The organism is Xanthobacter variabilis (assembly GCF_043831965.2).
Lineage (GTDB): Bacteria > Pseudomonadota > Alphaproteobacteria > Rhizobiales > Xanthobacteraceae > Xanthobacter.
In genome coordinates, this window is record NZ_CM195533.1 from 400574 (window position 1) to 456154 (window position 55581).

The following is a 55581-nucleotide window of genomic DNA, read 5'->3' on the forward strand; positions in this document are numbered from 1 at the left end:
GGCGGAGGACGACCTGCGTGGCACGCTGCTGACCTTGGTGGGCGACATCTCCTCCAATTATGTGGCCGTGCGGGGCTATCAGGCCCGCATCGCGCTGGCGCAGCGCACCGCCGCCTCCCAGCGCGAGACGGCCGCGCTCACCCGCACCAAGCTTGAGGCGGGCGCGGTTTCCGCCGTGGACCTGTCCAACGCCACCGGCCTTGCCGCCTCCACCGAGGCCAATATTCCCGAGCTGAAATCGCAGCTGGCCCAGAGCATTCATCGCCTGAGCGTGCTCACCGGGCAGCCGCCGTCCGCCCTGGCGGCGCAGCTCAATCGTGGCGGCCCCATTCCCAGCCCGCGCAACCGGGTGTCGAAGGGCGTGCCCGCAGACGTGCTGCGCAACCGGCCGGACGTGCGCCAGGCCGAACGCACCCTGGCCCAGTCCACCGCCCTCATCGGCCAGGCAGAAGCGGCGCGCTATCCGGCCATCAGCCTGACCGGCAACATCAATACCGACGGCACCAAGGTGGGCGATCTGGTGCGGGGATCGGCCATCAGCTGGTCCTATGGACCCACCTTGAGCATTCCCGTCTTCACCGGCGGCCAGCTCAAGGCCGCCGTGGAGGTGGCCGAGGCGCAGCGCGACCAGAACTTCCTGGCCTACCACGCCGCCATTCTCACCGCGCTTGAGGATGTGGAGAATGCCAGCGTCGCCCTGAACCAGGAGCGGGTGAAGGCCGGCAAGCTCTCCGAGTCCGCCTCCTCCTACCGGGAGGCGGCGCGGCTCGCCCGTTCGCTCTACCAGAACGGCTCCACCAGCTTCCTGGAGGTGCTGGACGCCGAGCGCTCGCTCTATTCGGCGGAGGATTCCCTGCTGGTGAGCCGGGTGGCCATCGCCACCGACTATGTCGCCCTCAACAAAGCCCTGGGTGGCGGCTGGGATGGCGCCATGGACGTGACCACCCCCGCCGTGGTGGACACCAATACCGGCCCGCATTTCTCCCAGATTCAACAATGAGACGCCCGTGCCTTCCTCTCTGATGCCGCGCGCGGCCGCACCCTCCAGGCCCCTCCCCTCGCCCCTCCCCTCCTGCCCCGGGAGGCGCTCATGAGCCCCGCGCAGCTCAATGGGGCCCGTTCCGGGCGGCGGCGGATCATCGTCATCGGCGCGCTGGTCATCGCCGCGATCATCGGCTTCCTGCTCATCAAGGATTCCCTGTTCGCGCCCGAGCCGGTGAAGATGATGACGGCCCGCGTTACCCGCGGTACGGTCGAGGAAACCGTGCTCGCCACCGGCACCCTGAAGCCGGCGAAGCTGGTGGCGGTGGGCGCGCAGGTTTCCGGCCGCATCACAGCCATCAAGGTGAAGCTGGGCGAAACCATCCGCCAGGGTGACCTGGTGGCCGAAATCGACTCGGTCACCCAGCAGAACGCCCTGCGCACGGCGGAAGCCTCCCTGGCCGCCGTGCACGCCCAGAAGGCCGAAAAGGAGGCGAGCCTCGTGCTCGCCCAGCAGACCCTGGCGCGCCAGAAGAAGCTGGTGGCGCAGACCGCCGTCTCCCAGGCCGATTTCGAGAGCGCCGAGGCCGAGGTGGCCACCACCCGGGCCCAGATCGCGGCGCTTGAGGCCCAGATTGCAGAGGCCGAGGTGGGGGTGGACACCGCCCGCGTCAACCTGGGCTACACCCGCATCACCGCCCCCATGGACGGCACCGTGCTCTACATCGTCAGCCAGGAAGGCCAGACGGTGAACGCCGCCCAGACCGCCCCCACCATCATCATCCTGGGCGACCTCCAGACCATGATGGTGCGCGCCGAGATTTCCGAGGCCGACGTGGTGAATGTGAAGGCCGGGCAGAAGCTTTTTTTCAACATTATCGGCGAGCCCGACCGGCGCTATGAGGCGACGCTTGAATTCATCGAGCCGGCGCCGGAATCCATCACCAGCGACAGCGCGGTTTCGACATCCTCCACATCCAGCACCAGCAAGTCCTCCTCATCATCCAGCTCGTCATCCACCGCCATCTACTATAACGGCATCTTCTACGTGCCGAATCCGGAGGGGCGGCTGCGCACCTACATGACGGCGGAGGTGCACATCATCCTCGGACGAGCCGCGGACGTTCTCACCGTCCCGTCCATCGCCCTCGGCCCGCGCCAGCGCGACGGCAGCCACACGGTGCAGGTGCTGGAAGCCGACGGCCAGGTGACCAGCCGCGCCGTCGAGGTGGGGCTGAACAACAAGACCCGGGCGGAGATCAAGAGCGGCCTCAAGGAGGGCGAGACCGTGGTCACCGGCCAGCTCTCCGGCACCGGCGCCCCCAATGCCACGCGGCGGATGCCCCCGCCCCCCATGGGCCTGTGACGGGGGGTGCGCGCATGGGCACACCGCTGATCGAACTCAACAAGCTGCGGCGGGAATATCCCGCCGGCGAGGGCGTGCTCACCGTCCTCAAGGACATCGACCTCACCATCGAGGAAGGGGAGATGGTGGCCATTGTCGGCGCCTCCGGGTCCGGCAAGTCCACCCTCATGAACATCCTGGGCTGCCTCTCGCGCGCCACCTCCGGCAGCTACCGCATCGCCGGGCGCGAAACCGCGGACCTTGATCCCGACGAGCTGGCGGCCCTGCGGCGCGAGCATTTCGGCTTCATCTTCCAGCGCTATCACCTGCTGGGCGAACTGACGGCGCTGGGCAATGTGGAGATCCCCGCCATCTATGCCGGCTGGGCGCCCGGGGCGCGGCGCGCGCGGGCGCTGGAGCTGCTGGGCCGCCTGGGCATGGGCGATCGTACCGGCCACCGGCCCGGCCAGCTTTCCGGCGGCCAGCAGCAGCGCGTGTCCATCGCCCGCGCGCTCATGAACGGCGCCAAGCTGATCCTGGCGGACGAGCCCACCGGCGCCCTCGACAAGGCCTCGGGCGAGGAGGTGCTGCGCATCCTCGACGAGCTGCACGCCGAGGGGAAGACCATCGTCATCGTCACCCACGACATGAACGTGGCGGAGCGGGCGGAGCGCATCATCGAGTTTTCCGACGGCGCCATCATCTCCGACCGGCGCACCGGCAAGCGGACCCAGCCCCACGCGGCCCCGCCCGACCCCACCGAGGGCGCGGCCTTGGACGCCGCCGCCACCCGCTCGTGGCAAGCGCTGGCGATGCGCTTCCAGGAGGCGTTCCGCATGGCGCTGCTGGCCATGAACGCGCACCGCCTGCGCACCTTTCTCACCATGCTGGGCATCATCATCGGCATCGCCTCGGTGGTATGCGTGGTGGCGCTGGGCGAAGGATCGCGGCGCAAGGTTCTGGCCAATATTTCCTCGCTGGGCACGAATACGCTGGAGATTTTCCCCGGCAAAACCTTCGGCGACGTCAGATCCGGCAAGATCACGACATTGGTGGTGGGCGACGCCCGCGCGCTTGCCGAGCAGCCCTATGTGGCGGCGGTGACACCCACCGTCTCCACGTCAAAGACGGTGCGGTTCGGCCCCACGGAAGCAACCGCCCTGGTGAACGGCGTCGGCGCCCAGTATTTCGAGGCGCGCGGAACCAAGCTGGCCCAGGGCCGCTTCTTCGACGCCGCCGCCGTGCGCAGCTACGCGCAGGATGCGGTGATCGACGAGAACACGCGCAAGACCCTGTTCGCCGATTATCCCGGCGATCCCATCGGCGAGGTGATTTTGGTAGGGGACGTGCCCTGCCGCGTCATTGGCATCACCGAGCAGCAGCAGGGCGGCTTCGGCTCCAGCCAGAACCTGTCCATCTATCTGCCCTACACCACGGTGCAGGCCCGCATTCTCGGCACCACGGCGCTGCGCTCCATCACCGTGCGGGTGAATGACGATACCGACACCGCCTTGGCCGAAACCGCGGTGACCGATTTTCTCACCAAGCGCCACGGCAAGCAGGATTTCTTCATCCTCAACACCGACGACATCCGCAAGACCATCACTTCCACCACCGAAACGCTGACCCTGCTCATCGCCGCCATCGCCCTCATCTCCCTGCTGGTGGGCGGCATTGGGGTGATGAACATCATGCTGGTGTCCGTGTCCGAGCGGGTGGCCGAGATCGGCGTGCGCATGGCGGTGGGCGCGCGGCAATCCGACATTCTCCAGCAATTCCTCATCGAAGCGGTGCTGGTCTGTCTCATCGGCGGCGTCGCGGGCATCGGGTTGGCGCTGGGCTTCGGCGTGCTGTTTGCCTATGCGGGCTCGAACTTCACGCTGGTCTATTCGCCGGCATCCATCGTGGTGGCGTTCGTGTCGTCGAGCCTCATCGGCGGCATTTTCGGCTTCCTGCCCGCCCGCAGTGCCTCCATGCTCGACCCGGTGGAAGCCCTGTCGCGGGATTGAGCGGCAGTCGGCGCCCTTCGCCCGCCGCCGGCGTTGCAGCGGGGGCGGGAGGTGGCACTCCGGGAAAATCGGGCCTCGCAGCGACCGTGACATCACGGGCGTACAGCCCGGGCACACTTTTTCCGAGCACAACCCATGGTCACACAGCAGGCACCATGGTAATCTTCCTCTCGGTCAGCACGAGCCGGCCGCCGCCCTGCGTCGACATGAGGTCGCCGCCTCTTCCCGGGCCTGCGCGCACATGAGGTGCCCGCGGCTCCCGCCTCGCAGGAGGGGCACATGGTCACCGGCGTCAGCAACAATTCCGCCAACATTCTCACCCTGTTCCAGACCGGCAAGGAAGCCGGCACCGCGAACAATGAGGAAACCCTCGCCAAGATCCAGGAGCTGGCCAAGGAAGCCGAGCAGATGAAGGCCGGCACCAGCCCCGCCCAGACCCAGGGCGCAAGCGTGGCGACCAATGCGTGGATCGGCGCGGCGGAAACGGCGCAACAGCCCGCGTCGACGACTACGGAGACGCCATCAGCCACTGAAGGGTCCAAGCCGAAAGTGTACGCGATCCTGAACCCCCAAGACCTCGCTTATGCTATAGAGAGATATAATAGCTCTCTCCGCGGGATAGAGGGAGGACGAGCCCAGGCCGAAGAAACAAAAGCGCGGCTTGCAACTGCCACGGATCAAACTGAAATCGACAAACTCTCCACAATACTCCGATTGGAGACCGGAATGGTGACTCGAATGGAGAGTACTATTGCGTATTTCCCAAGCAACATCGAAGCCTCTGCGAACGATATGTATGAAAAATGGAACGTCAGCGGAACTATACTTATAAATAACACTGACGGAACATATGGAATGGGAAAATTCGATATAAAATTGAAAGATAACGGAATTCGTACCTATTATTCCGATAATAGCGGCGCAGTTTGGGAGAACACCCGGCACTCGATATACGACAAAGACTCCTGGATCCAGGTTGCAAAGAAGGATGAACGTGGAGTTAGTGCACTTTTTACATCGCGAGATTACTGATATTTTCGGATTATAATCACTTGTTCGAATTATAATAATGGCCCTGCCCATCCGTGGGATGGGCAGGGCCATCTTCGGATTCAATAGACGGGGACCGCTTCCGTGAGGACGAAGTCAGAAGCTGTAAGTGCCAAGGTTGCACCATTCGCGATTTGAAATTCCACTGATCCAATATTTACAATTAAATTTGATGAATTTTCTGTACTGACTACTGTCGTCATCGTGGAAATGTCGTACAATCCCGTCATGTGGATATAAATAAGGTCCTCACCCTGCGTGAAGTCCTCTATCGTGTCCGTGCCCTCATTCGGGAAAAAGTGGAACTCGTCACTGCCCGCCCCGCCGATGAGGGTATCATCCCCTCCAAACCCATAGAGCTGGTCGTTCCCGACGCCACCATCCAGCCGATCCGCATTGGCACGGCCGCGCAGGGCGTCATTTCCACCGAGCCCTTCTACTGTCATGATAATTGGCGTCCCATTGACGTCATTCTTATGTGAAAGCCCAGACCTCAGCAGGTTATCACCATTATTACCTTTGACACCGATGATATCGACCAACTCAATGTTGTCCAAATTCAAGCCGTTACCCACGAGATAAGCACGCTTAACGGGGTCCGTGTTTTCGATCCTTTCAATTCCAGACAGGGCGGCGATGTTGACATCATACTGACTGTAAGTTGAATTGGCGCGAATGCTGAGCGTGTCGAAATCTGCGCCACCGTCGTAGAACACGGCGTGATAGCTCACGGTCGCAACTAAAATGTCGTTCCCACCATCTCCATAAAGATGGTCTGCGCCCATATAGCCATGGATTTCGTCATCATCAGCTCCGCCATAGATATATTCGGCGTCGTTGGAGCCGATAATGACATCGTCTCCGGCATCGCCATAGATGGATCGAGATCCACTTGATGTCGCGCCGCTGAGCTGGATCCAATCGTCGCCGACACCCCCGTGGATGCTCACGTTCTGCGCCATGGGCACGTAAATGGAGTCATTTCCCGCACCACCATCGATGATGACGCTGGAGATGAACAAATTGGAAATCGTGATCGTGTCGTTCCCGCCGTATCCGTAAACGCTCCAGGTGGCGGCCCACGTGGACACGTTCAGCTCATCGTTTCCCTCGGTTCCAGACTTCGTCGCCATGGCCTGCATCTCCTCGCAGAATGGGTTCCTACGGGAGAATGTTACCATACATTGCGCATTTTGGTTGTGACATGCGGATATCACAATCCATATTATCCGCCATGCTGCGGCGCGCGCTCAGCCGCGCTCGGGCGCTCCGGTGCCAGCGCGCCCGGCCTCCCAGCCCAATATGGCGCGCTTGCGGGTGAGGCCCCAGTGATAGCCGGTGAGGTCGCCGCTTTTGCCCAGCACGCGATGGCAGGGCACCACGAAGGAAATGGGGTTCTTGCCCACCGCCTCGCTAAAGCCCTTATCGCCGGCCCTTGCGCATGCCGCGCACCAGACGACGCAGCGGATTGCGCATCCGCCGCTCTTCCCGCAATTGCTGATCCTTTTCGGCCATCTGCTGCAGCAGGGTGCGCATCTCACGCTTGAGAGCCACGTTCTGCTCACGCAGCACGGCCATATTGGTCTCGACCGCATCCTCGACCCGAACCTTCGACGGGTCCGCCGTCCGGGCGAAGGCTTCGCGGGCTGCCTGCTGATCAATGCCCGGCAAGAGGGGCTTCAGCGTTTCATAAAGGTAGTCGCCATCCTGCGCGAACCGCGGAAAATGCAGAAAGGTGAAAGGAATGCCCGCTCGGCTGAGGCGCTCCACCAGATGGTAGAAACCAACGGCCAGGATACGCTCGACATCCTTTTCGTCCAGCGAATAGATCATGCCGCCCGGCACGGTGCCCCAGACATCCCACGGCTCTTTCAGCTCGGCGAGCCAAGGCGCCCTTTCCAGCATCGCCTGCTGTTCCACCACCGCGCGGCTGCGGGCCGCCTGGCTGAGATCGCGAATGGGGATGATGACCCCGTCGGTCTCAAACCGCCCGCTCTCTATGAGCTCGTCGATGACGAGATAGAGCCAGGGATTCTTGATGACATAAGGGGTGGTCTCATCGTCCAGCAGATGCAGCGGCACCTCAAGCCCGGCATTGGCATTTTCATCCACGGGCGAGTCGGGATTGCGCGTCAGCGTGGTATCGAGCCCCAACGCCGTGAGATAATGCACGAGGAAAGTCGTGCCGGCCCGCCCGGTCCCCGCGATATGCAAGTGACGTCCCAAAGCACTACCCCTCGATAAATTCACGGCCACGGCCAGAGATAGACCCGCGCACCATATCGCGAACGCCCATTCTGGTTGCGGGTGTTATTAGACCCCGGATGCGCCCGTTCTCTAGCCGCAGCGCGAGCTGCGGTCCAGAGCGCGCGCGGATCTCTTGCTCTTTTGGAAACGGACAAGGCTCGTGTGCGCAAAGAGGTGAAAGAAGCGGCGGGATCGCCCTTCGGCGCGCCCCCGCTCTGTTCCCTCGCCCCGCGCGGCTTCCGTCACCGACATCCGCGCGGTCGCGTCAAGGCCGCGCCATGTCGGCGCGCCCGGCCTCCCAGCCCAATATGGCGCGTTTGCGGGTGAGGCCCCAGTGATAGCCGGTGAGGTCGCCGCTCTTGCCCAGCACGCGGTGGCAGGGCACCACGAAAGAAATGGGATTTTTGCCCACCGCTGCGCCCACCGCCCGGGCCGCCTTTGGCCGCCCCACATGCGAGGCGATGTTGGAATAGGTGGTGGCCCGCCCGATGGGAATGTGCAGCAGCGTCTCCCACACCCGGATCTCGAAATCCGTGCCGATGAAGATGATGCGCAGGGGCTGGTCCTCGCGCCAGGCGCCGGGATCGAAAATGTGGGCCACCATGGGCGCGGTGGCGGCGGGGTCTTCCACATAGGTGGCGTTGGGCCAGCGGGCGCACATGTCGGCGAGCGCGGCCGCCTCCTCGCCCGCATCGGCGAAGGCAAGGCCGCACAGCCCCCGCGCGGTGGACATGGCCAGGGCGCGCCCGAACGGCGAGGGATGAAAGCCATAGCGGATGACGAGCCCCGCCCCGCCCGCCTTCCACTCCCCCGGCGACATGGCCTCGTGCACCACGAACAGATCGTGCAGCCGCCCCGGCCCCGACAGGCCCAGTTCCAGGGCGGCGTCGAGCACATTGGCGCTCTCCGCGACGATGCGCCGGGCGCGATCCAGCGTCAGGGCCTGAAGGAAGGCCTTGGGGGTCAAGCCGCACCAGCGGCGAAACAGATCCGTGAGCGCACGGGAAGAGACGCCCGCGGCGGCCGCCATCTCCTCCACCTCCGGCTGGCACCGCACATGTTGGGAGATATAGGCCACGGCGCGGTGCACCACCTCATAGTCGCGGGCGGCGATCTCAAGGGGCGTGGCGGGGCTCGCGGTCATCGATCCCAGAAGGCCGGACGGCAGCGGGCAGGCGGCGGCTTCAAGCACCGAAGTGTCTCCATCTCATCGAGCGTCGCCCATTTCAGCAGGCTCGCCAAGCGGCGGCCACCCGATTTCGCCGCGCCGAACGGGCCCCTCAGCTCGCCACCTTGTCCGCCAGGGCGCCGAAACGCTCGGAGAAAACCAGATCCTCCAGCGCCAGCCGCTTGCGCCAGCCGGCCCGCTCCAGATCCGGCGTGGTCTCGAAATGGTCCACATAGCCCACGCACAACAGCGCGATGGGAATGATGGGCTCGGGAATGCCGAGAATGTCGCGCAGGTCCTGAAGCGACAGGATGGACACCCAGCCCATGCCGAGATTTTCCGCCCGCGCCGCCAGCCAGATATTCTGCACCGCGCAGACGGTGGAATAGATGTCCATGTCGCTCTGGTGCGTGCGCCCGAGCACCACCGGCCCGGCGCGGTCCCGCTCGCAGGTGACGCACAGCAGCACCGGCGCCTCCAGCAGCCCTTCCAGCTTCAGTGTGCGATAGAGCGCCGCCCGCTCCGGCTCAAACATGGCGGCGGCTTCCGCATTGGCGCGGGTGAACGCCGCATGCAGCCCCGATTTCGTCGCCTGGTCGCGGATGACGATGAAGTTCCAGGGCTGCAGAAAGCCCACCGAGGGCGCCGCGTGGCCCGCCGCCAGCACCCGGCCCAGCACCTCGTCCGGCACCGGATCGGACAGGAAATTGCGGCGCACGTCGCGCCGCTGCGTGATGCAGCGATAGATGGCGGCCCGCTCGTCGCGGGTGAAGCTGTCGTCCGGCGTCATGCCGCATCCTCCCGACTGGGATTTTCGTCCATTCGGCGGCAATTCGCCGCACCGGTCAAGCCGGCAATCCGCGCCTCACCCATTGTTGCCCAGGGCCGGCAGCGGGCCCAGCAGGCACCCGAGCGCCTCGCGCCACAGGCCGATGCGCCGCCGCCTCTCCTCCTCCCCCATGCGGGGCTCGAACCGCCGTTCCCGCCGCCAGCTGCCGGCGAACACATCGGGCGGGGGAAAGAAGCCGCATGCGAGGCCGGCCAGATAGGCCGCGCCAAGCACCGTCGCCTCGCGCAGGACCGGGCGATCCACCGGCGCGCCGATGATGTCCGCCAGCCTCTGCATGGTGAAGTCGGACGCCGCCATGCCGCCATCCACGCGCAATACCGTCTCCCGCCCGCCGGGGCCGCTCCAGTCCGCATGCATGGCCTGCAGAAGGTCCAGGGTCTGGAAGCACACGCTCTCCAGCGCCGCGCGGGCAAGCTCGGCGGCACCGGTGGCGCGGGTGAGGCCGAACAGGGCGCCGCGCACCTCCGGCCGCCAATAGGGCGCGCCGAGGCCGACGAAGGCGGGCACCAGGATCACCTCCTGCGCGTCATCCGCCCGAGCGGCCAGGGGCCCGCTCTCGGCCGCCTCGCCGATCAGCTTCAGTCCGTCGCGCAGCCATTGCACCGCCGCGCCGGCGACGAAGATGGCTCCTTCGAGCGCATAGGTGCGCCGCCCGTCGAGCTGATAGGCGATGGTGGTCAGCAGCCGGTGGCGCGAGGTCACCGGCACCTCGCCGGTATTGAGCAGCGCGAAGCAGCCGGTGCCGTAGGTGGATTTCATCATGCCCGGCGCGAAGCAGGCCTGGCCCACCATGGCCGCCTGCTGGTCGCCCGCCACCCCGCGAATGGGAATGGGCGCTCCGAACAATGCGGGGTCCGTGAGCCCGAAATCCGAGGCACTGTCCCTCACCTCCGGCAGCATGGCCGCGGGCACCCGGAACAGGGCCAGCATGTCCGCATCCCAGGCCCCCTCGCGGATGTCGAACAGCAGCGTGCGCGAGGCGTTGGTGGCGTCGGTGGCATGCACCCGCCCGCCGGTGAGGCGGAACAGCAGGAAGCTGTCCACGGTGCCGAAGGCGAGCTCGCCCCGCTCCGCCCGCGCCCGGGCGCCGGGCACCGCATCGAGGATGTGGGCGATCTTGGTGGCGGAGAAATAGGGGTCGATCACCAGCCCCGTGGTGGCGCTCACCCTGGGCTCGTGCCCGGCGGCCACCAGGCGGGCGCATTCGCCGGCCGTGCGACGGTCCTGCCACACGATCGCGCGGTGGATGACCCGACCCGTGTCGCGCTCCCACACCAGCGTGGTTTCCCGCTGGTTGGTGATGCCGATGGCCGCCACGTCGGCCGCGCCCGCCCCCGCCGCCCGCAGCGCCGCGCGGGCGCAGGACAGGGTGGTGGACCAGATGTCCTCCGCCTCCTGCTCCACCAGCCCCGGCGCCGGGAAATGCTGGGGCAGCTCCTGGCGCGTCTCGGCCGCCACCGACGTATCCGGGCGCACCAGGAGCGCGCGCGAGGAGGTGGTGCCCTGATCGAGGGCGAGAACGTAGCGGGTCATCCAGCCTCCCCTGCGGGTTTTCGAGCGGATTGGTCACCGGCTCGCGTCAAGAAAACGCGATAAGGCAATATTTTAGCGCGCGTTTCGTGAGCCGGCGCGAACGCAAAACGCTCCATGGAGTTTTCGCGCGAAGCGGGGACCGGCTCGCGTGAGGAAAACGCGTCGACCCGGCGGGCCGGAGCCCGTCCCGATTCCGCGAAATGGGCACCTCCACGGGCGCGGTCATTTGCGGCGCGCCACCCTCAAGGCCATGTAGGTGGCGAGCATGGCCGCCGCCTCAACATCGAGCCTCAGCCCGATCTTGGTGCGCCGCCACAGCACGTCGTCGGCGCTGTGGGCCCATTCGGTGTCCATCAGAAAGTCCACCTCGCGCTGGTAGAGGCCGCCGCCGAACCCATCGCCCAGATCGTCCATGCTCCGCACGCCATCCAGCAGCTGCCGGGTCCGCGTGCCATGGGTCCGCGCCAGCCGCCGCAGCAAAGCGGGATCCAGGGCGGGAAAGTCCCGCCGCAGCTCGTCCACCAGCGTCTCGAAGCCCTGTCGCGGAAAATCGCCGCCGGGCAAATTGGTGCCGGCGGTCCAAGGGCCGGAGATCCCGGCGCCACCCGCCATGGACAGATGTGGGGCAAGCCTTTCGAGGGCCGCCTCCGCCAGCCGGCGATAGGTGGTGATCTTGCCGCCATAGACGGTGAGCAGCGGGGCGGCGCCCTCCTGCGCATCGAGGGCGAGCACGTAATCACGCGTGGCGTCCTGGGCCTTGCTGGCGCCGTCGTCATAGAGCGGGCGCACGCCCGAATAGGTCCACACCACATCCGCCGGCAGAACCGGCGTCGCGAAATAGCTGCTGGCGGCGGCGCACAGATAGGCGACCTCGTCCGCCGTCGCCGCCACGTCCTCGGGACGGCCGTGATAATCCTGGTCGGTGGTGCCGATGAGGGTGAAGTCCCCCTCGTACGGAATGGCGAACACGATGCGCCTGTCCGCATTCTGGAAGATGTAGCAGTGATCGTGGCGGAACAGCCGCCGCACCACGATGTGGCTGCCCTGCACCAGCCGCACCTTCGCCCCGGCCACCCCCACGCTCTCGCGCACCGCGCCCGCCCAGGGGCCGGCTGCGTCCACCAGCGCCCGCGCCCGGATCTCGCGCGGCTGCCCGCCCTGGAGGATGGAGACCACCCATTCCGCGCCGTCCCGCCGCGCGCCCGTCACCGGCGTGCGCGGAAGGATGCAGGCGCCGCGGGCGGCAGCATCCAGGGCATTGAGCACCACCAGGCGGGCATCATCCACCCAGCAGTCCGAATATTCGAAACCATGCCGGAAGCCGGGCTTCAGCGGCGTGCCCACGGGATCACGCCTCAGGTTCACCGCGCGGGTGGCGGGCAGCCGCTGCCGGCCGCCGAGATGGTCGTACACCCACAGGCCCAGGCGCAGCATCCAGGCCGGGCGCAGCCCGGGCAGATGGGGCAGCACGAAGCGCAGCGGCCAGATGATGTGCGGGGCCATGCCCCACAGCACCTCGCGCTCCTCCAGCGCCTCGCGCACCAGCCGGAACTCGCCGTGCTCCAGATAGCGCAGGCCGCCATGGATGAGCTTGGTGGAGGCGGAAGAGGTGCCGCTGGCAAGGTCGCGCTGCTCCAGCAGCACCACCGAGAGCCCGCGCCCGGCGGCATCGCGGGCGATTCCGCAACCATTGACGCCGCCACCGACGATGGCGAGGTCGAAGATCCGGGCCTCGTCATGGATCTGCGGCGCTGCGACCATCCCAACTGCTCCCACCCGGCTGCGCGGCCCAGAATCGGCGCGGGTCAGACCATGGCGGCTCGCCGGGCCACGTCAACCTCAATCTCCGCCGTGGGCACCCGCGGCGCCGGCCGCAGCCGGCAATGGAATGAGGACGCCTTGCGCAAGCGCGGCCGGCAGGCCAGCATGGCGGCAACGAGAAGCCCGCGCGAAGCGGGCTCCGGGAGAGGAAACGGTCCGTTGCGGACCCATGCCGAGGAGCCGACACACAATGAGTCTGACCCGTCGCACCCTGTTGCAGGCGAGCGCCGCCGCCGTGTTCACCGGAGGCGTGTGCGCCCCCTTCGTGGCGCGCGCCCAAGGGGCCGAATTCTCCTACAAGTACGCCAACAACCTGCCCGTCACCCACCCCATGAACGTGCGCGCCGGCGAGATGGCCCAGGCCATCAAGGCTGAGACCGGCGGGCGGGTGGAAATCAACATCTTCCCCTCCAACCAGCTCGGTGGCGACACCGACATGCTGAGCCAGCTGCGCTCCGGCGGCATCGAGTTCTTCACCCTCTCCCCGCTCATCCTGTCCACCCTGGTGCCCAACGCCTCGGTGAGCGGCATCGGCTTCGCCTTCCCGGACTATGCGAGCGTCTGGAAGGCCATGGACGGCAAGCTCGGCGAATATGTGCGCGGCCAGATCGCCAAGGCCGGCATCGTCGCCATGGACAAGATCTGGGACAACGGCTTCCGCCAGATCACCACCTCCACCAAGCCGATCGAGACGGCGGCGGACCTGAAGGGGCTCAAGATCCGGGTGCCGGTCTCGCCTTTGTGGACGTCGATGTTCAAGGCCTTCGGCTCCTCGCCCGCCAGCCTCAATTTCGCGGAGGTCTACACCGCCCTTCAGACCGGCACGGTGGACGCGCAGGAAAACCCGCTCGCCATCATTTCCACGGCGAAGCTGTACGAAGTGCAGAAATACTGCTCGCTCACCAATCACATGTGGGACGGCTTCTGGTTCCTCGCCAACCGCCGCGCCTTCCAGGCGCTGCCGGACGACCTGCGGGCCATCGTCGTGAAGAACATCAATGCCGCCGGCATGAAGGAGCGCGAGGACGTGGCGGCCATGAACGCTGCCTTGCAGAAGGACCTCGCTGCCAAGGGCCTCGCCTTCAACCCGACCACGCCCGACAGCTTCCGCGCCGAGCTCGCCAAGGCCGGCTTCTATGCGGAGTGGAAGGCCAAGTATGGCGACGAGGCCTGGTCGATCCTGGAAAGCTACACCGGCAAGCTCGGCTGAACCGCCGCCACTTATGGAGGCCTCGAGCGAAGCGGTTTCGCTCGAGGGCCCCGTTGCGGCTCATGCCGGCAAGGCGTACCAAGGCGGCATGGATCAGGTCCTTCGCCTGCTGATGCGTATGGCCTATTGGGTGCGCCGGCCGCCCTCGCGTGCCCGCATCATCGTCATGGCCGCCGTGGTGGCCATCGCGCTGGCCTGCGTGCTGGTCGAGGCGGTGTGGGGCTGGCCGTCCTGGCTGACGGTGGGCCGCACGCCGCGAAACCTCGGGTTCCGCCCGCTTTAGGGGTGCTGTCCACGGCCCGGTGGCGTCCGCCCCTTGCCTTTCGCGTCGCACTCCTGTAACGAACGCGCCTTCGGACCGGCCGGCGAAAAAGGGCTGCCGCGACGGTTCAGACCGCTCAACAGCAACAAGAGGCTGAGCGTCCATCGCCCCGCAAGGGTGTGATCGGTCGCGGCCACGGAGAGCCAAATGCCCAAGATGAAGACCAAGTCGGGAGCCAAGAAGCGCTTCCGCCTCACGGGTACGGGTAAGGTCATCGCCGGTCAGGCTGGCAAGCGCCACGGCATGATCAAGCGCACCAACAACCAGATCCGCAACCTGCGCGGCACCACCATCCTGAGCGAGAGTGACGGGCGGGTTATCCGCAAGCACTTCCTGCCCAACGGCTGACGCCAGTCACGATCTGTAAGGAGCTAAACCCATGGCCCGCGTGAAACGTGGCGTTACCGCCCACGCCAAGCACAAGAAGGTCTATAAGGCCGCCAAAGGCTTTTACGGCCGTCGCAAGAATACCATCCGCGCTGCCAAGTCCGCCGTCGAGCGGTCGATGCAGTATGCGTATCGCGATCGCAAGGTGAAGAAGCGGAACTTCCGCGCTTTGTGGATCCAGCGCATCAATGCCGGCGTGCGCGCCCTTGATCTCGACCTGACCTATTCGCGCTTCATCGACGGCCTCACCAAGGCCGGCATCGAAGTGGACCGCAAGGTGCTCTCGGATATCGCCATCCACGAGCCCGACGCGTTCAAGGTCCTGGTGGAGCAGGCCAAGGCCGCTTTGGCTTGATCGCCACTTTGGCGTGATTGCCGATCTGGCCTGACATTTCCGTCTTTCCAAGACCTGCGAAAGCCCCGACGGACCTCCGTGCGGGGCTTTTGCACATGGCGTTCCCCATTTCGGGGCCTCCCCTTTCGGAGCCTCCCCCACTATAAGCGGCGCGACCCATCCCGCCTTGATGGCCGCGGGCCATCGGGCCCATCCGCGACGACTGGCATTTGAAGGACCGCTCAATGTCCGACCCCGTCAACTCGACCCTCGACACCCTGGAGCAGGAGCTCTCCGCCGCCATCAATGGCGCTGCGGATGAAGCCGCTCTGGAGCAGGTGCGCATCTCCGCCCTCGGCAAGAAGGGGCAGGTGTCCGAGCTGCTGAAGTCCCTCGGCGGCATGAGCCCCGAGGAACGCAAGGTGCAGGGCCCCGCCATCAACGGCCTGCGCGACCGGGTGCAGACCCTCCTCGCCACCCGTAAGGACGCGCTGAAGAGCGCCGCCCTGGAAGCGCGCCTTGCCACCGAGCGGGTCGACGTCACCCTGCCCGTGCGCGAGACGCCGGCCGAGACCGGCCGCGTGCACCCCATCGCCCAGGTGACGGAAGAGCTGGTGGCCATCTTCGCCGACATGGGCTTCTCGGTGGCGGAAGGGCCGGACATCGAGGACGACTTCCACAACTTCACGGCGCTCAACTTCCCGCCCGGCCACCCGGCCCGTGAGATGCACGACACCTTCTTTTTGCCGCCGGACGAGACCGGCGCCCGCAAGGTGCTGCGGACCCACACCTCGCCGGTGCAGGTGCGCACCATGCTCTCGAAGAAGCCGCCCATCCGCGTCATCTGCCCGGGCCGCACCTATCGCTGCGATTCGGACCAGACCCACACCCCCATGTTCCACCAGGTCGAGGGGCTGGTGATCGACAAGGGCGCCCATCTCGGCCACCTGAAGTGGATCCTCGAAGAATTCTGCAAGGCTTTCTTCGAGGTGGAAGGCGTGAAGATGCGCTTCCGCCCCTCCTTCTTCCCCTTCACCGAGCCGTCGATGGAGGTGGACATCCAGTGCGACCGCTCCCGTCCCGGCGAGATCCGCTTTGGCGAGGGAAATGACTGGCTGGAAATCCTGGGCTGCGGCATGGTCCACCCCAATGTTCTGAGGAATTGCGGGCTGGACCCGGACGAATACCAGGGCTTTGCCTGGGGCATGGGCATCGACCGCATTGCCATGCTGAAATACGGCATGAGCGACCTGCGCGCCTTCTTCGAGGCCGATGTGCGCTGGCTCTCCCACTACGGCTTCCGCCCGCTCGATTTCCCCACCCTCGCCGGTGGCCTGAGCGCGTGAGAAGGAGGCAGGACCAATGAAATTCAGCTATTCCTGGCTCAAGGAGCACCTGGAGCCCACCGCCTCCTTCGAGGAGATCGTCGAGCGTCTCTCCCTCATCGGCCTGGAGGTCGAAGGGGTGGAGGACAAGGCCAAGGCTCTTTCCGCCTTCGTGGTGGGCGAGATCCTCACCGCGTCCAAGCACCCCAATGCGGACAAGCTGCAGGTGTGCTCGGTCTCCATCGGCACGGGCGAACCCATCCAGGTGGTGTGCGGCGCGCCCAATGCCCGCGCGGGGCTGAAGACCGTGTTCGCGGCGCCGGGCACCGTCATCCCCACCAATGGCATGCAGCTCAAGATCGGCAAGATCCGCGACGTGGAAAGCCGGGGCATGCTCTGCTCCGCCCGCGAGCTGGGCCTGTCCGAAGAGCATGACGGCATCATGGAGCTGCCGCCCGACGCCCCCGCCGGCGCCCCCTTCGCGGAGGTGATCGGCCTCGACGATCCGGTGGTGGAAATCGCCGTCACCCCCAATCGCGCCGATTGCCTGGGCGTGTCCGGCGTCGCGCGCGATCTCGCCGCCGCGGGCCTCGGCGAGCTGATGAATCCGCGCATCAAGCCGGTGGAAGGGGCGTTCCCCTCCCCGGTTTCCGTGCGGCTCGATTTCGGCGACACGCCGTCGCTGTGCCCGGCCTTCGCGCTGCGCGTCATTCGCGGCGTGAAGAACGGCCCCTCGCCCCAGTGGATGCAGGACAAGCTGCGCGCCATCGGCCTGCGCCCCATCAACGCGCTGGTGGACATCACCAATTTCATGACGTTCGACCGCAACCGCCCGCTCCACGTCTTCGACGCGAAGAAGGTGACGGGCGAGCTGGTGGTGCGCCGGGCCAAGGCGGGTGAGACCCTGCTGGCGCTCGACGACAAGACCTACACCCTCGATGACACCATGTGCGTCATCGCCGACGACAAGGGCGTGGAGAGCCTTGCCGGCGTGATGGGCGGCGAGGATTCGGGCTGCGACGACGCCACCGTGGACGTGGTGGTGGAATCGGCCCTGTGGGAGCCCATCAATATCGCCCAGACAGGGCGCAAGCTGGGCCTCAATTCCGATGCCCGCTTCCGTTTCGAGCGCGGCATCGACCCGGCCTTCACCCTGCCGGGCCTGGACCTTGCCACCCACCTCATCCTCGACATCTGCGGCGGCGAGCCCTCCGAGGTGGTGCTCGCGGGCGCCATTCCCGACACCACCCGCACCATCGCCTTCCCCCTTTCGGAAGTGAAGCGCCTGACGGGCCTCGATGCCACGGAGCAGGAAATCCGCGACGTGCTCACCGCCTTGGGCTTCGGCCTGTCGGGCGCGGCGCCCGTGCTCGAGGTGGTGCCGCCCTCCTGGCGCGGCGACATCGAGGGCAAGGCGGACCTGGTGGAAGAGGTGGTGCGCATCCTGGGCCTGGAGCGCGTGCCGGCCACCGAGCTGCCGCGCGGCGAGGATGCGCGCAAACCCATCCTCACCCCTCTCCAGCGCCGCAGCCGCAAGGCCCGGCGGGGGCTGGCCGCGCGCGGGCTCGTGGAGGCCGTCACGTGGTCGTTCGTCTCCCACAAGGAGGCGGAGCTGTTCGGTGGCGGGGCGCCGGCCATCGCGCTGTCGAACCCCATCGCCGCCGAGCTGTCGGACATGCGTCCGAGCCTGCTGCCGGGCCTCATCCGCGCGGCCCAGGCCAATGCGGACCGGGGCTTTGCCGACACCGCTCTGTTCGAGGTGGGCCAGACCTTCGCCGGGGACAAGCCGACGGACCAGAGCCAGTGTGCCTCCGGCATCCGGCGCGGCACGGCCAAGCCCTTCGGAGCCGGCCGCCACTGGTCGGGCACCGCCGGGGCGGTGGACGTGTTCGACGCCAAAGCCGATGCGCTGGCGGCCCTTGCCGCCTGCAACGCCCCGGTGGCGAACCTCCAGGTCACGGCGGATGCGCCCTCCTGGTATCACCCCGGGCGTTCGGGCACCCTGCGGCTCGGCTCCAATGCCATGGCTCATTTCGGCGAGATCCATCCGGCCGTGCTGGAGGCGCTCGACGTGAAGGGGCCGGTGGTGGGCTTCGAGATCGTGCTCGACAAGATCCCCGAGCCCAAGGCCAAGCCCACCAAGGTGAAGCCGCAGATCGACCTCTCCGCCTTCCAGCCGGTGACGCGCGACTTCGCCTTCCTGGTGGAGCGCACGGTGTCGGCGGCGGACATCCTCAAGGCCGCCCAGGGGGTGGACAAGAAGCTCATCACCTCCGTCGGCGTGTTCGACCTCTATGAGGGCAAGGGCATCGACGAGGCGAAGAAGTCGGTGGCGGTGGAAGTGACCCTTCAGCCGCGCGAGCGCACGCTCACCGACAAGGAGATCGAGGACGTGGCGGCGAAGATCGTCGCCGAGGTCACCAAGAAGACGGGCGCAACCCTGCGCGCCTGACCGGTTGCGGCCTCGCCCCACGAGGGACGAGGCCGCCACTCAAGTCCCCACGGGGCGTCAATTGCTCCCCAGCGTCTTCGCCTTGATCTTCTCGAAGTCCGTGTCGGAAATGGCGCCAGAGCGGTGCAGCTCCGCCGCCGTATGCAAATCCTGAAGGGAGCCCCCCGGCGCACCACCGCTGCGATAGGAGCGGTAGGCAAAAAACCAGCACAGGGGCAAAGAGATCGGCCAGAAGGGGATGAGCAGCCCGGCGATCATCCACAGCACCGTGGAGAACTTGAAACTGTTCGCTGTCGTCGACATGGAGACTCCTTGCATCCGCGCGCAATGGTTGCATAGGCAACAACAGCACGTTTAGGGTGCGTCTCCACCAAAATAAACCTAAAAGTGTATCAGCACGGCAGCGCCATTTACCAATCCGCGATGACGGATGGCTCTCCCCTTCCCCGCCGTGATTTGCGGCTCTTTCCGTCACAATTTTCGTGCTATCTCGCCGCCGCAAACACGGCCGTACAACCCGGCGGCCCATCGGGGCCCCATCAGCCGCGTGGAGAAGCGTCGCATGTTTCCCGTTCCCAAGCCCGTCTTGACGCCCAACACCTACGCCTACGAGTCCGAGCCCATGGTGAAGCCCACCGGCTTCCGGGAATATGACGCGCGCTGGCTGTTCCAGAAGGAAATCAACCTGATGGGCGTGCAGGCGCTGGGCCTCGGCCTCGGCACGCTGATGCACGAAATGGGTGTGCGCCCGGAAATCGTCACCGGCCACGACTTCCGCAGCTATTCCTCCTCCATCAAGCTGGCGCTGGTCAGCGGGCTGATGGCGGCGGGCATCAAGGTGCACGACATCGGCCTTGCCCTCTCGCCCATGGCCTATTTCGGCCAGTTCGCCCTCGACGTGCCGGCGGTGGCGATGGTGACCGCCTCCCACAACGACAATGGCTGGACCGGCGTGAAGATGGGCGTCAACCGGCCCCTCACCTTCGGGCCCGATGAGATGACGCGGCTGAAGGAGATCGTCCTCGCCGCCAAGTTCGATGCGCGCGGCGGCGGCGCCTATCACTTCGTGGAGAATTTCCCCGACACCTACATCAAGGATCTCACCGACCGGCCGAAGCTCTCGCGCAAGCTCAAGGTGGTGGTGGCCTGCGGCAACGGCACGGCCGGCGCCTTCGCGCCCAAGGTGATCGAGGCGCTCGGGGCCGAGGTGATCCCGCTCGACTGCGAGCTCGACCACTCCTTCCCGAAGTACAATCCGAACCCGGAAGACATGGAGATGCTCCATGCCATGCGCGACGCGGTGCTGGAGCACAAAGCGGACCTCGCGCTCGGCTTCGACGGCGACGGTGACCGCTGCGGCGTGGTGGACAATACGGGCGAGGAGATCTTCGCCGACAAGATGGGCGTGCTGCTGGCCCGCGACCTCGCCAAGCTGCATCCCGGCGCCACTTTCGTGGTGGATGTGAAGTCCACCGGACTGTTCGCCACCGATCCCGAGCTGATCAAGCTGGGCGTGAAGGCCGATTACTGGAAGACCGGCCACTCTTACATGAAGCGCCGGGTGAACGAGACCGGCGCCCTCGTCGGCTTCGAGAAGAGCGGCCACTATTTCTTCAACAAGCCGGTGGGCCGCGGCTATGACGATGGCCTCGTCTCCGCCATCGCCGTGCTCGACATGCTGGACCGCGCGCCGGGCAAGAGCCTTGCCGAGCTGCGCGAGGGCCTGCCCAAGACCTGGTCCTCCCCCACCATGTCGCCCCACTGCGCGGACGAAGCCAAGTATGGCATCGTCGACGCCGTGGTGAAGCACTATCAGGACCTCGCCGCCAAGGGCGCCCTGGTGACCGGCCAGAAGATCCGCGACCTGGTGACGGTGAACGGCGTGCGCGTCACCTGCGAGGACGGCTCCTGGGGCCTGGTGCGCGCCTCCTCCAACAAGCCCGAACTGGTGGTGGTGGTGGAAAGCCCCGTCTCCGAAGCCCGCATGCGTGAAATGTTCGCCGAGGTGGACGGGGTGCTGCGCACCCATCCGGAAGTGGGCGAGTACAACCAGAAGATCTGATCCCGCCACGAGCTGGAATACGCCACGGGGACCGGCACGCCGGTCCCCGTTTCATTTTAGGGCCCACTCCGACCGCAGCCCTTTGCATGGTTACACCGCAGCGGTCTTTCCTGTGTCCTGACCCGGCGCCTTGAGGCGAACCGCGTGCCCCCTTCCGAACCGCTCAGGCGATGGTGTCCACCACGCCGCCATCCACGCGCAACGCGGCGCCAGTGGTGGCGGAGGCCTGCTTCGAGCAGGCATAGACCACCATGTTCGCCACCTCCTCCGGCGTCGCCGCGCGCTGGATGATGGAGCTCGGGCGATGCGCCTTCACGAAGGCCACTGCTGCCGCCTCGACGCTGATGCCCGCCTTCTCCGCATCCGCCTTCAGCATCTCCGCCACCCCTTCGCTCAGCGTGGGGCCGGGCAGCACCGCATTCACCGTCACCCCGGTGCCGACCATCCGCTTGGCAAGTCCGCGCGCCACCGCAAGATTGGCGGTCTTGGAGAAGCCGTAATGGATCATGTCGGCGGGAATGTTGAGAGCCGATTCCGAAGAGAGGAACACCACGCGCCCCCAGCCCTGCGCGGCCATCGCCGGCAGATAGGCGCGCGAAAGACGCACGCCGGACATGACATTCACATCGAAATAGGTCTGCCACACCTCGTCATCGGTCTCGAAGAAGTCGCCGGGGCCGTAAATGCCCACATTGTTCACCAGAATGTCCGCGTGCGGCACAGCCTTCACCAGCGCGGCGCAGCCCTCGGCCGTGCCGAGATCGGCCACGATGCCGCTCACGGTTCCCGTGGCCTGCAGCGCTTTTACGGCGGCGTCCACCGCCGCAGGCTTACGGCCATTCACGATCACCTCGGCGCCGGCGGCCGCCAGCCCCTTGGCAATGGCGAAGCCGATGCCGAGCGTGGAGCCGGTGACGATGGCGCGCTTGCCCTGAAGGTCGACGTTCATGGGATCATCTCCTTGAAATACTCTTTGACCTGGGAACCCGGCCATGGCGGCGGAGCTCCGCCCGCCCGGCTTATGACGGCCCGCGAACCGGGAGAGCTCAGGCGCCCTCCTCGGCGCATGCCAGGGCGCCGGCCTCTTCGCCTGCTGCGTCCGTGTTGCCGCGCCGCTCAGAAAGATAGGCCGTAAGGATGGCGCCAATCGGCACGAGACCGGCCACCAGCGGCACCGCCCACAGGCCCGGCCCACCGTCGATCACCCAGCCCCCCAGCGCCGCGCCGATGGCATTGCCCAGGTTGAAGGCGGCGATATTGAAGGAGGAAGCCAGGCTCTGGCCCGCGCCCCTGGCCTTCTGCAGCACCCACATCTGCAGCGGCGCCACCGTGGCGAAGCCCGCCGCGCCTAGAAGCGCCACCGCCACCACCGCTGTCAGCTTGTCGTCGAGGGCGAGCGTCAGCCCCATCAGCACCAAAGCCAGCACGATGAGGCTGCCATAGACGGTGGCCACCAGCCGGCGGTCCGCCAGGCGCCCGCCCAGCAGATTGCCCACCACCAGCCCGCCGCCGAACACCAGCAGGATGGGCGACACCGCCGCGTCAGAGAAGCCGGTGATGCGGGTCAGCATGGGCGCGATATAAGTGAAGGCCGCGAACACGCCCACCCAGCTCAGCACCGTGGTGGCAAGGCCATAGAGCAAAGCCGGCCGGCGCAGCACCTTCAGATCATCCGCAAGGCGGGTGGTGGAGGGCGCGCCATGGTCCTTCGGCACCAGCAGCGCGATGATGGCGAACGCCACCACGCCCACCCCCGTCACCGCCACGAAGGTGGAACGCCACCCCGCCAGCTGGCCGAGCCAGGTGCCGAACGGTACGCCCAGAATGTTCGCCACCGTGAGGCCGGTGAACATGATGGCAATGGCGGAGGCCTTCTTGTTGGCGGGCACGAGATCGGTCGCCACCACCGAACCGACACCGAAGAAGGTGGCGTGGGCGAAGGAGGTGAGCACCCGCGCCGCCATCAGCCATCCATAATCGGGCGCCAGCGCACAGGCGAGATTGCCCACTGTGAACACGGCCATGAGGCCGAGCAGCACCTTCTTGCGCGGCCAGCGGGCGGTGAGCGCGGTCAGCAGCGGGGCGCCCACCACCACTCCCAGCGCATAGCCGGAAATGAGCAGGCCGGCGGCGGAGATGGACACGCCGAGATCGGCGCTCACCTGCAACAGCAGGCCCATGATGACGAATTCGGTGACGCCGATGCCGAAGGCTCCGGCCGCGAGCGCATAAAGTGCGACAGGCATGGTGCACGCCTTTTGGAAACAGGGGGGCTCCCGGCTCACCCGGAGCGGATGCAGCGCAACATGGACCCATGGCCGCTGGTGAACTAGCATGCGCCAGGTCACAACATTCATGACATGGGTTCACAAATGGCCATGGAGGCGCCCCGCGACGCCAATCGGTTCGCCGAGATGGAGGTGTTTACCCGCGTGGTGGAGCAAGGCGGCTTTTCCGCCGCCGCCCGCGCCTCCAATCTCACGCCCTCAGCGGTGAGCAAGCTGGTGGCGCGTCTGGAGCGGCGGTTGGGCGTGCGGCTTCTGGTGCGCACCACCCGCAAGCTCCAGCTCACGCCGGAAGGGGCGGCCTTCTACGAGCGCTGCGCCCGCATCCTGGACGAGATCGCGGCCGCGGAGCAGGAAGCGGCAGCCGGCGCCGCCCCGCGCGGACGGCTCCGGGTGAACGCGTCCGTGCACTTCGCCATGGTTCACCTGCTACCGCTGGTGCCAGCCTTCCTCGCCGTCCATCCGCAAATGAGCATCGAGGTGACCGTTACCGACCGGGTGGTGGACCTGCTGGAGGAGCGCGCGGATGTGGCGATCCGTGTCGGCCCCATGCGTGATTCGCGGCTTGTTGCCCGCAAGATCGCCAAAGGCGGCGCCATGGTGGTGGCGTCCCCCGCTTATCTCGAGCGGGCCGGCACGCCACGCACGCCCGACGACCTCGCCCGCCACAACATGCTGGGCTTCACCTTCACCCGCATCGTCGAAGGCTGGCCGTTCCTGGACGGCAAGGGCGGCATCGTTTCGGTGCCCCCGCGTGGCAATGCGCAGGTGAGCGATGGCGAGGCCATGCACACGCTGGCATTGGCCAGCCTGGGCCTCGCCCGGCTGGCCGAGTTCCAGGTGCGGGCGGACGTGGCGGCCGGCCGGCTGGTGCCGGTGCTGGAGCATCTCAATCCCGGCGACGCCATCGATGTGCATGCCGTCTATGTGGGCGGCTCCGGGCCGCTTTCCGCCCGCATCCGCGCCTTCGTGGACTTCCTCGCCGCGCAGGTGCGCATCTGAAAGCCCCCCTTCCCTGGCGAGAGAGCATTAACCGTCTCCCCAGCCAGACGCGGCGGGAGGTATTTTAGTAGACCGCCTTTACCTCCCCTCAAGGGGGGCCGCCTAGCTTTCCCCCTGCGGCCCACGGGCCGCGACCTGTCCGCCACCGGGATCGCCTGTGACCCGGGACCGTTTCGGAAAGCGCCCATGAAGCTCTTGATGTCCCGCTTCATCCACGAGGAGCATGGCTCCACGGCCCTGGAATACGGCCTCATCGCCGCCGGGCTGTCCATTGCCATCATCACGGTGCTGGCGCAGATCGCCACCACCTTCTCGCGCCTGAAGACCACCGCCGCGATCGCGGGCAACTGACGCGCGACACCGTGCCCAAGATGCCGACGGACCCCGCCGACGGGCCCCGCCGGGAAAGAAAAGCCGGAGGATGGCCATGGACCGGATGCACCTGTTGAACCTGCTGCTGCTGGGCCTCTACCCGGCCCTGCTGTGCCTGGCCATCGGCACCGACCTGTCCCGGCGCATCATTCCCAATGCCGTGGTGGTGACCCTGGTGGCCGCGTTCGCGGGGGTGGCCTTTCTCTCTCCGCTCGCCGATCTCTCGCTGCGGCTGATGGTGGCTGGGGCGGTGACGGCTGCCGGCTTCAGCCTGTTCGCCCAGGACATCATCGGCGCCGGCGATGCCAAGCTCGCGGGCGCCCTGGCCCTGTGGCTTGATCCGGCCCAGGTGCCGCTGTTCCTCATCGTCTGCGGCCTGATCGGCGCGGCGCTCACCCTGGCCGTCACCTGGGGCGCGCGCGCCCATCGGCTGTCGGCGCCCCTGTCCCGCCCGGCGGCTCTCATCGCCCGCACCGGCGAAACCCTGCCCTATGGCGTCGCCCTGGCGGGGGCCGGCCTGCTGCTGCACCCCTATTCGAGCCTGATGGCGCTGACCTGAGCCGCACTGGAGCTGCTTGTCCGACGCCCGCCGCAGTCCAGACCTGCGCCCGGCGGCTGCGGATCGCTCTTCTAGGATTGCGGCCGGGCGTGCTACCTCCTGAAGGGAGGAGTTCAACATGCTCGATTGCTTCGCCCCCTCTTCCGAACAGAGCCTGCCGGTGTGGTGCGTGCGCGCCACCGACCTCGACCCCGCTTCCGAAGCCAGCCCCCTGCCCGCCGCCGTGCGCGCCTTCGCCGCTTCCGCCGGCTTCAAGGCCGAGGCGGGCAAGCTTTTGCCCGTGCCCGGCGCCAGCGGCCTGCTGGCCGGCGCCCTCTTCGGCATGGCCGCGCCGGAGAAGGCCGATGCCTTTGCCTGCGGCGCGCTGGCCACCCTTCTGCCCCCCGGCATCTGGCACCTGGAGGGAGAGCCCGGCGACCGCGCGCTGGCCGCCCTCGCCTTCGCGCTCGGCACCTACCGTTTCACGCGCTACCGCAAGGCGCCCGCGCGCGCCGTGCGCCTCGCTCTGCCCGAGGGCGTGGACGAGGCCGACCTCACGCGCAAGGTAGAGGCCATTACCCTCACCCGTGATCTGGTGAATACCCCCGCCAACGATCTCGGCCCGGCCGAGCTGGAGGACGCCGCCCGCGCGCTGGCCGCCCGCCATGGGGCGCAGTTCCGCTCCATCGTCGGCGAAGCCCTGCTGCAGGAAAATTTCCCCCTGGTCCATGCCGTGGGCCGCGCCGCCGCGCGGGCGCCCCGCCTCATCGAGATCACCGCCGGCGACCCCGATGCGCCCAAGGTCACGCTGGTGGGCAAGGGCGTGTGCTTCGACACGGGCGGGCTGGACCTGAAGCCCTCCGCCGCCATGCTGCTGATGAAGAAGGACATGGGCGGCGCCGCCAATGCGCTGGGCCTTGCCCATCTGCTGCTGGCGCGCGGCGCCAAGGTGCGGCTGAAGGTGCTCATTCCGGCGGTGGAGAATTCCGTTGCCGGCAACGCCTTCCGCCCCGGCGACATCTTCCCCAGCCGCAAGGGCCTTTCGGTAGAGATCGGCAATACCGATGCCGAAGGCCGGCTGGTGCTGGCCGACGCCTTGGCGCTGGCGGACGAAGAAGCCCCGGATGTGCTGATCGATTTCGCCACCCTCACCGGCGCCGCCCGCGTGGCCCTGGGCCCGCAGTTGCCGGCCGCCTTCACCGACGACGACACCTTCGCCACCGAACTGGCCGCGGCCGCCACCGCCGAATCGGATCCGCTGTGGCGCCTGCCCTTGTGGCGGCCCTATGCGGCCATGCTCGACTCAAAGGTGGCGGACACCAACAACGTCTCCTCCGGGCCCTTCGCCGGGGCGATCACGGCCGCCCTGTTCCTGGACAAGTTCGTGAGCGCGGCCAAGACCTGGCTGCATCTCGACCTGTTCGCCTGGAACCCGTCCACCCGCCCCGGCCGCCCGGAAGGTGGCGAGGCGCAGACCATCCGCGCCCTCGACGCGCTGCTCGCCGCCCGCTACGGCTGACGCCATGGCCCTGCCCCAAGGCTTTGACCCGCGCCTGACGCCCGCGCGCGAGGATCTCGCCGCCGCCCATCTGAAGGGCCTCATCGACGCCCCCCGCTATGTGGAGGGCGCCGAGCGCGAGGTGGCGGAGGCGGTGGCCCCCGTGCGCCGCCGCCCCTCGGGCGATGCCCCCCTCGACACCGAGGCGCTCCATGGCGAGCGCCTCACCGTCTATGCCGATGACGGCGAAGGCTGGGCCTTCGTCCAGCTCGCGCGCGACGGCTATGTGGGCTACGTGCCCTCGGATGCCCTGCGCCCGCCGACCGCGGCACCCACCCACAAGGTGGCGGCGCCGCGCACCTTCCTGTTCCCCGGCCCCGACATCAAGCTGCCCCCCCGCGGCGCGCTCTGCTTCGGCAGCGAAGTGGTGGTGCGCGAGGAAAAGGGGGCTTTCGCCGCCACCCGCGACGGCTTCATCTTCATGCGCCATCTCGCGCCCCTCGCTGCGCGGGAGACGGATTTCGTGGAGGTGGCCACCCGCTTTCTCGGCGTGCCCTATCTGTGGGGCGGACGCTCGGCGCTGGGGCTCGACTGCTCCGGGCTGGTGCAGACCGCCCTTTCCGCCTGCGGCATTCAGGCCCCGCGCGACAGTGACATGCAGGAAAAAGCGCTCGGCCGCCCCGTTGCGCTCGACGCTCCGCTTCAGCGTGGCGACCTTCTGTTCTGGCCTGGCCATGTGGCCATGGTGGAGACGAGCGACCTGCTGCTGCATGCGAATGCCTTCCACATGATGGTGGCGCGCGAGCCCCTCGCCCCCGCATTGGCGCGCATCGCCGCCGGCGGCGCGGTGCTGCGCGCCGTGCGCCGCCTCGACCCTCCGGAGATTGCGTGATGACCGAAGCCACCCACCATCTTGCGGAGGTGCGCGCCGCCATCGCCAAGGCCTGCCGCGAATTCGACCGGCGCGCGGAGGACGTGACCCTGGTCGCGGTGTCCAAGACCTTTCCCGCCGAGGCCGTTCGCCCCGTTCTCGAGGCCGGGCAAAGGGTGTTCGGCGAGAACCGCGTGCAGGAAGCACAAGGCAAGTGGCCGGCGCTGCGCGAGGCCTTCCCCGATGCGCGCCTCCACCTCATCGGCCCCCTGCAATCCAACAAGGCGCGGGAGGCTGTGGCCCTGTTCGACGCCATCCACACGGTGGACCGCCCCAAAATCGCTGCCGCGATCGCCGCCGAGCAGGCGCGCACCGGCAAGGCCCTTGAGCTGTTCGTCCAGGTGAACACCGGTGCCGAGCCGCAAAAGGCGGGTGTTCTGCCCGAAGCCGCAGACGCCTTCATCTCCGAGTGCCGGGACGTACACGGGCTCACCCTCGCCGGCCTCATGTGCATTCCCCCGGCCGATGCGGTGCCCGATCCGCATTTCGCCCTTCTGGCGGAGATCGCGGCCCGCAACGGGCTGAAGGGCCTCTCCATGGGCATGAGCGGCGATTTTCCCGCCGCCATCCGCCAGGGCGCGACCCATGTGCGCGTCGGCAGCGCCATCTTCGGCCACCGCCCACCGATCGCCTGACCCGACCCTGTGGAAAATTCTCCACCACCGCGAGGCAAGGCTTGCGGCCCTCCGGGAAGGCCGCTATAGAGACGGCCTTCCCGCGACGCTCCCATCGTCTAGCGGTCTAGGACGTCGCCCTCTCACGGCGAAAACAGGGGTTCGAGTCCCCTTGGGAGCGCCAATCTTTTCAAAGGCTTAGCCCCGCCCCTTGCGGGGCTTTTGTGTTTTTTGGGAAGAATTTGGGGAGTATGCGTCGGCGGACGCGGGCGGATTTCCGCGGGGTTGGGCGGGCGCCGCGAGGGCTGATGAGGCTTCGGACATATCGTTAGCGGAACTCTGGCGGCACAATGCCAAACCCAAAGCCGAGCTCCCCAAGAGGCAATGTGGCGCCAAAGGTGCACCAGCAGCGGTCCGCCATTGCGTTTTCTTTTTGTCTCCAGCTGACCCTTTGCGGGCATTGGAAGGGTCCGCTTCCGTGTGGGTTGATGATGCGTATCAAGCGGCGGAGATGGGGCCGCAAGCGGAAACGCAGCTTTCCGTCGAAACCGAGCAGATAGCTGCCGATCGTTCGATCTACATCCAAAGGCCTTTCACTCAACAGACAGCAAAACGAGACTGGATCAGCAGTGGCTTGACCCTTCTTGTGAAACCACCGGGGCACTGCGATAAGTCCGGTGGGGGGCAGCATGGACAAGCGAGCGCTTACCGAACGGGACATCTGCACGAAGTTCATCCTGCCGGCCATCAAGCGCGCGGGCTGGGACGAGATGGTGCAGGTACGCGAGGAGGTCTATTTCACCAAGGGCCGGATCATCGTGCGCGGCAAACTGGTGACGCGCGGCCAGGCCAAGAAGGCTGACTTCGTTCTCTACTACAAGCCGAACATCCCGATCGCGCTGATCGAGGCGAAGGACAACAATCATTCGGTCGGCCACGGCATCCAGCAGGGGCTCGACTATGCCGCGACCTTGGACATCCCCTTCGTGTTCTCCTCGAACGGCGACGGATTCGTGTTCCACGACCGCACCGGCCAAAGCGTGCCGGTCGAGACGAATATCGGGCTCAACGCCTTCCCATCGCCGGCCGATCTGTGGATGCGCTATCGCGCGTGGAAGGGCCTGGACGCGGCCGCCGAGCAGATCGTCCTTCAGGACTATTTCGACGACGGCAGCGGCAAGGCCCCGCGCTATTATCAGGTGAACGCCGTCAACGCTGCGATCGAGGCCATCGCCAGGGGCCGCAACCGCGTGTTGCTGGTGATGGCGACCGGCACCGGCAAAACCTATACGGCTTTCCAGATCATTTGGCGGCTTTGGAAGGCGGGCCGCAAGAAGCGCATCCTGTTCCTCGCCGACCGCAACGTGCTGATCGACCAGACGATGGTGAACGACTTTCGCCCGTTCGGCGCAGCGATGGCGAAACTCTCGACTAATGCCAAGACCATCGAACGACAGGACGGCACCCAGGTCGATCTGCCGATGGCGCTCGATGGCAAGCGTCGCATCGACACAGCCTTCGAAATCTATCTCGGGCTCTATCAGGCGATCACCGGGCCGGAGGAGAGGCAGAAGCTCTATCGCGAGTTCTCGCCCGGCTTCTTCGACCTGATCGTGATCGACGAATGCCATCGCGGCAGCGCGGCCGAGGATTCGGCCTGGCGAGAAATCCTCTGCCACTTTTCCGGCGCGACGCAGATCGGCCTCACGGCTACGCCGAAGGAGACCGCATACGTCTCCAACACCGACTATTTCGGCGAGCCGGTCTTCACCTATTCGCTGAAGCAGGGGATCAGCGACGGCTTCCTCGCGCCTTACAAGGTGGTGAAGGTTCACATCGACCGTGACGTGGAGGGCTACCGGCCCAAACTCGGCCAGCTCGACCGCGACGGCAACGAGGTCGAGGACCGCATCTACAACTCTAAGGATTTCGATCGGCACATCGTGCTCGACGACCGCACGGTGCTGACCGCGAAGAAGATCACCGAGTTCCTGAAGGACAGCGGCGACCGCTTCCAGAAGACCATCGTGTTCTGCGTCGATGAGGAGCACGCCGCGCGGATGCGGCAAGCGTTGGTCAACGAGAACGCCGATCTGGTCGCCGGAAACCAGCGTTACGTCATGCGCATCACCGGCAGCGACAAGGAAGGCCTGGACCAGCTCGGCAACTTCATCGACCCGGAATCGAAATATCCCGTGCTGGTGACGACCTCGCGCCTGCTCTCGACCGGCGTCGATGCGCAGACTTGCCGGCTGATCGTGCTCGACCGCGCGGTGGGCTCGATGACCGAGTTCAAGCAGATCGTCGGGCGCGGCACCCGCGTCCACGAGGACACGAAAAAATTCTTCTTCACGCTGATCGACTTTCGCGGCGCGACCAGCCATTTCGCCGACCCGGATTTCGACGGCGATCCGATCACACCGCCCGACGACGCGCCGCAGGGCGATGATGCGATCCCGTCCACACCCGGCGACGACGAAACGCTGGTCGATCAACCGGGTCCGCCATTGCCGCCCGGTGGCCCGATCCGGAAGGTTTATGTCGATGGCGTCGGCGCCCGTATCGTCGCTGAGCGCGTGGAATATCTCGACGAGAACGGCAAGCTCGTCACCGAATCCCTGCGCGACTTCACAAGGACGGCGCTGAAGAAGCGCTTCGCCAGCCTCGACGATTTCCTCAAGCGTTGGAAATCGGCCGAGCGCAAGCAGGCGATCATCGAGGAACTGGAGGCTGAGGGCCTGGCGCTCGACGCCGTGGCCGGCGAGCTTGGCAAGAACCTCGATCCGTTCGATCTAATCTGTCACGTCGCGTTCGACATGAAGCCGCTCACCCGTCGCGAACGGGCCGAGAACGTGAAGAAGCGCGACGTTTTCACCAAGTACGGGCCGCAGGCCCGCGCCGTGCTAGATGCGCTGCTGGAGAAGTATCGCGACGAGGGCGTGCTCAATCTCGACGACGCCAACGTGCTGAAGGTGACGCCATTCACCGCGATGGGCAGCGTCATGCAACTCATTAAGGCGTTCGGCGGCAAGGATGGCTTCGAGAAGGCCGTCCACGAGATGCAGGACGCGCTCTATCAGGAAACCGCTTGACCCATGATCGTTCGCACCACCGTCAAATCCATTCAGGACATCATGCGCCAAGACGTGGGCGTCGATGGCGATGCGCAGCGCATCAGCCAGCTCACCTGGCTATTCTTCCTCAAGATCATCGACGATCAGGATCAGGAACTCGAACTGACGCGAAACGGCTACCGCTCGCCGATCCCTGAGCGCTTCCAGTGGCGCAGCTGGGCGGCGGACCCGGAGGGCATCACTGGGCAGGCGCTGCTCGATTTCGTCAACGACGCGCTGTTCCCTGCACTGAAGGGCTTGGCCCTCACCGGCCAGCCGGGCGACCGCCGCCGCGTGGTGCGCGACGTGTTCGGAGACGCCTACAACTACATGAAATCCGGACAGTTGCTGCGGCAGGTGGTCAACAAGATCAACCAGGTCGATTTCAACAATCTCGACGAGCGCCGGCACTTCGGCGAGTTCTACGAGCAACTGCTCAACGACCTGCAATCGGCCGGTAATGCTGGCGAATATTACACGCCGCGCGCCGTCACCGCCTTCATGGTCGATCGCATCGACCCGCGCCCCGGCGAAACACTGTTCGATCCTGCCTGCGGCACAGGCGGTTTCCTGTCCTGCGCGATCAACCACATGGAGGCGAACTACGTCCGAACGCCGAAGCAGCGCGAGAAAATGCAGGGCGCATTGCGCGCAGTGGAAAAAAAGCAGCTGCCGCATATGCTCTGCGTCACAAACATGCTGCTGCACGGCATCGAGGACCCAAGCTTCGTGCGCCATGACAACACGCTGGCCCGGCCGCTCATTTCATGGGGCAAGGACGAGCGCGTCGATATCGTCGTCACCAATCCGCCCTTTGGCGGCAAGGAGGAAGACGGCATCGAGGACAACTTCCCGACCTTCCGCACCAAGGAGACCGCCGACCTGTTCCTGGCGCTGATCGTGCGCCTGCTCAAGACCGACGGCCGCGCCGCTGTGGTGTTGCCAGACGGCACGCTGTTCGGCGAGGGCGTCAAGACGCGGCTCAAGGAACATCTGATGGAGGAGTGCAACCTCCACACCATCGTTCGCCTGCCCAATTCCGTGTTCAAGCCCTATGCCTCGATCGGCACAAACCTGCTGTTCTTCGAGAAAGGCGCGCCGACCAAGGACATCTGGTTCTACGAGCATCGCGTGCCCGAAGGCCAGAAAGCCTATTCGATGACCAGGCCGATCCGGCTGGAGCATTTTGCAAGCTGCATCGACTGGTGGGGCGGCAAGGAGCGCAAGGGCCGCGAGGAGACGCCGCAGGCATGGCGCGTCACGGCCGAGGAGGTGAAGGCGCGCGGCTACAATCTCGACTTTAAGAACCCTCATGTACAGGCCAACGATCACGGCGACCCGGAAACGCTGCTGGCCGATCTTGCCCGCGCCGAGACCGATACGGCGACCTATCGCGACCAGTTGAAGGCGATCTTGGCCGAGGCGCTTGCCCGATGAATGCCGAACGCCTGCTGGCGCACTATGAGACGATCGCCGACGCGCCTGACGCCGTCGCGCGGCTGCGCCACTTTATCCTCGATCTCGCCGTGCGCGGAAAGCTCGTGCCGCAGGATGTGGACGACGAACCGGCGTCGGAATTGCTGAAGCGGATCGCTAAGGAGAAAGCGCGGTTGGCGAAGGCGGGGGAAATCAGGACGCCCAAAGCGCTCCCTGCGCTTGCCGAAATACCGTTCCCGATCCCCTCCAATTGGCGATGGTCACAGCTTGCCGAGATCGGCATTTTGAACCCACGCAACGACGCGCCTGACAAGCTCGAAGCGTCCTTCGTCCCGATGCCGTTGATTGCGGCCGAGTACGGCGTTGCGAACGAGCACGAAGCCCGCGTCTGGGGTGAGATCAAGAAGGGCTACACGCATTTCGCCGAGGGCGACGTTGGCCTCGCCAAAATCACGCCATGCTTCGAGAACGGCAAATCGGCCGTGTTCCGAAACCTAACAGGGGGAATTGGCGCAGGCACGACCGAGCTGCATGTCGTCCGGCCGCTGTTCATCGATCAGGATTATATCCTGCTTTTCCTCAAGAGCCCGCATTTCATCGAAACTGGCATCCCCAAGATGACCGGCACGGCCGGGCAGAAGCGCGTGCCGACCGAATATTTCGCGCATTCACCCTTTCCCCTCCCGCCCCTTGCCGAACAACTCCGCATCGTCGCGAAGGTCGATGCGCTGATGGCGCTTTGCGACCAGCTGGAGGCGGCGCGGGCGGTGCGCGAGGCGGTGCGCGACCGGCTGGCGGCGGCCAGTCTCGCCCGCCTCAACGCGCCCGATCCCAAAACCTTCAACGCCGACGCCCGCTTCGCCCTCGACGCGCTGCCGGCCCTCACCACGCGCCCCGACCAGATCAAGGCTCTGCGCCAGACCATCCTCAATCTCGCCGTGCGCGGCAAACTCGTGCCGCAGGATTCGAACGACGAACCGGCGTCGGAGCTGCTAAAGCGGATCGAAAAAGCCAAGGCCGAGCGGAAAAAGAAAACCGGCGATGCACGGATCAAGATCGCGCCCAATCCGACGCCGGACGACCTCGAGATGCCGCTTCCTTCAGGATGGGGTGTTCAATCATTCGAGAACCTATTTCTCTTCATCGACTATCGCGGCAACACGCCGCCCAAGACGGAAGAGGGCATACCGCTCATCACTGCAAAGAACATTCGCATGGGATATCTCAACCGAGAGCCACGCGAATACATATCCACGGCGACTTTCGACGGCTGGATGACGCGCGGATTTCCCAAAGTTGGCGACTTGTTCTTTACGACGGAGGCCCCCCTCGCCAACATCTGCTTGAACGATATCGAGGAGCCTTTCGCACTCGCGCAGCGTGCGATTTGCTTTCAGCCTTATGCGCAGATCGACACCAAGTTCCTGATGTTCGCGGTGATGAGCGACGTGATGCAATCGTTGATCGACAAGCACGCAACCGGCATGACTGCCAAGGGCATCAAGGCGGCAAACCTGAAGCCACTTCCAATCCCGATCCCACCGCTCGCCGAGCAACAGCGCATTGTCGCTAAGGTGGATGCGCTGATGGCGCTTTGCGACCACCTGGAGGCGAGTCTCACCGCCACCGCCGCCACCCGCCGCCGTCTGCTTGACGCGCTCCTCGCCGAGGCCCTGGTGCCGACGGATGCGAGACTGTCCGGCATCAGCCATCGACAAGCCGTCGCATCGGCTGATGATGACTCAGAGACGGTCATTTTCGCAGAGAGGTCAGCTTATATTCTTTCGCTTGCGTATGAACGTCACCGCGTTGCCCGAAGGGAGCGAACGTTCGGGCGTGTCAAAGCTCAAAAGGTTCTCCATCTCGTGGAAGCAGAGGCGGGGTTCGATCTTGGACGGGCACCAATACGCGATGCTGCTGGCCCGAATGATTTCCAACATATGCTCGCCGTAGAGCAGTGGGCCCGCAAGCATGAACGCTTCGTATTCGAGACCAACGGCGCCGGCTACCTGCTGCGACGGCTGTCCGATTTTGATAAGTCACTGACGACAGTGCATGGTCCCGATCCATCCGTGCGGGCGATTGCCACTAGACTTATTGACCTTTTTGTTCCCATGGACACGAGGCAGGCAGAGGTCTTTGCGACGGTCTATGCTGCTTGGAATAATCTACTGATAGAAGGCAAGGCCCCGACCGACACAGAGATCGTGTGTGCAGCGCGCGACAACTGGCACCCTGACAAGCTAAAGTTGCCAGCCAGCGACTTCCTTGCCGCCCTCGCCAAGCTTAGGCTCGAGGGGATAATTCCTAAAGGTAAGGGCAAATTCGTTCATGGCCCGCGTCAGAAAAGCCTGTTCGACTAGGAGCACCTAACAAAACCTGCTGATAGCTCTGAAGCATATGATGGCGGCAGCAAGAACACAGAAGGCACGATAGAGGTCGGTGTGACGTTCGTAGCGGATGGCAAGACGGCGGAACTGGTTGATCCAGGCGAAGGTGCGCTCGACGACCCATCTGTGCTTGCCGAGATGCTCGGAGCTGTCGATGCCGCGGCGGGCGATGCGGGGCGCGATGCCCCGCTTGCGCAGGTCCCGGCGGCGGCGCAGGAAGTCGTAGCCCTTGTCGGCGTGAAGCTTCCTGGGTCGGTTGCGAGGGCGTCCGCGTCGTTGGCGAACCGGGTGGACCGCATCTACCACCGTCGTCAGCGCCATGCTGTCGTGCCGGTTGGCGCCGGTCAGGACGAGAGCGAGTGGGATGCCGCCACGGTCGACCACGATGTGCCGCTTGGTGCCCGGCTTGCCGCGATCGGTCGGGTTCGGGCCGATCGCGTCGCCCCCTTTTTCGCCGGCACCGACGAGGCGTCCACGCTGGCGCGCGACCAGTCGATCTCCCCGGAAAGGTTGAGGCGCTCCAGCATGTGGCGATGGATCTCGTCCCACAACCCGGCATCCTGCCAGGCGCGCAGCCGGCGCCAGCAGGTCATGCCCGAGCATCCCGCCACCTCAAACGGCAGCCGCTCCCATGGGATGGCGGTGTAGAGCACGAACAGGATGCCGATCAACGCCTCGCGGTCCGCCACCCGGGGCCGGCCGCCCTTCGGGCGCGGTGCGGCGGGCGGAAACACCGGGGCGATCTCGGCCCAAAGGGCATCGGGCAATAGCTTCTTGGCCATGCCCAACGCTCGCTCAAAGATGGTTAACAAATGGTTTTGTTAGGCACTCTAAACCACTTGTGAGATGCGGGATTGCGCTCAACGTCTCCAAGCGGAAGCGATACTCAGGTCGAAGTTTGGCGAACCGGCCAAGCCGCCCACCGACTACTGATCGGGTTCAAGATGCTAGCCGGCAAAATTCTTGCCATTCATTGCGAGGCCGCCGAGACGCGCATCGGGTTCCGGCTGCGTCCGCCGCCGACTTTCGACGGCGGGCCGCTTCTGGATAGGGCCTCGAATGGAAACTCGAACATCAACGGCCCACTTTTACCGCTTCGCGCGCGGACAACGCTGCGCGTCGAACTCGCACGCCCAGCGCGCCGATGGTCCCGGTCGTCACGACAGCTTTGGGGATAGCAATAGACTGGCCGAATGACCGAGATGGGGGCGCTAAGTCGAACGTCTGCTATCAGGCGATCAATCAATGTCTACTGCTGGCGCAAGTAGGTCAATGCGCCTGAACGCCCCGAAGGATGGTGGAGGTATCCTGAAGATGCCATCTTAGCCTCGGTCAGTGACCGGCGTGCAGGTATCCTCGCCTGCACGCCAGCTCCGCAAGCCGGCGAGTTTGGGAGCGGAGCACTATGCTCAGCATTTACCGGGATCACGCAAGGGCGCGTGCCGCTTCCCGTCGCAACGTGTCGACAAGCACCTGCAGGGCGTCGTTCAGCAGCGGCCATGCCCAGTCTTCATAGACCTCGCCCTCCGCGACAGAGAGCGACAGGGCACAGGATGTTCTTGAGGTGGCGGAGGCCGCGTGTGTGCCCGCCGCAAGATGGAGCGTCGGCGATAGGGTGAGACCGAGGCGCATCGCGTAGGGGTCATTGGTCGGACCGGCGACATGCTGCTCGCCGCCGGGGCTGCCCGGCTGATAGCTCATGCAGAGGGGCGAGCGCTCCTGGATATCGTCGTGGGGTCTGCCGAGGGTGATGGAGGCGTGCTGTTTGTCCACCGGGTTGAGGCTGAACGCGACGCCCATGTCGGGCTGGGCCGAGTGGAGTTTGATGAAGAGGGCCGGATTGCACCACGCCCGGATGATGGCGTCGGACGGGGCGTGGATCAGGCGGCGGTGGCGGACGAGAAGCTGGTGCTGGCCGGTGGCGGAAACGTGCAGGAACATGAGACGACCTCTCGCGTGAGAAGAGCGTCTCATCCCGGCCTGGGTGGCTTTACGGAGAAGGCCGAGAGAAGAGCCCAGCGGAAGAAGCTGCTGGGGTAGAAGAGATGGCAAGAAAGAGGTCTGTTGTTGGTCTTGAGGCAGAGGGACCCAGGCCAGGGATGAGACGCTGCCGGGCGGGAGTGCTTCGGCTCACGTCATATAAAAAGGCGGCGGGGGCCGAAATACACGGTACCTCGTCAGGGTATGAAGCCGCCGTGGCCGTGAGTTTTCAATCCGCTGCCTCTTGGATCAATGGCGCGATCCGGTCCGCCAGTTTGTCTTCGCTCAGCTCGCTTGCGGCCAGCGCCAGCCAGGTGGTCACTGCCGTGGCGTCGTCCATGGCGAGTTCATAGCCGTTGAGGGCCAGGAACAGCTCGCACACCACGAAGGACGTGCGCTTGTTGCCGTCGACGAACGGGTGGTTCTTGGCGATGCCATAGGCATAGGCGGCGGCCAGGGCCGCCATGTCGGAGGTGGACACCTGCGCTCCGGCGGCCTCGTCCGGCTGCATGTAGTGGTAACGGTTCTTCGGACGATCGAGAGCCGTCTCCAGCAACCCTTCGTCCCGCACGCCCCGGCCGCCACCATGCTCTGCAAGCTGGGCGTCATGAACGGCGAGCACGACGGCCTTGTTCACCCAGCGCGGCTCGCCCCGATGGGGGCCGCTCATTTCGCGAGTTCCCGGAGCACGTTGCGGCGCTTCTTCATGATCTTGCGGGCTTCCTCCATCTGCGCCTCGAACTCGGGCTCGTAGGGCGACAGGTGGTAGCCGTCCGGGGTCTCGGTCAGATAGAGGGTGTCGCCCTGGCCCACCTTGAGGCGCGCCAGCACCTCCTTGGGCAGCACCGCGCCCACCGAGTTGCCGATCTTTCCAAGCTTCAGCGCAACCATGACCGTGCTCCCTTCTGTATGAACGATTGTATGAACCATATAGCGGCGTCAAGGCCAGTCCGCTCGGCTGCGCCAGGCAGGGAGCGGATCGGCTCGGTTCTGCTCACTCCTCGGTGAACGGCTCCCAATCCTCGATCAGGCGATGAACCGGCGTGAAGTCGGTGTAGCGCTCGTGCAGGCGGGCGGCGAGGTCAGGGTCCCCGGTCTCGCCGATAGCCGCAATCACGGCCTCCAGCGGCAGGGCCATGAAGGGCACGCTGTCAGTCCGGTCGGCCAGCATGGTGCGGTAGAGGTCCACGGCATTCCAGACGTCGCGATTGCCGGCAGGGGCGATGACCACGAAGATGGCGCGGGCGCCCGGCCCCAGCCGTTCGCGGATGAGGGCGGCGAGGAGGTGTTCAGCAGTCAGCTGAACCAGCGGATCAGCCAGGAGGCCTGGCGCTTCAGGATCGAGGTGAAGGGCGCAGGTGCGGGTCAGCTCCCGGTAGCGCGCCGTGCTGCTTCGGCCCGGCTGGCGCATGGCCTCGGAATATTTCATTTCGATGGCAATGAAGGCGGGATGACCGTCCGGGGCAAGGCCGCTCACGAAGAGGTCGAAGGCGGTGTAGTCGCCGAGATAGGTGGGGTCGCCCCGGCCGGGCGAGTGCTCGAAGGCGAGCTTCCTGACTTCGCCGAAGAAGCCGGGGAAGAGGCGGTTGAAGAGCGCGCGGCCGTGGTCGGGCGCAGTCTGGCAGCGGGCAAACAGGTTGAAGGTGAGCGGCTGGCTCGATAGGAGGTTCTCCCACAGCCTCTGCTCTTCGATGAAGGCGCCGATCTCCCGATAGGCCGTCGCGCGGCGGGTCAGGCGGGCGATGTCTGGGGTCAGGAGGTTGCGGCCCCGGCGGGCGTCGTCTGGATCGAGGCGGCTGCCGAGGATGCGCTGGCGTCCGTCCCGGCTCCGATGCCAGCCGGGCGCCAGGCCTCGGCTTTCCCGCCAGATGGATTGAAGCAGGCGGGCGCAGCTCGCAAAGCGCGTGTCACCCAGCTCATTCACATGATAGCGTTGTAGAATCTCACGAGGCACAATAGGGAGAAGTGAGTTCTCATAACCATATGTATTATCAGACATTTCGTCACCTGATTGCTGATCAGTGACGATATTTCCTGTCGCCCTGCGACAACATTACGCAGCTTCGCGACCGTCTGATTCGGCTTCCAAAACTCTATATTTATTGTCCGGCAAATTCCGGGCGCCTTCGCCAACCTCCTGTGAGGCGCTTTCATGTCCTTCGATTCGTTCTCCTCTGCAGTAATTCTCCCGCAACTTTCCACCCAGTCCAGTGGGCAGTTCATGGGGCCATTTGCACCTGCCCTTCGTGTGACCGGGGCGAGGGGCGACATGGCGTGGTGCGGGAGGCTGAGGCGGCCCACGCGCTACATCAGCCGAGATGAACTGTGTCGCCTTTACGAAGGCATCCTGTTTGCGAACTATCAGGGCGCTGTGTTGAACGCCGAGGTTACCTTCTCTTGGCGCCTTGCCGGTTACGAGGGCACCATCCAGATGAATGGAGCCCTCAATCGGGTCTTGGACCGATTCCGAAAATTCGCGGCTCATCGAGAAATGAAAGCATATTATTACGCGGTCAATGAACACGGTAAGCATAATGGATATCATACGCACATGTCATTTCATATCCCGGACAAATACCGGGACGATTTTCGCCGGTGGCTGAGTGACATCAATAGTGATACGGCTAATGCAAGGCGCACGAAGGGGTTCATTTTCCTGCGAACCCATAAACAGGATGCTGTGCATAGCCAGTGGCGCTGGTTTCAGTATTGCATGAAAGGCCTTGACCCAAGGTTGCTGAAAGGCGAGGCAAAGGGAGAGGGTTATGAGAAGCTTGACACCAACAAGCTTGCGGCCGTGTCGCGCAGCGAAACGGGCAGCATTGACATAAAACGATTGCGAATTGCTCGTGCGATGGGGAAAAAGGCCCAAGCTGACGCCGGATATAAGCCGCCATTTACGATGCTCAACGTAAGGCCTGAGTATCGATATCAGGATAGCGAGTACAGGCGCGGACTGATTGACCATAATGAAGTTTTGAGAGAAACACTCAAGGCATTGGACTCGATGGACCTTGTTTAGATCAGGGCAGGATATCCGGTCGGCTCGATCCCAGTTCCGTGAAGTACCCAGGCTGGAGAGCTGTGGATGTGACGGCCAAGTTGACTGAATCGACCCGCAGTGGAGTGCGTCCGCTGCGGGTCATTTGCTGTGTCAGATGAATTCATACATATGCGCCCTCCCCGGCGGGCTCTTAACTGGCACGGCTGCACAGTGCGTCCGCGATTGCCGCGTGCCGGTGACGGCATGAAGACCCAGGAACGGCAGGTGCGGCGGCCTCGATGGAGCGGTTCCTCAGCAAACTGTCGTGTCGTGCATGTCTGGTGGGTGGTGGTGTGAATGGCTCCGTTTTTTGGATCTTCATGAATAGGGAGCCTCCGTTTCGTCTTTACAGAAATCGAGCGCCAAAAGAGACAGAATTACAATGCGTTATGAATGGTCCGCGTGGCTAAGCGCGATTGGAGGCGGGTCGGCCTCGGTCTTGGTGCTCCAAGCGCGCCAGCAAGGCGGCGAGGCCACGGTCTGGTTCAGCGGCGGGGTGGCCGTCGCGGACGATGGTGCCCCGGCCGGGATAGAAATTCCATTCGTCGATTTTGAGCTGATAGGCGGTCTTGCGCTCGAAGCCGATGCCGAGGGCGTTCAGGCGATGGATGGCATGAACCATCCGGGGCGGGTCATCGGGCAGCGGCGCGTCGCTGGGGAAAATGCTTCTGCTCATTTTGGTTTTCTCCTCCTGCTGCCGAGGTGGTGGCAGAGCGCACCAGGGCATGGATGATCTGGGGCAGATGGTCAGGGGAGAGGGAGAGGGAGAGGGAGAGGGAGAGGATGGCAGGGCGATCATCATCGCAGGGGGGTATTGCGAATATGGTGCGCGACGCCGCGCGTGAGTAGTGCTGACCTGCGTCTCGTTTGCCGGGGGTGCCCTCGCGCCGTGCCGCTGGGCAAAATAAAAGCCTCCGCGCCGGGTTGAACGGCAGCGGAGGCTGTGAGAGTGCGATTTGTCGAAGGTCTCAGGTGTTCGTGGGTGGCCCGAAAGGTCCCCATGGTCCGGGATTGAATGTGGGCTCAGGTGGGAGTTCGTCCCGGCTGCGGCCCAGCAGCGCCAGCAAGGCGTCGATGCCTCGTTCGGGCAGCAGGCCGTAGCCGTGCCGGACGATCCGCCCACCGGTGAGGTAGAACGTCAGATCCTTTATTTTGAACACCTCCATGTCGTCATCCATTGTGAAGGGGATGTTGAAGATCTCCAACATCTCGATGAAATCTCCAATGGGGTCGTGTCCGCCGATCCAATCAGCGGGGAGGGCTTGGTTCTGCATGGTGATGTCTTTCGGTGTGTGGGAGGCTGCGGCGTCAATTGTCGGGCCGTGTCGTGCTGGCGGCATGGAAGGCGCACTCACCCGGCGCCGCTGGGCAAAGCATCCAGCCAATTGCGCGCCGCATCCATGGTGATGAGGGTGCGCCGGCCCACCTTCTTGATGCGGAGCTTGCCGCACTCGATTTCCTTGTAGGCCAAGGTGCGGCCGATGCCGGCCCACTTGCAGAACTCAAGAATGGAAAGGGCGCCGTGCCCGTCTGCCTGTGCCATCGTGATCTCCGTTGATGTGGCACTGGCCCATATAGAAGCGGCTTTTCCGCCGACTCATCGCAGGCGGACAAAAATTGGCGCGCCCGGTTCTGACGAAGCAGGCGATTACGCTCCCGCTGGGCTGCACCTGCTTGGGCGTGCAGCAGGAGCGGAGGCCGGCGTGGCGCGAATTCTGCGATCAGCGATAGTTGTTGGTATTTTAGTAGCGCTCTTTGCTGGCGAGGCCTCCGCGCAGCAAGGCGTGACCTACGGCCGCTGGGCCGACAATCCGGCAGGGTGCGGCGACACCCAGCATAGCGGCGTCGTGAACTTCGAGGGGTTCGTCTTCAACAAGCTTGCCTGCCGCACGAAGACGACACGGACCTTCTATGGCGGCGAGGAGCGGGTGATGACCTGCGACATTGGCGAGACCAAAGGCAGCGAGGGGCTTCTCACCTTCGTCCGCACGTCCGACGCCACCCTGGAACTGGAAATGCACATCTTTGCCCCGGCGGCGCCGATCAACGGCCGGATCGCGCTTTTTGCGTGTCCGGTCCGCTGAGGCGGTGGACCGGCGTCATTTTTCGCGGGAGCGACCCTGCCTTCTCGCTCTGGCTGCGAAACCCGGAAGCACCGACCGAAAATGACGTGGCACGGGGATATCATCCCCGCATCCGCTTCCCGTCCGACGAGGAACATTCATGAGCACGATCGCTGTTGTCTTGATGCTTGCTGGTGCTCTTGTCCTCGGCTTGTTCCTGGCAAGTGCAGCCATGGGAGAGGCGCTGATGGCCGGAGATCGTCACCGTTGAAGGGGCCGGGCTCTCTCAACAGGTGAGAGCTAAAAATTACTCGGATTATTTCGCAGCATTCACTGTCGAATTGCATGTACGAGCGCGGTTCTTAAATGCCGCCGCGACTGCGCCAGCAGGGGCGCCGGGCGCCTTGCTCCCGGCCAGCTGCCCAATCACACTTTTTGCGTGCGCAGGCGCCGGAAATCATCCTGCTACGCCCAAGATTGACGTAGGTGTGTGGTAACCGTTCCGACCCATGCGATAACAGGGGGCGGAACATGCGCGCGACAGGACGATGGCGGGGTGGAGAAACAGCCGCGGCGGCAATCGCCGCAGCCCAGCTCTGAGGCCCGCTTATGCGTGTGCGCATTCATCGCGGGACGAAGGAGATTGGCGGGACGGCAGTGGAGCTGGAAACCGAGGGGCAGCGCCTGCTGCTCGATTGCGGCCTGCCGCTCGATGCCGAGCCCGATGTTCCTGTCGTGCTGCCGGAGGTGGCGGGTCTCGCCGCGCCTGATCCCTCCCTGCTCGGGGTCGTCCTCTCCCATGGTCACCGCGACCATTGGGGGCTGCTCGGCCATGCGACCGGGGCGCCTCCGGTCTTCATGGGCGCGGGAACCGAGCGCATCCTCGCCGCTTCGTCCTTCTTCATCAAGGACGTGCCGGCGCTGAAGGCGGCCGCCCATCTTGAGGATGGCCGGTCGCTCGCGCTCGGTCCATTCACCGTCACGCCGCATCTGGTGGACCACTCCGCCTTCGACGCCTATGCCCTCACGGTGGAAGCCGGCGGGCGGCGGCTGTTCTATTCCGGGGACATCCGCAGCCATGGCCGCAAGGGCGCCCTGTTCGACCGGCTGGTGAATCGCCCGCCCAAGGACATCCACGTGATGCTCATGGAGGGCTCCAGCCTCGGCCGGCTCGATGAAGAGGCGCGCTTTCCCACCGAGGCCGAGATCGAGACGGAGCTGACCCAGGTCATCGGCCGCACGCCCGGCATGGTGCTGGTGGCTGCCTCGGCGCAGAACATCGACCGGGTGGTGACGATCTTCCGCGCCGCCAAGCGCAACGGGCGCACCCTGGTGGTGGACCTCTACGCGGCCGAGATGCTGCACGCCACCGGGAAGGACACCATCCCGCAAACCTCCTGGCCGGAGGTGGCGGTGTTCACGTCCTGGCACCAGCGGGTGAAGGTGAAGAAGGCCGAGCGCTTCGACCTGATCGAGCGCCACAAGGCTGGCCGGGTGTTCCCGGAGGATCTCGCCGCGCACCCTGAACGATACGTCGTGCTGTTCCGCGGAAGCCTGCTCGATGACCTCGTGAAGGCCCAGTGCCTGGCGGGCGCCCATGCCGTCTGGTCGCAATGGGCGGGCTATCTGAAGGATGAGAAGACGGCCGCCCTCCTTGCGGCACTGAAGGCGCAGGGCATCGGCTTCGAGGTCATCCACACCTCGGGCCATGCGGCCATCCCCGATCTGAAACGGCTTGCCGGCGCCATCGCGCCGCAGGCCCTGGTGCCGATCCACACCTTCGAGGCGGATCGGTTCCCGTCCTTGTTCGAGAATGTCGTCGTGCGGCGCGACGGCGAATGGTGGGAGGTGTGAATGGCTGAGTTCAAGCGTGGCATCCGCAAGAAGGGCATGATCGAGGCGTTGGCTGATCTGGCGACCCGGCCCGGCTGGTGGCGGGACGTGCTCCAGGACAAGAGCCTCGTCATCGGCGTGCGGGACGACTATCTCAACGTCTATTGGCGCGGGCAGTCCATCTTCAAGGTGGAGATGAAGCACGAGCGCATCATCGCCACCACCCATCCGAAGTATCTGCTCGATCCCGACCTTTCCGGCCAGGTGGCGCTCGACACCGAGACCGGCGCCTTCGCGCTGGATGGTCTCGACGCTCTGACCCGCATTTATGTGCCCGGCGAGACGCTGCCCAAGCTGAAGAAGGCCGCCGGCCTGTTCGCGGGGGACGAAAAGGCGGGCGTTCAGGCCATCGTCAATGCCAATCCCAACGTGGTGGATGTGGAGATCGCCTTCCCCGCCGAGCCGGGCAGCCATAGCGTGCCGCGCATTGATATCGCAGCTTTCAAGCCTGCCGATAGCGGGGTGAAGCTTGTCTTCTGGGAAGCGAAAGTGCTGAGCAACACCGAGCTGCGCACCACTGGCGAAAAGAATGTGGTCACGCAGATCAAAGGCTATGTCGAAGTGCTGGCCGCGCATGCTCCGGGCATTTTGGACAGTTATCAGGTCATCGCGGAGAACCTGTTGGCTTTCGAAACGATGAGCCAGCAGGCACGAACCGTGTCGGACGAAATTAGGCAGGTGGCGGAAAAGAAGGTCAAACTGCTACTTCCTGATCCCGCCGACGTGCGGCTGGTAGTCTATGGCTACGATGCTCTTCAGCGTGACAATATGTGGGAGCCTCTGAAGGTGAAACTGGAGGATGTGCTCGGCACGGGCGCCATCTTGTGCCGCGGTGAGCCGGACGGCATCAAGCTGTAGGCGTTTCCTCCAAAGGAGTGGCAATTCCCACCGCCAGCGCCCGCATGAGCTGCTCTGCGTCCGCCCCGGCCCGGTGCCGGGGCGGTTCTGCTTCCAGCGCGGCCATGGCACTCTCACGGCGCGCATCGGGCAGGCTGAGCAGGAGGGCTGACCAATTGCCGAGGGAGAAGCTCGGCTTCAGGCTGCTGGCGGTGAACAGGGTGCGCAGCCAATAGGCATCATAGGGGCCGCCGTCGCACCAGACGAGGCCACCGCCCAGCTTCTCATTGAGCAGAGCTGCGACATCCTGCGCGGCCATGCCGGCCGAAAGCTCGCTCATGGCGATACCGTGCACCCGTCGTGACGCCAGGCTCCAATGGCCGAAGCTGCGCCAATCGTCGGTGGGCCGGATCAGGGTGGACCAGACCGTGATGGGGGCGTCCTTCCGAGGCCACATCGCGAGGCCCACCTCGATGGGATAGCTACGCTCCTCCAGGGAACTCGCTTCGAAGTCGATGATGCGCACGGGCCAGGAGAGGGTCATATCGTTCGCCATCCTTATCGATCTCGTGGTTTTTGACGGCACGTCTGCGGGCCTGAGCTAGACCCTCAAGCCAGCCTGCGAAGCGCCTCGTCCAAAATTTTCCTTACTTTTTCGTAAGACGCTTTCACTTCTGGAGAAATTCTGTAGGGATTGACGGCATCGGGCGGCAGGCGAGCGTTCCCCTTGCCATCTCCTATATTTTCTTTATTGGAAATATACTTTTTCTTTGTCATATTAACACTCCATTAACTATTGGCTCATGTCCATATTTTCTTGGTGTGTGCTGTAGCCCGCGGCGCGTGCGTAAGGCCCTCTCTTCGTCGAACAGCCCAAGAAAGTCTCTCTCTTTCCAATGTGTTAGGGACGCCAAAATCGGCCAGAACCTCATGATGAACTGGAGCGGGCGGGCGGCCCCGATGCCTTGAACCTCGCGTCACCAGAATGGGCACCGAAGCCGAAGCGGGTCCGCTCGCGTGGGTAGCCGTCAGACGGCCGGGTCTTCCTTGGCTGGGCCCAAAGTCAGTGGAATCTGCAATTTTGCGTCGTAGTGCGGGTCCGGTAAGAACGTCGTCGCATCAGGCGGCAGAGAGAACTCCCGTAGAAGATGGCACCTGTAGTATAGCGTCAGGAGCTGCACGTCGGCGTACACTGTGAACTGATGCGTAGGCTCGTGATAAATCACCCGGCCACGCGGCCAATCCGCCCAATCGCCTTCCAGTTCGCACTTAATTTTATACCCAGGCCACTCTTCTATATGGGCATGTTCCTGAACCCAGTATTCCATCATTTGCTGGGCTTCTGGCCAGGGGGTTGATCTTGACAGGAGCCTGAATTTTCCCAAAGCCTTGGTGACCCAGAAGAGGCCCACCTCTGGGATGCCGGCCTGCCGGAGTGCCGCCCGGCGTCGCTGCTTGGCTTGAATCTGTGCGATAATCGCACGCTCGGCCTCATCATCTTCCTCCGCGGGATCCACGGGAAGTCGGGGCAAAGACATTTCACCGCCTTTCTTTGGCGATCTTGACCCGGCGCACCGCCTGCCAGTCATTCGCAGACTGCGGTCGCGTGCGAATGAACTCAATGGCTTGCAGCTTGCGCCGGGCGGTCTTGTCCTCGGCCAGCCTGCGTGCTGTTTGAGCTGCGCCATGGCCCGCCCAGCGCGCACGCAGCTCTTTCTTCGTTGAGGGCGCTGAAAATCGATATCTTCCCACCATCTTATGGACGCTCGAACCAGCCTGAAGCTCAAGATGCCTTGAACTTCTCGCCGCCGGAATGGGCGTCGAAGGCGAAGAGGGCCCGCTCGGGCGGGGAGCGGTCAGAGGGTTGGGTCCTCATTGGCAGGGTCCAAAGTTGCTGGAATTTGCAATTTTGCGTCGTAGTGCGGGTCTCGCTGGAAACGCGTCGCTCCAGCCGGAAGCGAGAATTTCCGCAGAATCTGGCTCTGGTAATATGGCGTCACAAGCTGTGGGTCGGCGAAGACTGTGAAGAGGCCGGATGGCTGGTTATAGTTCACTCGCCCCCGAGGCCAGTCGGTCCAGACACCTTCCAGTTTATACATTGCCTTACGGCTATCCCACTCCTTGTGGTGGGCAAATTTTTCCACCCAATTCTCACCGGCCGGCTCAGCTTCGGGCCAAGGCGTCGATTGAGACAGGAATTCAAATTTTCCGAGGATCTTGGTGACCCAAAAGATGGCCACTTGCGGTACGCCCGCTTTGCGAAGGGCGGCCCGGCGGAGCGCCTTTTCCTGGAACTTGGCAATGAAGTTACGCGCGGCCTTTTCCTCGTCAGGCGTCATCGGGCGTCGCGTGAAGGTCATGTGACGGCCTTTCTCTGAAAGAGCGTTAGCAGGTGGGCGGTGCGCCGGAGCTGGCGGGCTGGCCCGAGACCTTGAATTTCGCGCCGCTGTAATGGGCATCGAAGGCGAAACGGGTCCGCTTGGGTGGCAGGCGGAAAGCTTGGAGGATCGCTGCGCGGAAGCTGTCGCCGGCCAGTTGCCGGTCGATATAGGCGGTGAAGACTTCATCGCGGACATGATAGACAACGCGTCCGCGCGGCCAGTCTTCATATTCGCCCATGAGCTTCAGCTTTTTCCGCAGCCTCGGCCAGAAGTCGTAATGGGCCATCGCCTCGGTTTTGAAGTCGCCATAGTCCTCCGCCTCCGGCCACGGTGTGCGGCAGGTGAAAAGCTCGGGGCGGCCCGCCTGCATCACGAACCAGAAGATGCCAACGCAGGGAATGGCGGCGTCTTTCCCCTGGGCCTCATTCTCCGATGAAGGGAGGGGACCGCCGTCAGTCTGTTGCTCTGTGGTCATCCTGACGCGCTCCTACTGGGTCGCACGAATGGGGGCGGTGCCCCCTATTCACGTTGCTCGCTCAGTTTGTGACAGCAAGCTGCGCAGACGTTCCGGCCGCACCGCCTCCACATGGTCACGCCAGGGGGCCAGGAAGTGCGCCAGCTCCATGAGCCCGCCGGCCTCTAAGGTCACCTGAAGGCGCCCATCTTCCAGCTCTCGCATCTCCTGCGTCGGGTGGAAGGCGGTGTTGCGGGCCTCGGCGGCAGCGGCGGGAGCGAACAGCAGCTCGATGCGCTCCGGCTCTTCCTGGAAGAAGCCGAAGGAACGGTCCGCATAGGCCCGAAGGTCGAACCCTTCCGGCCGGCGGCCGGGCTCGTCCAGCTCGATGGCATGGTCGATGCGGTCGAGGCGCAGCAGATGGGGCTTCGGCCGGTCAAGAAAACCCGAGACGATATAGTGGCGCGTGCCCAGGATGAGACCGAACGGCACGAGACGATAGAGGTGCGGCTCTTCCTCCCCGATCTTGCGGTAGCGGACCTCCACCGCGCGCTCGGCCAGAAGGGCGTGGCGGATGGTCTTCAGCACCTCGGGCCGGCAGAGCTGCGCCGGGCCGGGCACATGGGCCCACACCTCCGTGCTCAGATGGGCTTCGATATCCGGGTCAAGGCGCAACGCCTCCTTCGGCAGCAGGGCCGCGCCGATCTTCCGCCGGAGGCTGTCGAGCAGGTCGGCCCGTGCGGGGTCGCGGGCCCGCATGGCCTCCGCGAGATTGCTGAGTTCCGCCAGCTCTTCCGCCGTGGGCATGGTGAGGAAGCTGAAGCCCTTGGGCAAAGGCAGGCGGTAGCGCACCTTCGGTCCATTCGACTCGTAGTCCGGCAGGCGCTCCAGTTCGCCGAAGGCTTCCTCCACCAGATCGCGCATGCGCTCGGCGGTGCGGCGGGACAGCTCATATTCCTGCTGGATGTCGTCGATGGTCCGGCCGCTGGTATTCGCGGCAAGGTACAGCGCCAGGTCCAGGGCGACCTTCACCTTGCTGAAGCGGCTGTCCTCAGTGGGCTTCCTGTCCTTGCTGACCATGGGATGAATCCGCCCTTTCCGTTCCGCCTTCCGCCCGCCCGTGCCTGACGTTGCGGCGCCGCAACTTGAGGGCGAGTCAGTGGAGGCACAATGCGGCATTTTATCTGAAATCTCGATTATCCGAAAAGCCGATTAACTGAGCGGCTCCCGTCGAAATCCCATTGGGGATCGGAAGCTCGATGTGCCGCGTGACCTGCGCCAGCCCCGCTATGCCTGCCTGCGCCAATTGGTGATCGAAGCGCGCAAGACGGCCGGCCTCACCCAGGCGGCCGTGGCCGAGCGGCTGGGCCGTCCGCAATCCTATGTGGCCGACATCGAACGCAACGAGCGCCGCATCGACGTGATCGAGTTCCTGGCGCTCGCCGAAGCCATCGGCGTCGACCCCTTGGGCCTGCTCCGGCAGGTGCGCGACGTGCCGGCCGAGTGAGATGGCGTGGCGGCCGGGGCCCGGGAAAGTCCCGCTTGAGCGGTCATCTAAAGCGGCATCCAGAAGCGCTTGGGTCCTCCGGAGTCCACATAGATCCGTCCCGTGCGACGTTGACCGTGGTGATCATTGAAGCTCACCTCATAGGAGGTGACGTCATCGCCATCTGCCAGGGGATCGTAGGTATCGACGACCAGGCAGTGGCCGGCGGGAAGGCTTGGAAAGCTCCCGGTCGAAACCGAGGTTGTGAGCGGCCCGCCTGTCTCGGGATCGGGAAGCTTCGCGGTGAAGCCGGCTGCCCCCTTCTCGATCTCGGTCAGTGGGGCCGCCCCCGGATTGGCAAGGCAGACGGAGAGGCGCCTGTCATCCCCGTGCCGCCGCAGCCATAAGGCCACCTGCTCGCCACGACCGGCGGGACAGGGGATGAGGCTGCCGAACGGCTCGGGCGTGCGCGGCAGGAACGTCATCGGCACGCTGGAGATCTTTGGCACGAACGGGTTCCCCCGGCCGATGGCCTCGACGCTGGCAATCAGCAGGGTCGCGCCGGCTGCGTTGCAGGCCCGTTGCGCCGCCGCCAGGGCCGGACGCACCAGCCCGCCGTCATCCGTCTCGCAGAACTCGTCGATGACAGTGACATCGCGCTGTGCGAGGTCGGCCGCGACGGCGGCTTTCTGCTCGTCCAGCGCCACAGTGGACGCCGCAGGCTCGCCGGGGCGTGTACGGTAATAGACCACGATTTTCTTGGCGGACATGCGAGGACACCCAGGAAAGCGATGGAACGGTTGTGGCACGGCGCCGGGGCGATACCTGCTGCTGTACGCTATGAAGCCAGCCCCCGGGCCTTCAGGTTCGAGCGCAGCTCTTCGACCCCGCTGAGGTCCCGCACCACGATGCGTACGTCGAGGGGCCACGCCTGCGCCAGCTCCAGGGCGCGGACGATGGCGTCGTTGATCCAGCGGTCGTCATTGCCGAAGGCCCCGCCGCCGAGCCGGGTCAGGTACACGCGTTGGGAACCGCCGCGCCCGAGGTTCTCCAGGGCACAGAGCAAGGTGGCCTCATAGGCGGCCTCCAGCACCAGGCTCGCGAAGGTGGCCCACAGCGCCTTGGGCACGCTGCGTTGGTAGCTCACCGGCAAAGCCGAGCAGAACGCCTGCGTCACGCTCTGGCCGGGTGTCTCGGGCTCATCCGTCACCTCCACATCGGCATGCACACCGATCCGCAGCAGGCCACGGAGGGTGTCCAATCCTTCGGCGTGGAGACCCGCCACGGCCGCGTCGATGGCGGCGAGACCGTCCTTCGTGCACAGGGCGTAGCCGTTGCGCATCTCCCACAGGTCGCTCACGGGTCGAGCCGTCAGCATGCCAAGACGGGCGCCCAGGTCCGCCAGGCCGTCGAGCTGCCGGTCGCGGGTCTGGCCGATGCCGTCACCCACGGGGACGAAATAGTTGCGGAAGATGGTGGCCGCACCCGCCGCAATGGCGCAGGCTGGCCCCTGGGTGGGGTCACCTTCATAGCCGGCGACACCGTGCTCAGGGGTGACGCGGTAATCCATCATCTCCAAAAGGTTGAACTGGGATGCCACCTGGAACAGCGCCCCGGCGCTCTCCTGCCGCCGATGCAACCGCCGGGCATCCGCCTGGATGAAGTCCACCTTCAGGCCGCCCGTGTCGCCCGGCACCACGGCGCGCCGGCGCAGCTCGTCCAGCGACACCAGCTCCAGCGTGCCGATGCCGAAGGACCGGCCATTGGCACGCGAGTGCAGGTGTCCGTCGCGGACCTCCAGCCGGTCCTTTGTCTCGTGATAGCCGGCCTCTTCAAAGCCCGTCAGTCTGCCAAACCAGCTCATGCGTCCCCGCGATGTGGTGTGCGCCAGGGTGCGACCAACCCAATGGCAATCCGCATTTCTCTCGTGGGTTGAACTTATACACCCCGCCTGCGTCAATTCCGGTCGCAGGTCAGCTGGTGCGTGAGACGAGCCACCCGGATTCAACAGTTCGGGAGCCACAAGCGCGGCTGCGATCCACTCGACGTCATTGGAAAACCGCACTATCGCCGCTGGCCGAAGACAGTGCGGATGAGCAAAGGCACCGTACCCTTCCCCATGTTCTCAATTGAGCCGTTCCCGATGCCCCGCGCGATCTCGCCGAAGACGGCGCAATGGCGCGGGGCTGCAAGGTGCTCGCGGCGATTACAGAACGATGCTGCCGGAGGCGAGAGACGACACCCCCGCGAGCTTGACGGAGAGGTCGGCCGTCTTGTCTCCGTTCACGTCGGCCTGGAGCACGCCCTTGGCGAAGCGCAATTCCCCTGCCGTGCCCGAGAACGCCTTCGTGCCGATATAGACGAAGGCGTCGTTCGTCTTCGTGGCACTCCTGGCGTCGAGGGCAGACAGATCGATCTTGTCTCCCGCCTTGGCGGAAAAGTCGGTGATCGTGTCGGAGCTCTTCGAGGTGGAGTCGGCGAGCGCGGTATAGACGAAGATGTCAGCTCCGCTGCTTCCGGTGAGGGTGTCCGCCCCGGCCTCGCCATAGAGCTTGTCGTTGCCCGACCCGCCCGTGATCTTGTCGTTGCCGGCGCCACCCTTCAGCGTGTTGGCCTTGGCGTTGCCGGTGATGACGTTGGCAAGGGTGTTGCCGGTGCCGTTGATGGCGTCGGAGCCGACCAGCGTCAGATTCTCGACGTTGGACGCGAGCGTGTAGGTGACCGAAGACTTCACGAGGTCAGTGCCCTCGCCCGCCTTCTCCACCACCTTGTCTTTGGCGTTGTCCACCACATAGGTGTCGTTGCCCTTGCCGCCGGTCAGCGTGTCGGCACCCGCCTTTCCGTCGAGCGCATTGTTGCCGCTGTTGCCGGTGAGGACGTTGGCGAGGCTGTTGCCGACGCCGTTGATGGCCGCCGTGCCGGTCAGTGTCAGCCGCTCCACATTGGTGGCCAGGGTGTAGGAGACCGCGGACTTCACGAGATCGGTGCCCTCGCCGGACGCTTCCACCACCTTGTCGCGGGAGCTGTCCACCACATAGGTGTCGTTGCCTGCACCGCCGACCAGCGTGTCGTTGCCGGCTCCACCATTGAGGATGTCGTTGCCCGCGCCCCCGTTGAGGGTGTCATTGCCGTCGTCACCGTTGAGGGTATCGTTGCCCCCCGCTCCCACCAGATTGTCGTTCCCGGAGCCACCATCGAGCCGGTCGTCGGCACCGATGTCGGACGCCCAGTCCCCATAGAGCCAATCAGCGCCATCGCCCCCAATCAGGCGGTCCTTTCCATCGGCTCCGATCAATGTGTCGTTGCCAGAGCCGCCGTTCAGGGTGTCGTTGCCGGTTCCGCCATCCATCGTGTCGTTGCCGACTCCACCATTGAGGATGTCGTTGCCCGCGCCCCCGTTCAGGACATCGTCCCCGTCGTCGCCGTTGAGAGTGTCGTTGCCACCCTCGCCCACCAGATTGTCGTTCCCGGTCCCTCCATCGAGCCGGTCATCGCCGCCGACGCCAGTTGACCAGTCTCCATAGAGCCAATCATTGCCGTCGCCGCCAAGCAGCCGGTCATTGCCGTCGGCTCCGATCAGGTTGTCGTCGCCCGTACCCCCGGTGATGGTGTTGTTCGCGGCATTGCCGGTTCCGGTGAAGGCCCCGGTCCCGATGAACGCCAGGTTCTCCACATTGGTGCCGAGGGTGTAGCCGGCCAGCGTCGTGCGCACCGTATCGGTGCCGCCGCCACTGGCCTCAGTCACCGTATCTCCGTAGGAATCAACGACATAGGTGTCGTTTCCGGTTCCCCCGATCAGCATGTCGATCCCGGCCCCGCCATCCAGCGTATCGTTGCCGGCTCCGCCGTTGAGGGTGTCGCCCCCGGCGCCGCCCTTCAGCACGTTGTTCCCGGAATTGCCGGTGATGACATTGGCGAGAGAATTGCCTGTGCCGTTGATGGCGCCCGAGCCGGTGAGGATCAGGTACTCAAGCTCCTGTCCCTCCATGTTGAACGACACCGAGCTCTGCACTGTGTCGGTGCCCGCGCCGTTGGCCTCGATCACCACGTCGCGGGTGGAGTCCACCACATAGGTGTCGTCACCGGTCCCGCCCGCGAGGGTGTCGTTGCCTGCGCCGCCGTTCAGGATGTCGTCGCCGGCAGCGCCGCTGAGCATGTCATCGCCGGCCAAGCCAAAGATGGTGTCGTAGCTCGCGTCGCCCGTGAGCGTGTCGTTGCCGCTCGTGCCGTAGAGGGTGCGGACCGCGTTGGTCCCTGTCACGACGAAGTCTGCGTTCGTCAGCGCAAGGCCGGTCGAGAGCGTGGCGATCTGCACCGCGGCGCCGGAGCCCGTGCCGTCCGCATCATAAAGAAGCGCGCCGGTGGCCGAGTTGTAGATGATCCGGTCGCTGGCATCGTGAGCGGCCGAGCCGATATGGAACTGGTCTGCGCTCAGGGTGCCGGTGGTGAGGAGGGCGATGAAGACATAATTGTCCAACTCGATCGTGTCGTCAGCCACCGAGAAGTCGGTGATGATATCCGCCTCACCCGCAGTGCCGATGCTCGTATTGAAAACAAATGTATCCTTTCCGGCCCCTCCGGTCAGTGTGTCGATGCCATAGTGACCTTTGAGGATGTCGTTTCCGGCGCCGCCGTTCAGGATGTCGTCGCCGGCATTGCCGCTGAGCGTGTCATCGCCGATGCCGCCGTTGACCGTATCCTTGCCGGTGCCGCCATAGAGCGTGTCATTGCCGGCGCCACCCTCCACCGTGTCGTTGCCATCGCCGCCATAGACATTGTCGTCGCCATCGCCACCATCGACGATGTCGTTCCCGACCTGACCGTCGACCCAGTCATTCCCGGCTCCGCCATCCAACGTATCGTCGCCGGCATCACCGAGGACAGTGTCGGCGCCCCCATAGCCGTAGATGGTGTCGTTTCCGCTGCCGCCGGAGAGGGTCTCGTTCGCATCCGTGCCGCTCAACGTCGCCATGGTTCAAATCCCTGAAAATCAATCGGAGACAGGTCGCAGCAGGTTGCTGGAGGAGAAATGAACTCACGCCTCTCCGTCCCCGCTGCACGAAGCTTCAACTCAAGCCACCTGTCTGAAAGTCCGCTATCTGCAACACCCAATAGGCGTGCGGAAGCTCGGCCACAAGCCGGGAGGTTGCATCCGAGCGGGTTTCTATGACAGGTGGAGGATCTTCGGAAGATCGATCGCGAAAGCGACACCAGCGTGCCGATGCCGAAGGAGCGGCCATTGGCGCGGAAGTGCAGGCTTCCAGCCGGTCCTTTGTGTCGTGACAGAAGGCCTCTTCAAAACCCGTCAGTCTGCGAAACCAGCTCATGCGTCTCCACGATCTTGCCGTACGCCAGGGTGCGCCCGACCCAATGGCAATCCGCATTTCTCTCGTGGGTTGAACTTATACACCGGCGCTACGTCAATTCCGGTCGCAGGTCGAATGGTGCATAAGACGGCCTCCGGGACATGGGTAGCTTGTAGCCCATGGGCTACATTTTCGGCATGATCGAAATCCGACAGACCGCGACTTACGCGAGATGGTTCGTCGGGCTTCGGGACATGAGAGCGGACGAAGATCCTCGCGCGCATCGAGCACCTCACCATCGGCGATGCAGGCAACGCGGCGCCGGTGGGCGAAGGCGTCCGCGAGATGCGCATCCATTATGGGCCGGGCTATTGGGTCTATTTCGTCCAGCGGGGCAAGGTGCTGATGATCCTGCTGTATCGCCAGAACAAAGGCATCCAATCCCAAGATATAGACGCAGCGAAGGTGCTGGCGCGCGCGACGAAGGATTGAAGCGATGGCCATCAAAACCACTATACTGGGACGTGGCCAAACACCTCGACAGCGACGAGAGTATTGTCGTGTTTCTGGAGGTTGTGCTCGAAGAAGACGATTCCGTGTTGCTCACCGCCGCGCTGGGCGACATCGCCCGCGCCAAGGGCATGACCGAGCTGGCCCGGAAGCCGGGCCTCTCGCGGGAGAGCCTCTACCGGGCGCTGAGCGCGGAGAGGAACCCCGAGTTGGCCACCATTATGAAAGTGATCGGCGCCCTGGGCCTTCACCTGACCGAGGCACCGAACCAAGCAGCCTGAAGGGGAGTGCTCGCCTGACTTGCGGAGGCACACTGCGTCCGACATCCTGGCCGAGTACCGGATGCCAAGAC

At 64.9% G+C, this 55581-nt stretch carries 54 protein-coding genes, 1 tRNA gene and 1 pseudogene (1 of these 56 running past the window's edge); 28 read left to right on the plus strand and 28 right to left on the minus strand.

What is annotated here, in order from left to right; all coding sequences use genetic code 11:
* The 4 genes from V5F26_RS01735 to V5F26_RS01750 all read left to right on the plus strand — a co-directional run.
* Positions 1–1000: the 3' portion of an efflux transporter outer membrane subunit gene (locus tag V5F26_RS01735; protein ID WP_394946822.1), read on the plus strand. It extends 443 nt beyond the left edge of the window; 1000 of the gene's 1443 nt are visible here — the last part of the coding sequence; its start codon lies beyond the left edge, outside the window; its stop codon occupies positions 998–1000.
* 90 nt (positions 1001–1090) lie between these two features.
* Entirely contained in the window at positions 1091–2347 is a 1257-nt protein-coding gene (locus tag V5F26_RS01740; protein WP_394946774.1) for an efflux RND transporter periplasmic adaptor subunit, read from the plus strand.
* 14 nt (positions 2348–2361) lie between these two features.
* Entirely contained in the window at positions 2362–4335 is a 1974-nt protein-coding gene (locus V5F26_RS01745; RefSeq protein ID WP_394055932.1) for a MacB family efflux pump subunit, read from the plus strand.
* 279 nt (positions 4336–4614) lie between these two features.
* Positions 4615–5367 carry a hypothetical protein gene (locus tag V5F26_RS01750; RefSeq protein WP_394946775.1) on the plus strand — a complete coding sequence of 251 codons (753 nt, stop codon included), beginning with the start codon at positions 4615–4617 and terminating at the stop codon, positions 5365–5367.
* 80 nt (positions 5368–5447) lie between these two features.
* Here V5F26_RS01750 and V5F26_RS01755 read toward each other — a convergent pair whose 3' ends face one another.
* From V5F26_RS01755 to glpD, 7 genes and pseudogenes are all read right to left on the minus strand, one after another.
* The gene (locus V5F26_RS01755; RefSeq protein WP_394946776.1) at positions 5448–6518 is read right to left on the minus strand and encodes a calcium-binding protein; all 1071 of its coding nucleotides are present in this window, start codon (positions 6516–6518) and stop codon (positions 5448–5450) included.
* 117 nt (positions 6519–6635) lie between these two features.
* Positions 6636–6794, minus strand: a pseudogene (locus V5F26_RS01760) (methylated-DNA--[protein]-cysteine S-methyltransferase); the annotation flags it as partial.
* A gap of 13 nt (positions 6795–6807) precedes the next feature.
* Positions 6808–7641 (minus strand): hypothetical protein, encoded by an 834-nt coding sequence (locus V5F26_RS01765; RefSeq protein WP_394946777.1) that lies wholly within the window; start codon positions 7639–7641, stop codon positions 6808–6810.
* Between the two features lie 256 nt (positions 7642–7897).
* Positions 7898–8776 carry a methylated-DNA--[protein]-cysteine S-methyltransferase gene (locus V5F26_RS01770; RefSeq protein WP_394946823.1) on the minus strand — a complete coding sequence of 293 codons (879 nt, stop codon included), beginning with the start codon at positions 8774–8776 and terminating at the stop codon, positions 7898–7900.
* Between the two features lie 136 nt (positions 8777–8912).
* Positions 8913–9590 carry a 5,6-dimethylbenzimidazole synthase gene (bluB, locus tag V5F26_RS01775; RefSeq protein ID WP_394946778.1) on the minus strand — a complete coding sequence of 226 codons (678 nt, stop codon included), beginning with the start codon at positions 9588–9590 and terminating at the stop codon, positions 8913–8915.
* 75 nt (positions 9591–9665) lie between these two features.
* A complete protein-coding gene (gene glpK, locus V5F26_RS01780) occupies positions 9666–11183 on the minus strand; it encodes a glycerol kinase GlpK (protein ID WP_394946779.1) in 1518 nt (505 codons plus the stop codon).
* A 222-nt stretch (positions 11184–11405) separates the two neighbouring features.
* The gene (gene glpD, locus V5F26_RS01785) at positions 11406–12944 is read right to left on the minus strand and encodes a glycerol-3-phosphate dehydrogenase (protein ID WP_394946780.1); all 1539 of its coding nucleotides are present in this window, start codon (positions 12942–12944) and stop codon (positions 11406–11408) included.
* Positions 12945–13194: 250 nt separating this feature from the next.
* Between glpD and V5F26_RS01790 the strand changes: the two genes are divergently transcribed.
* The 6 genes from V5F26_RS01790 to pheT all read left to right on the plus strand — a co-directional run bounded on the left by V5F26_RS01790 (position 13195) and on the right by pheT (position 19034).
* Positions 13195–14214 (plus strand): TRAP transporter substrate-binding protein, encoded by a 1020-nt coding sequence (locus tag V5F26_RS01790; RefSeq protein WP_234051149.1) that lies wholly within the window; start codon positions 13195–13197, stop codon positions 14212–14214.
* Between the two features lie 88 nt (positions 14215–14302).
* Complete coding sequence (locus tag V5F26_RS01795) at positions 14303–14497, plus strand: hypothetical protein (protein WP_394055919.1); 195 nt, start codon at positions 14303–14305, stop codon at positions 14495–14497.
* A gap of 186 nt (positions 14498–14683) precedes the next feature.
* Entirely contained in the window at positions 14684–14884 is a 201-nt protein-coding gene (gene rpmI, locus V5F26_RS01800) for a 50S ribosomal protein L35 (protein ID WP_234051151.1), read from the plus strand.
* Between the two features lie 31 nt (positions 14885–14915).
* Positions 14916–15278: a 50S ribosomal protein L20 gene (gene rplT / locus V5F26_RS01805; protein WP_234051152.1), complete on the plus strand. Its 363-nt coding sequence runs from the start codon at positions 14916–14918 to the stop codon at positions 15276–15278.
* Between the two features lie 224 nt (positions 15279–15502).
* On the plus strand, positions 15503–16603 hold the full coding sequence (gene pheS, locus V5F26_RS01810) for a phenylalanine--tRNA ligase subunit alpha (protein WP_394946781.1): 1101 nt from the start codon (positions 15503–15505) through the stop codon (positions 16601–16603).
* 16 nt (positions 16604–16619) lie between these two features.
* The gene (gene pheT / locus V5F26_RS01815; RefSeq protein ID WP_394946782.1) at positions 16620–19034 is read left to right on the plus strand and encodes a phenylalanine--tRNA ligase subunit beta; all 2415 of its coding nucleotides are present in this window, start codon (positions 16620–16622) and stop codon (positions 19032–19034) included.
* A 57-nt stretch (positions 19035–19091) separates the two neighbouring features.
* Here the strand turns inward: pheT and V5F26_RS01820 are convergent, their stop codons facing one another.
* Complete coding sequence (locus V5F26_RS01820) at positions 19092–19337, minus strand: hypothetical protein (RefSeq protein ID WP_234051155.1); 246 nt, start codon at positions 19335–19337, stop codon at positions 19092–19094.
* 259 nt (positions 19338–19596) lie between these two features.
* Here V5F26_RS01820 and V5F26_RS01825 point away from each other — a divergent pair, with 259 nt between their 5' ends.
* Complete coding sequence (locus V5F26_RS01825) at positions 19597–21096, plus strand: phosphomannomutase/phosphoglucomutase (RefSeq protein ID WP_394055913.1); 1500 nt, start codon at positions 19597–19599, stop codon at positions 21094–21096.
* Between the two features lie 163 nt (positions 21097–21259).
* Here the strand turns inward: V5F26_RS01825 and V5F26_RS01830 are convergent, their stop codons facing one another.
* Both V5F26_RS01830 and V5F26_RS01835 read right to left on the minus strand, forming a co-directional pair.
* A complete protein-coding gene (locus tag V5F26_RS01830) occupies positions 21260–22045 on the minus strand; it encodes an SDR family NAD(P)-dependent oxidoreductase (protein ID WP_394946783.1) in 786 nt (261 codons plus the stop codon).
* A gap of 97 nt (positions 22046–22142) precedes the next feature.
* The gene (locus V5F26_RS01835; protein ID WP_394946784.1) at positions 22143–23342 is read right to left on the minus strand and encodes an MFS transporter; all 1200 of its coding nucleotides are present in this window, start codon (positions 23340–23342) and stop codon (positions 22143–22145) included.
* A gap of 126 nt (positions 23343–23468) precedes the next feature.
* On the opposite strand from V5F26_RS01835, the gene V5F26_RS01840 reads away from it, so the two are divergent.
* From V5F26_RS01840 to V5F26_RS01885, 10 genes are all read left to right on the plus strand, one after another.
* Complete coding sequence (locus tag V5F26_RS01840; protein WP_394946785.1) at positions 23469–24383, plus strand: LysR family transcriptional regulator; 915 nt, start codon at positions 23469–23471, stop codon at positions 24381–24383.
* A gap of 186 nt (positions 24384–24569) precedes the next feature.
* Positions 24570–24734 (plus strand): Flp family type IVb pilin, encoded by a 165-nt coding sequence (locus V5F26_RS01845; RefSeq protein ID WP_234051159.1) that lies wholly within the window; start codon positions 24570–24572, stop codon positions 24732–24734.
* Between the two features lie 76 nt (positions 24735–24810).
* The gene (locus tag V5F26_RS01850; protein WP_394055905.1) at positions 24811–25314 is read left to right on the plus strand and encodes an A24 family peptidase; all 504 of its coding nucleotides are present in this window, start codon (positions 24811–24813) and stop codon (positions 25312–25314) included.
* Between the two features lie 118 nt (positions 25315–25432).
* On the plus strand, positions 25433–26812 hold the full coding sequence (locus V5F26_RS01855) for a leucyl aminopeptidase family protein (RefSeq protein WP_394055903.1): 1380 nt from the start codon (positions 25433–25435) through the stop codon (positions 26810–26812).
* A gap of 4 nt (positions 26813–26816) precedes the next feature.
* Positions 26817–27683, plus strand: a complete 867-nt coding sequence (locus tag V5F26_RS01860) for a C40 family peptidase (RefSeq protein WP_394055901.1) — start codon at positions 26817–26819, stop codon at positions 27681–27683.
* Positions 27683–28357 (plus strand): YggS family pyridoxal phosphate-dependent enzyme, encoded by a 675-nt coding sequence (locus tag V5F26_RS01865; RefSeq protein ID WP_234051163.1) that lies wholly within the window; start codon positions 27683–27685, stop codon positions 28355–28357. Before V5F26_RS01860 ends, V5F26_RS01865 begins: the two co-directional genes overlap by 1 nt.
* 87 nt (positions 28358–28444) lie before the next feature.
* Positions 28445–28520: transfer RNA gene (locus V5F26_RS01870), tRNA-Glu, on the plus strand.
* A 505-nt stretch (positions 28521–29025) separates the two neighbouring features.
* Positions 29026–31428: an EcoAI/FtnUII family type I restriction enzme subunit R gene (gene hsdR, locus V5F26_RS01875; RefSeq protein ID WP_394946786.1), complete on the plus strand. Its 2403-nt coding sequence runs from the start codon at positions 29026–29028 to the stop codon at positions 31426–31428.
* A 3-nt stretch (positions 31429–31431) separates the two neighbouring features.
* Positions 31432–32886 carry a type I restriction-modification system subunit M gene (locus tag V5F26_RS01880; RefSeq protein ID WP_394946787.1) on the plus strand — a complete coding sequence of 485 codons (1455 nt, stop codon included), beginning with the start codon at positions 31432–31434 and terminating at the stop codon, positions 32884–32886.
* On the plus strand, positions 32883–35249 hold the full coding sequence (locus tag V5F26_RS01885) for a restriction endonuclease subunit S (RefSeq protein WP_394946788.1): 2367 nt from the start codon (positions 32883–32885) through the stop codon (positions 35247–35249). The genes V5F26_RS01880 and V5F26_RS01885 overlap by 4 nt, the downstream gene beginning before the upstream one ends.
* Before the next feature lie 6 nt (positions 35250–35255).
* Here V5F26_RS01885 and V5F26_RS01890 read toward each other — a convergent pair.
* From V5F26_RS01890 to V5F26_RS01910, 5 genes are all read right to left on the minus strand, one after another.
* Positions 35256–36058, minus strand: a protein-coding gene (locus V5F26_RS01890) for an IS5 family transposase (RefSeq protein ID WP_394946824.1) whose coding sequence is annotated in 2 segments (ribosomal slippage) — positions 35256–35728 and positions 35728–36058 — 804 coding nt in all. Because the reading frame shifts where the segments join, the coding sequence is not laid out codon by codon here.
* A 643-nt stretch (positions 36059–36701) separates the two neighbouring features.
* The gene (locus tag V5F26_RS01895) at positions 36702–37217 is read right to left on the minus strand and encodes a hypothetical protein (RefSeq protein WP_394946789.1); all 516 of its coding nucleotides are present in this window, start codon (positions 37215–37217) and stop codon (positions 36702–36704) included.
* A gap of 268 nt (positions 37218–37485) precedes the next feature.
* The gene (locus V5F26_RS01900; protein ID WP_394946790.1) at positions 37486–37926 is read right to left on the minus strand and encodes a type II toxin-antitoxin system death-on-curing family toxin; all 441 of its coding nucleotides are present in this window, start codon (positions 37924–37926) and stop codon (positions 37486–37488) included.
* Positions 37923–38147 carry an AbrB/MazE/SpoVT family DNA-binding domain-containing protein gene (locus V5F26_RS01905; protein WP_234050726.1) on the minus strand — a complete coding sequence of 75 codons (225 nt, stop codon included), beginning with the start codon at positions 38145–38147 and terminating at the stop codon, positions 37923–37925. The genes V5F26_RS01900 and V5F26_RS01905 overlap by 4 nt, the downstream gene beginning before the upstream one ends.
* A 103-nt stretch (positions 38148–38250) precedes the next feature.
* The gene (locus V5F26_RS01910) at positions 38251–39180 is read right to left on the minus strand and encodes a PGN_0703 family putative restriction endonuclease (protein WP_509210531.1); all 930 of its coding nucleotides are present in this window, start codon (positions 39178–39180) and stop codon (positions 38251–38253) included.
* A 228-nt stretch (positions 39181–39408) separates the two neighbouring features.
* On the opposite strand from V5F26_RS01910, the gene V5F26_RS01915 reads away from it, so the two are divergent.
* Positions 39409–40278 carry a hypothetical protein gene (locus tag V5F26_RS01915; protein ID WP_394946792.1) on the plus strand — a complete coding sequence of 290 codons (870 nt, stop codon included), beginning with the start codon at positions 39409–39411 and terminating at the stop codon, positions 40276–40278.
* A gap of 427 nt (positions 40279–40705) precedes the next feature.
* Here the strand turns inward: V5F26_RS01915 and V5F26_RS01920 are convergent, their stop codons facing one another.
* The 3 genes from V5F26_RS01920 to V5F26_RS01930 all read right to left on the minus strand — a co-directional run bounded on the left by V5F26_RS01920 (position 40706) and on the right by V5F26_RS01930 (position 41842).
* The gene (locus V5F26_RS01920; protein ID WP_394946793.1) at positions 40706–40975 is read right to left on the minus strand and encodes a hypothetical protein; all 270 of its coding nucleotides are present in this window, start codon (positions 40973–40975) and stop codon (positions 40706–40708) included.
* Positions 40976–41267: 292 nt separating this feature from the next.
* Positions 41268–41573 (minus strand): hypothetical protein, encoded by a 306-nt coding sequence (locus V5F26_RS01925; RefSeq protein ID WP_394946794.1) that lies wholly within the window; start codon positions 41571–41573, stop codon positions 41268–41270.
* A 77-nt stretch (positions 41574–41650) separates the two neighbouring features.
* Positions 41651–41842, minus strand: coding sequence for a DNA-binding protein (locus tag V5F26_RS01930; RefSeq protein ID WP_238123355.1), 192 nt, complete (start codon positions 41840–41842; stop codon positions 41651–41653).
* A gap of 1 nt (position 41843) precedes the next feature.
* Here V5F26_RS01930 and V5F26_RS01935 point away from each other — a divergent pair, with 1 nt between their 5' ends.
* The 3 genes from V5F26_RS01935 (at position 41844) to V5F26_RS01945 (ending at position 45113) form a co-directional block, all read left to right on the plus strand.
* Positions 41844–42383, plus strand: coding sequence for a hypothetical protein (locus V5F26_RS01935; RefSeq protein WP_394946795.1), 540 nt, complete (start codon positions 41844–41846; stop codon positions 42381–42383).
* A 588-nt stretch (positions 42384–42971) separates the two neighbouring features.
* Positions 42972–44216 (plus strand): MBL fold metallo-hydrolase, encoded by a 1245-nt coding sequence (locus V5F26_RS01940; RefSeq protein WP_394946796.1) that lies wholly within the window; start codon positions 42972–42974, stop codon positions 44214–44216.
* Entirely contained in the window at positions 44217–45113 is an 897-nt protein-coding gene (locus tag V5F26_RS01945; protein WP_394946797.1) for a hypothetical protein, read from the plus strand. It abuts the gene before it with no gap.
* Here the strand turns inward: V5F26_RS01945 and V5F26_RS01950 are convergent.
* From V5F26_RS01950 to V5F26_RS01980, 7 genes are all read right to left on the minus strand, one after another.
* Entirely contained in the window at positions 45103–45648 is a 546-nt protein-coding gene (locus V5F26_RS01950) for a hypothetical protein (protein WP_394946798.1), read from the minus strand. The genes V5F26_RS01945 and V5F26_RS01950 overlap by 11 nt on opposite strands.
* Positions 45649–45701: 53 nt before the next feature.
* Positions 45702–45869, minus strand: a complete 168-nt coding sequence (locus V5F26_RS01955) for a hypothetical protein (RefSeq protein WP_394056701.1) — start codon at positions 45867–45869, stop codon at positions 45702–45704.
* Positions 45870–46120: 251 nt separating this feature from the next.
* A complete protein-coding gene (locus tag V5F26_RS01960) occupies positions 46121–46630 on the minus strand; it encodes a hypothetical protein (protein WP_394946799.1) in 510 nt (169 codons plus the stop codon).
* Between the two features lies 1 nt (position 46631).
* Positions 46632–46847 carry a hypothetical protein gene (locus V5F26_RS01965; protein ID WP_394946800.1) on the minus strand — a complete coding sequence of 72 codons (216 nt, stop codon included), beginning with the start codon at positions 46845–46847 and terminating at the stop codon, positions 46632–46634.
* A 101-nt stretch (positions 46848–46948) separates the two neighbouring features.
* Positions 46949–47452, minus strand: a complete 504-nt coding sequence (locus V5F26_RS01970) for a hypothetical protein (protein ID WP_394946801.1) — start codon at positions 47450–47452, stop codon at positions 46949–46951.
* A 25-nt stretch (positions 47453–47477) separates the two neighbouring features.
* Positions 47478–47843 (minus strand): hypothetical protein, encoded by a 366-nt coding sequence (locus V5F26_RS01975; RefSeq protein WP_509210532.1) that lies wholly within the window; start codon positions 47841–47843, stop codon positions 47478–47480.
* A gap of 153 nt (positions 47844–47996) precedes the next feature.
* On the minus strand, positions 47997–49007 hold the full coding sequence (locus V5F26_RS01980) for a helix-turn-helix transcriptional regulator (protein WP_394946803.1): 1011 nt from the start codon (positions 49005–49007) through the stop codon (positions 47997–47999).
* Positions 49008–49188: 181 nt separating this feature from the next.
* On the opposite strand from V5F26_RS01980, the gene V5F26_RS01985 reads away from it, so the two are divergent.
* The gene (locus tag V5F26_RS01985; protein WP_234050711.1) at positions 49189–49434 is read left to right on the plus strand and encodes a helix-turn-helix domain-containing protein; all 246 of its coding nucleotides are present in this window, start codon (positions 49189–49191) and stop codon (positions 49432–49434) included.
* Positions 49435–49481: 47 nt separating this feature from the next.
* Here the strand turns inward: V5F26_RS01985 and V5F26_RS01990 are convergent, their stop codons facing one another.
* The 3 genes from V5F26_RS01990 to V5F26_RS02000 all read right to left on the minus strand — a co-directional run bounded on the left by V5F26_RS01990 (position 49482) and on the right by V5F26_RS02000 (position 54385).
* The gene (locus tag V5F26_RS01990) at positions 49482–50183 is read right to left on the minus strand and encodes a hypothetical protein (protein WP_394946804.1); all 702 of its coding nucleotides are present in this window, start codon (positions 50181–50183) and stop codon (positions 49482–49484) included.
* Positions 50184–50251: 68 nt separating this feature from the next.
* Positions 50252–51277, minus strand: coding sequence for a hypothetical protein (locus tag V5F26_RS01995; protein WP_394946805.1), 1026 nt, complete (start codon positions 51275–51277; stop codon positions 50252–50254).
* A 342-nt stretch (positions 51278–51619) separates the two neighbouring features.
* Positions 51620–54385 (minus strand): calcium-binding protein, encoded by a 2766-nt coding sequence (locus V5F26_RS02000; RefSeq protein ID WP_394946806.1) that lies wholly within the window; start codon positions 54383–54385, stop codon positions 51620–51622.
* 631 nt (positions 54386–55016) lie between these two features.
* Between V5F26_RS02000 and V5F26_RS02005 the strand changes: the two genes are divergently transcribed.
* Entirely contained in the window at positions 55017–55211 is a 195-nt protein-coding gene (locus V5F26_RS02005) for a type II toxin-antitoxin system RelE/ParE family toxin (RefSeq protein WP_394946825.1), read from the plus strand.
* A gap of 32 nt (positions 55212–55243) precedes the next feature.
* Positions 55244–55510 (plus strand): addiction module antidote protein, encoded by a 267-nt coding sequence (locus V5F26_RS02010; protein ID WP_394946807.1) that lies wholly within the window; start codon positions 55244–55246, stop codon positions 55508–55510.
* Positions 55511–55581: the final 71 nt, after the last annotated feature.

Coding starts and splice junctions, on each gene's coding strand:
- V5F26_RS01740 (WP_394946774.1), top strand. CDS start 1,091: ATGAGCCCCGCGCAGCTCAATGGGGCCCGTTCCGGGCGGCGGCGGATC.
- V5F26_RS01745 (WP_394055932.1), top strand. CDS start 2,362: ATGGGCACACCGCTGATCGAACTCAACAAGCTGCGGCGGGAATATCCC.
- V5F26_RS01750 (WP_394946775.1), top strand. CDS start 4,615: ATGGTCACCGGCGTCAGCAACAATTCCGCCAACATTCTCACCCTGTTC.
- V5F26_RS01755 (WP_394946776.1), bottom strand. CDS start 6,518: ATGGCGACGAAGTCTGGAACCGAGGGAAACGATGAGCTGAACGTGTCC.
- V5F26_RS01770 (WP_394946823.1), bottom strand. CDS start 8,776: ATGACCGCGAGCCCCGCCACGCCCCTTGAGATCGCCGCCCGCGACTAT.
- bluB (WP_394946778.1), bottom strand. CDS start 9,590: ATGACGCCGGACGACAGCTTCACCCGCGACGAGCGGGCCGCCATCTAT.
- glpK (WP_394946779.1), bottom strand. CDS start 11,183: ATGACCCGCTACGTTCTCGCCCTCGATCAGGGCACCACCTCCTCGCGC.
- glpD (WP_394946780.1), bottom strand. CDS start 12,944: ATGGTCGCAGCGCCGCAGATCCATGACGAGGCCCGGATCTTCGACCTC.
- V5F26_RS01790 (WP_234051149.1), top strand. CDS start 13,195: ATGAGTCTGACCCGTCGCACCCTGTTGCAGGCGAGCGCCGCCGCCGTG.
- V5F26_RS01795 (WP_394055919.1), top strand. CDS start 14,303: ATGGATCAGGTCCTTCGCCTGCTGATGCGTATGGCCTATTGGGTGCGC.
- rpmI (WP_234051151.1), top strand. CDS start 14,684: ATGCCCAAGATGAAGACCAAGTCGGGAGCCAAGAAGCGCTTCCGCCTC.
- rplT (WP_234051152.1), top strand. CDS start 14,916: ATGGCCCGCGTGAAACGTGGCGTTACCGCCCACGCCAAGCACAAGAAG.
- pheS (WP_394946781.1), top strand. CDS start 15,503: ATGTCCGACCCCGTCAACTCGACCCTCGACACCCTGGAGCAGGAGCTC.
- pheT (WP_394946782.1), top strand. CDS start 16,620: ATGAAATTCAGCTATTCCTGGCTCAAGGAGCACCTGGAGCCCACCGCC.
- V5F26_RS01820 (WP_234051155.1), bottom strand. CDS start 19,337: ATGTCGACGACAGCGAACAGTTTCAAGTTCTCCACGGTGCTGTGGATG.
- V5F26_RS01825 (WP_394055913.1), top strand. CDS start 19,597: ATGTTTCCCGTTCCCAAGCCCGTCTTGACGCCCAACACCTACGCCTAC.
- V5F26_RS01830 (WP_394946783.1), bottom strand. CDS start 22,045: ATGAACGTCGACCTTCAGGGCAAGCGCGCCATCGTCACCGGCTCCACG.
- V5F26_RS01835 (WP_394946784.1), bottom strand. CDS start 23,342: ATGCCTGTCGCACTTTATGCGCTCGCGGCCGGAGCCTTCGGCATCGGC.
- V5F26_RS01840 (WP_394946785.1), top strand. CDS start 23,469: ATGGCCATGGAGGCGCCCCGCGACGCCAATCGGTTCGCCGAGATGGAG.
- V5F26_RS01845 (WP_234051159.1), top strand. CDS start 24,570: ATGAAGCTCTTGATGTCCCGCTTCATCCACGAGGAGCATGGCTCCACG.
- V5F26_RS01850 (WP_394055905.1), top strand. CDS start 24,811: ATGGACCGGATGCACCTGTTGAACCTGCTGCTGCTGGGCCTCTACCCG.
- V5F26_RS01855 (WP_394055903.1), top strand. CDS start 25,433: ATGCTCGATTGCTTCGCCCCCTCTTCCGAACAGAGCCTGCCGGTGTGG.
- V5F26_RS01860 (WP_394055901.1), top strand. CDS start 26,817: ATGGCCCTGCCCCAAGGCTTTGACCCGCGCCTGACGCCCGCGCGCGAG.
- V5F26_RS01865 (WP_234051163.1), top strand. CDS start 27,683: ATGACCGAAGCCACCCACCATCTTGCGGAGGTGCGCGCCGCCATCGCC.
- hsdR (WP_394946786.1), top strand. CDS start 29,026: ATGGACAAGCGAGCGCTTACCGAACGGGACATCTGCACGAAGTTCATC.
- V5F26_RS01880 (WP_394946787.1), top strand. CDS start 31,432: ATGATCGTTCGCACCACCGTCAAATCCATTCAGGACATCATGCGCCAA.
- V5F26_RS01885 (WP_394946788.1), top strand. CDS start 32,883: ATGAATGCCGAACGCCTGCTGGCGCACTATGAGACGATCGCCGACGCG.
- V5F26_RS01895 (WP_394946789.1), bottom strand. CDS start 37,217: ATGTTCCTGCACGTTTCCGCCACCGGCCAGCACCAGCTTCTCGTCCGC.
- V5F26_RS01900 (WP_394946790.1), bottom strand. CDS start 37,926: ATGAGCGGCCCCCATCGGGGCGAGCCGCGCTGGGTGAACAAGGCCGTC.
- V5F26_RS01905 (WP_234050726.1), bottom strand. CDS start 38,147: ATGGTTGCGCTGAAGCTTGGAAAGATCGGCAACTCGGTGGGCGCGGTG.
- V5F26_RS01915 (WP_394946792.1), top strand. CDS start 39,409: ATGTCCTTCGATTCGTTCTCCTCTGCAGTAATTCTCCCGCAACTTTCC.
- V5F26_RS01920 (WP_394946793.1), bottom strand. CDS start 40,975: ATGAGCAGAAGCATTTTCCCCAGCGACGCGCCGCTGCCCGATGACCCG.
- V5F26_RS01925 (WP_394946794.1), bottom strand. CDS start 41,573: ATGCAGAACCAAGCCCTCCCCGCTGATTGGATCGGCGGACACGACCCC.
- V5F26_RS01930 (WP_238123355.1), bottom strand. CDS start 41,842: ATGGCACAGGCAGACGGGCACGGCGCCCTTTCCATTCTTGAGTTCTGC.
- V5F26_RS01940 (WP_394946796.1), top strand. CDS start 42,972: ATGCGTGTGCGCATTCATCGCGGGACGAAGGAGATTGGCGGGACGGCA.
- V5F26_RS01945 (WP_394946797.1), top strand. CDS start 44,217: ATGGCTGAGTTCAAGCGTGGCATCCGCAAGAAGGGCATGATCGAGGCG.
- V5F26_RS01950 (WP_394946798.1), bottom strand. CDS start 45,648: ATGGCGAACGATATGACCCTCTCCTGGCCCGTGCGCATCATCGACTTC.
- V5F26_RS01955 (WP_394056701.1), bottom strand. CDS start 45,869: ATGACAAAGAAAAAGTATATTTCCAATAAAGAAAATATAGGAGATGGC.
- V5F26_RS01960 (WP_394946799.1), bottom strand. CDS start 46,630: ATGTCTTTGCCCCGACTTCCCGTGGATCCCGCGGAGGAAGATGATGAG.
- V5F26_RS01965 (WP_394946800.1), bottom strand. CDS start 46,847: ATGGTGGGAAGATATCGATTTTCAGCGCCCTCAACGAAGAAAGAGCTG.
- V5F26_RS01970 (WP_394946801.1), bottom strand. CDS start 47,452: ATGACCTTCACGCGACGCCCGATGACGCCTGACGAGGAAAAGGCCGCG.
- V5F26_RS01975 (WP_509210532.1), bottom strand. CDS start 47,843: ATGCAGGCGGGCCGCCCCGAGCTTTTCACCTGCCGCACACCGTGGCCG.
- V5F26_RS01980 (WP_394946803.1), bottom strand. CDS start 49,007: ATGGTCAGCAAGGACAGGAAGCCCACTGAGGACAGCCGCTTCAGCAAG.
- V5F26_RS01990 (WP_394946804.1), bottom strand. CDS start 50,183: ATGTCCGCCAAGAAAATCGTGGTCTATTACCGTACACGCCCCGGCGAG.
- V5F26_RS01995 (WP_394946805.1), bottom strand. CDS start 51,277: ATGAGCTGGTTTGGCAGACTGACGGGCTTTGAAGAGGCCGGCTATCAC.
- V5F26_RS02000 (WP_394946806.1), bottom strand. CDS start 54,385: ATGGCGACGTTGAGCGGCACGGATGCGAACGAGACCCTCTCCGGCGGC.